The sequence below is a fragment of the Moorena sp. SIO3I6 genome (assembly GCF_010672095.1).
Genome location: NZ_JAAHHU010000051.1, coordinates 1 through 41,682, shown reverse-complemented (window position 1 = coordinate 41,682; position 41,682 = coordinate 1). Strand labels below are relative to the sequence as shown.

Genomic DNA, 41,682 nt, shown 5'->3' with positions numbered 1-41,682 from the left:
TACACCAAAGTTGCCACCAACAATTACACTGGAGCCAAAAAGATACTTAGGAGCCGTGTGAGGCGAAAGTTTCATGCACGGTTCTGAAGCGGAGGTGCGGGGTTCAATAGCCCCCATCGACCGTAACCTCTTAATCCGACCCCTGAACAGCGTGAGCTGCTTAGGGAGACTATTGGAGTTTATCGTCGTGCTTGTAGGTACCTGGTTGGTATCATCTATACTCACTGGGAAGAACTAGGGGGATTAACAGCAGATCAGCTAACTCCTGCTGTTGAGAAATTGATGCACAAAACGGCTAAGCGTCCTGATATCAAATACCCCCAGTTCAATAAAACTTTCTACAAATTTCCTAGCTATTTGCGTCGTGCTGCGATCGCGTTTTCTGCTGGCCAGGTTAGTAGTTTTGTTACTCGTTATCATAACTGGCAATCAGGAGATAGGAAAAGAAGGGATGCAAAGCCTCCAAGACTAAATTCAGACACCGGCTGCTATCCTTCTCTTTACAAAGGACAGTGCTACAAATTACAGAGTTTTTATCAAGTAGAAATCAAGGTTTTTAACGGGACTGATTGGATGTGGACTGATGTTAAAATTACCAGATTAAGAGAGCGTCATTTGGTAGCATCCAATAAAATGATGTCTCCTTCTCTAGTAATGAACAACAGAGGATATCACTTATCAGTTCCATTTACATGTAAGCCAGAAAAAAGGAAGCCAGAGGCTAACGTTACAGCAGTTGATCTAGGTATCAATACAACAGCAACAATAGCAGTCGTAACTCATAGCGGCACTGTAATTCATCGTGAATTTGTTCACCCTGGAAGAGACATAGACCGTAGAGACAAAAGACTGAAATCAGTATCTACACGGGCGTCTAAGACGATGGGTAAAGGCGGTAATCTTCATAAAGGTTTCTGTTCTAAGACTTATCAAAAATGCCGAAGAATCAATCACCAGATAGGCCATATTGTTTCAAAGCGAATTGTTGAGATTGCTGAGCAATTTAATTCTGAAGCTATTGTGTTCGAGAATCTAAGAGGTTGGAAACCAAAAGGCGGCAAAAAGCGATCCAACCTACGGCAAAGATTTCACGGATGGCTAAAAGCTAAGATTCGCAATTTCACCGAAATGAAATGGGCAGAATCAGGAGGCAAGGTGATCGAAGTTATAGCAGCTTACACTTCCAAGCTTGCCTATGATGGCTCTGGCACAGTTAGACGGAATTCAAGTAATTATGCTCTAGCAACTTTCCCCTCAGCTAAGCACTTTAATGCAGACTTAAATGGTGCTTACAACATTGGTGCTAGAGGTGTGCTTAAACTCACTCGCAGAAATGACAGTGAGAGTCGTTCCAGCAAAAGATCTGGACGACCACCTAGAAGCTGGGTCTGCCTGTGTGACTTGTGGGTTAGCGGTAATCCTAAGTTAGCATAGGACACCACCACCTGGCTATCGCCACGCTACGCGAACGGCGTTAGCCAGGTGGTGGAAGCTTCATAACTCTATCCGTTATATCATGTGGCAAAGAGGCATCATTACTTCTGGGTTGGACGACAACGGTATTCAGGATGAATTTAGTTTGAGCAAGAGTCTTGCTCATTCAGAGATAACCTCTATTTTTGAGGAAAATACGCTATTTGACTTGAAATGTTTACTGGTTGAACATGCTGGTAGTAACTTAAGAAATCATATGGCTCATGGTTTGATTTGCGATGCTGAGTTTAGGAGTCCATTGATGTCATATCTCTGGTGCCTTACATTGAGGCTTTGTTGCTTGCCTATCTTGATACATCAGCAGCAAGTTGAGCAATCAAACACAAGTACTGATGCAATCTAACATTAGTGCGTTCGCGTAGCGTGGCCTACGGCCAATCGCTAATTTTGTAGGGTGTGTTGGGAGCATGTCAAATTTCCATGACAAATGTACTCAAATAACTCATGACCGCTACTGAACCACCAAAAAAGTTTAACCAATCACTGCACCCGACCGTAAGCTAGACAATTTATTATTAAAATTGCTGATTTCTCATAACACCAAAAAATAATCCCATCTCTTTCTCCCGACTCCCGACTCCCGACTCCCGACTCCCGATTCCCGTTCCCCTCCTGGGAGGGGTTAGGGGTGGGTTCCGACTCCCTACTCCCGTTCCCCTCCTGGGAGGGGTTAGGGGTGGGTTCCGACTCCCGATTCCCGTTCCCCTCCTGGGAGGGGTTAGGGGTGGGTTCCGACTCCCGATTCCCGTTCCCCTCCTGGGAGGGGTTAGGGGTGGGTTCCGACTCCCTACTCCCTTCGCTATATTACCAAAACCCCCGCTTCCCAGTAGGAAGTACTGTTGTCCAATTAGTCTTAGCTTGAGCCAACTGTTCCTTAGTAATTTTAGCATTAGCAAGATTGGCTCCACACAAATTTGCTCCCCGTAGATTAGCATTTTCGAGATGAGCATAACTAAGATTTGCCCCACGCAAGTCTGCTCCTGCCAAAATAGCTTTTTTCAGGTAAGCTCGACCCAAATTGGCATTGCGTAAGTCGGCTTGATGGAGATTCGCTTCACCAAAATTAGCACTAGATAAATCCGCTCCCTTCAAACTAATATTTAACAGTTTGCCCTGGCGGAAAATTATCCCAGATAACTGGGCATTATTAAGGTTAAGTCCCCTCAAATCTTTAGCCGCAAAGTCTCTTCTGCCAGAGCCGTAAGCTTTTAATAACGTTTCCGCCTCCAACTTGCCATTACCCTTCGACTTGCCTGTAATGCTATTCCTACTACCGCTCACAGCTGTAGAATCCCTGTTGGTAAAACCTCCACCGTTTTTAGGTTCTGATCTTCGACCATTGCTCAATCCCCGACGCTCCCGCCATTCTCTAATTTGCTCTGCCATTCTTCGGGATTGAACTGACGACGGGGATGAATAACCATTCACAGGACCCAAATTCTCTGAGTTGAAGTGAGAATTAGCGTCATCCATCCGTTGCGACACTAAGCTTTTGTTTAAACTCTCCAGATATGGCTCTAGGTCAAGAGCTCTCAGGATGTCTTCTGAGCACTGATAGCGATAACGGACAGAAGACTCCAGCATTTTTCTTAAAACCTTAGCAAAGTGGTCACTAACGTTGACATTAGTCTGCCAGACTATTTCTCCGGTTGAAGGATTATAATCGAGGTCTTTGGGAGATTTACCCGTCAACAGATAAAGGCAAGTAACCCCCACTGCATAGATATCGCTAGCAATTACAGGTCGCAATGCCATTTGTTCAGGAGGGGCAAAGCCTGGAGTTCCTATGGCATAGTTGGTCAATACTGTGTCTGAGGAATTGGAGGGATTGGTTTGGCTGTTTTTCACAGCCCCAAAATCAATCAGTACCAGTTTGCGGTCTTGGTCACGACGAATTATATTCGCTGGTTTAATGTCCCGGTGAATTACGTTTTTCTGATGAATATATTGCAGGAGTGGTAGAATTTCACTTAAAAATTGTTTAACTCCCTCTTCCGAGAATGAACCAGACCGTCTGACTTGCTGTTGCAGTGTCAAACCGCTAATGTATTCCTGAACCAGATAAAAATGCTCATTGTCTTGAAAGTAATCGAATAACTGTGGGAATTGGGGATGATTCCCTATTTCTCCCAAGGTTCGGGCTTCTCGCTCAAACAGATCCCTTGCCATCGGTGAAATCTCTGAGCCTTTGGCGCTTGGGCGGAGTTGTTTGATTACACGGGTCGGCTTACCGGGCAAGGATTGATCTGTTGCTAAGAAAGTTGCTCCAAATCCGCCTTGACCGAGTGGTTTTATCACACGATAGCGGTCAACTAATAATAATTTAGAACTGCACGCCTGACAAAAGTCGGCGTGTTCTGGGTTTTTTGCCTGAGTGCAGGTAGGATTTAGACAGTAGCTCATTCAGCCTTACTGATGTTCCTTTGCCCATACTGGAACTAAAACTTTTGCTCGGAGCACCTGAGCAGGAAAGATGATTTATAGTCTTTTACTTTTCTTTATTTTATGCAAAATGCCTCTTACTACCCCCTTAGTTAGACAACTATTCCGGTGAAACCTGATCCTCAACCAGGATACCTTATTTTTTGTATCCACCTAAGGGTACAAAGGACAATTTTGAGTTAAGTAAAGGGTGATTAAAGTAAAACGTATATGAAGCTACCTATATTTTAGAGCGTTTATTTAGCATTGACCATAGATAGTGTACTTTTGTCAAGCGTTAAGGGGTTAGACCCATCACAATAGAAAAATGTTTTCGTGGAAGGTAAGCTATCAGCTATCAGCGTGTCGCGTATCAGCTATCAGCGTGTCGCGTATCAGCGTGTCGCGTATCAGCTTATGCGCACGCTACTTGAGGTGCCATTGGTCTTTGGCCACGCTAAGCGAACAGCTTTTGAATAAAATAAGCACCTCAAGCAGCGTGAGCCTAAAGCTCACGGCTGACCGCTGACTGCTGAACGCGCACGCGTGCGCGTAGCGCATATGCTTACGGTGGAAGTAACGGGCAACTTGCACCTTATTTATTACCTTATATTAGAGTTCAGCAAAAAAATTTAGGAGTCCATGCGTATATCGTTAAACTGGCTGCGAGAACTAGTAGAAGTAACTCTGAAACCAGAAGAGCTAGCTCAAACCCTAACTATGGCTGGGTTTGAGGTAGAAGATATTGAAGACCAGGGAAACCTGGCCGATGGCGTGGTGATTGGCAAGGTTCTGGAGGTAGAGCCTCACCCTAATGCAAATAAGCTTCGGGTCTGTCAAGTGGATATTGGTGGCAGTGACCCATTGAATATTGTTTGTGGTGCGTCCAATGTCCGACCAGACATTTACGTGCCGGTCGCCACCATCGGAACCTACCTACCAACTATTGATTTGAAAATTCGCGCCTCAAAACTGCGCGGTGTTCGCTCAGAAGGGATGATTTGTTCCCTAGCAGAAGTGGGCTTGGCCAAGGAATCCGCTGGCATTCATATTTTCGAGGCAGAAACTATACCCCTAGGCAGTGATGCTCGTCCTTTACTGGGGTTAACCGATACCATTCTTGATGTTACCTCTACAGCTAATCGGGCGGATGCTCTAAGTATGGTGGGCGTGGCCAGAGAAGTAGTGGCCTTAACTGGGGCATCATTAACCTTGCCAGAAACTGTTGAGGTGTCTATTCCAAAAAAATCCGATGCCTTGACCTTGAAAGTATCTGAACCCAAAGCTTGTCCCGCCTATATTGGCACTGTGATTGAAGGGGTTAAGATTGCTCCTTCTCCGGATTGGTTACAACAGCGCTTGGAAGCCGCTGGAGTACGACCGATTAATAATGTAGTGGATGTCACTAATTACATTCTCTTGGAATGGGGTCAGCCTCTCCATGCCTTTGACCGGGAACGCTTGCAAGCTGTTGCTGGGGTCGAAAACCTGACCATTGGTGTCCGCTTTGCTAAGAGTGGAGAATCCCTGACTACTCTTGATAGTCAAACCCGTTCCCTGGAACCACAAGCGTTACTGATCACAGCTAACGACCAACCCGTTGCGATGGCTGGGGTTATGGGTGGGGAAGCCACAGAAGTCAACGACAACACCCAAAGTATTGTTTTGGAAGCAGCACTGTTTGATCCAGTGACTGTTCGTCGTTCTTCCCGCAGTCAAAGCATACGGACAGAATCATCTACCCGTTATGAGCGTGGTGTCAATAAAGCAGAATTGGATATTGCTTGTAAAAGAGCGATCGCATTAATTACTGAGTTAGCTGCTGGTACCCCCACCACCCAGAGTATTGCTGACCAGCGCCCTGACCCCTCTACTTGGGCACGTTCCATTGAGTTACGTCTTGACCGTGTCAATCAGATTTTAGGGCCAGTTCATCAGGGAGAGGAGCTTGGGGAAATCCTGCCAGAAGATGTGGAAAGAATCCTGACTGCCCTCGGATGTCAACTACAACCGATAGCATCCCAGGATTCTGCCCAATGGAAAGTGACTGTACCCCCCTACCGCTACCGGGATTTAGAGCGGGAAATTGATTTAATTGAGGAAATTGCCCGTCTCTACGGCTATGACAACTTCTGTGATAGCTTACCAGACAAAACTGAACCAGGTTATCTCTCTGCTGAGGAATTTTTAAAGCGAAAACTGCGATCGCAATTCCGTGCAGTTGGGTTGACTGAATTAGTCCAGTATTCCTTGGTAAAGCCAGAGGAACAGACCCAAATTCGTCTCGATAATCCCCTGTTTACAGAATACTCATCCCTACGCACGGATTTACTATCAGGGCTTATTGATGCCTGTCAGTACAATATCGAGCAAGGCAATGGTGTACTCAACGGTTTTGAAATTGGTCGGATCTTCTGGCGAGCAGAAGAGGGTTTCGCAGAAGCTGATGCTATTGCCGGGATTTTAGGGGGAAATATCACCCAAGGTAACTGGGTCACGGGAGGGCGTTCCGAACCCATGACCTGGTATGAGGCTAAGGGAGTACTAGAGAGAGTGTTTTCCCGTTGCGGTCTGACAGTAGAATACCAACCAGACCACAGCGATCCCCGTCTTCACCCAGGACGCACTGCATCCTTGTGGTTGCAAGGTGAGAAATTAGGAAAATTTGGGCAGTTGCACCCCCAGCTACGCTCAGAAAGAGGTTTTCCCGATCAGGTTTATGTATTTGATTTGGACTTGGATCTAATTCTAGAAGCTCTTGATCGCGATGAAATTCTTACTCCCCGGTTCCAAGTCTATTCCACCTACCCAGCCATTGACCGGGATATTGCGTTCTTTGCCCCACTACAAGTCTCTGTGGCAGAAATCGAACGTTCAACCCGGAAAGCTGCGGGGAATTTGTTGGAGTCAGTGCAATTGTTTGATGAATATAAAGGAGAGTCTGTTCCTGAGGCACAGAGAAGTTTGGCATTTCGGCTAATCTACCGTGCTAGCGATCGCACTCTTACTGATGCAGAAGTCGAGCCAGTGCATCAGAAAGTGCGAGAAGCCCTAGAGGAAAAATTTGGGGTTAGCCTTAGAAGTTAAACGGAGAAGTTAAACGGTTGAAGGATGAAGTATTCATACTTCATCCTTCATTAATATCGTCTAACAGTTCATCTAGGGTCTGGTGCTGAGTACGGCGGGAGCGACGGCGGTATTTTTTTGTTTCTAGCTTGGGTTCGTATTGACGCCGACCAGAAGCTTTAATTTTTAACTTCATAGTGGATTCTATATCAGCTTTTTGGTTCAAAGCCTCTTGTCGTGCAATCACTTCTGCTAAAAAATCCAGATAATGCTGGTACCGTTCCCAGTCTCCTCGCACAGCACAGTTTGGCTCATTCCGATGTAGGCAATTACTGAATTGACAGCGGTGTTGGGCTAAACGCTCTCTTGCTTCTGGAAAGTAATGGATTAAATCCTCCGGAGTACAAGTCAAGTCAGGCTGATTGAATCCGGGGGTATCTGCCAAAAAACCACCTCTAGGCAACTCAAATAATTCCACGTGCCTAGTGGTGTGGCGTCCTCGACCCAGTTTACCAGTCACTTCTGCCACCCGCACCCTTGTTGCTGGAATCAGATAATTAATTAGACTGGATTTACCGACACCGGAAAGACCAGCCATAACGCTAATTGTCTGACTCAACAGGTCAGTCAGTTGTGCTAAACAAGTACCATTATGAACACTGATCAAGACTGGCTGATAACCCCATGCTTCCAGACGCTGTTGCCAATGCTGCTGTTGCTGTTGTGTTACTAAATCACGTTTATTCAGACACAAACATACCTTGAAACCAGTAGATTCTGCCTTCACCAAAAACCGACTCAGCTGATAAGCATCCAGGGTCGGTTCTTCCAGAGCAAAAACCACCAGAATTTGCTGAGCATTGGCGATTGGTGGGCGGTCGAGCTGGGTTGTGCGGGGTAGCACTTCGGCAATCACCCCTCGTCCACCAGCCCAGTCAGGTTCATCTACTACAACCCTGTCTCCCACCATCACCTGCTGGCCAATTTTTTTTAACCGGGCTCTACGGGTACATAAGAGGTTTGAAGGTTGTAGGTTATTTGCTTGAAGGTTATCTTCACAACCTACAACCTCCAACTTGTCAACCTTCAACTGATCTAAACGCACCTGATAGAAATTTGCCTGAACCGCCAGCACGGTACCCAGCCAAGGGGTTGACAAGTTTGATGAATTAGTGTATTCTAATTCAATCATGAAGATGCTGGTGTGGACGACGCACCTTCAGAGCAAAATAGCGATCGCGTTCTTCAACGCCCTCTATGGGGTAACCCTCCATAGTCAGACTATCAGGAACCTGTTCTATTGGTTCTCCCGGGTCGAGCCACACTTCTAATAGGGCACCTGGAGCCATTTTCTCCAGATAGAGTTTAGTGCGAACAAAGTTAATCGGGCAAGGGGTGCCGCGCAGATCCAGCTGATCATCAGGTAATGAACTCATCGCGGAAGATGCTAGTTCACTCATGAGCCAAACAACCCTCCCAAGAATCCTTCTATACCACCTTTGCCAGTGCGCTCTCCCTTAATATTCGCTAGCTTCTCTAGCAATTCCCTTTCGTCAGCGGTAATTCGAGTGGGGATATCTACCAAAATGGTGATTAGGTGATCGCCCCGACTGACTGGGTTGCCCAATTTGGGGACACCGTGATTGTCTAAAGTTAATACCGTATGGGGCTGGGTACCGGGTGGAATAGTTAATTCCTGTGGACCGTCCACTGTCTCTGCTTCGATAAGACAGCCTAATATGGCTTGTAAATAGCTAATTTTCATTTCAGACAGAATGTTAATACCATCCCGCTGAAACTTGCTGTCTTCGTTTACAAATAGATAAACGTATAGGTCTCCTGGTGGACCAGCACGTAATCCAGCATCTCCTTCTTTAGAAACCCGTAGCCTGGTACCATTATCCACTCCTGCTGGAATGGTGATTTTCAGCTTTTTGGTTTCTTGTTTACGACCAGCACCACCACAGGCTTCACACTTATCCTCAATGATTTGCCCTTCACCGTTACACGTAGGACAGACTGAGACTTGGGTGAAACTACCAAAGGGGGTACGAGTAGCACGCCGTACTTGACCTGTACCGTTACAGGTTGGGCAAGTGCGGGGTCGAGTTCCTGGCTTTGCCCCTGTGCCGTTACAGACTTTACAGGTTTCTAGGTGAGGAATTCGGATTTCCTTTTCACCACCGAATATAGCTTCCTTGAAAGCCAGCTTCAAGTCTAGTCGGAGGTCGTCACCACGCACCGGACCACTACGCCGACGACCAGTTTGCTGACCCATACCACCAGCAAAGCCGCTGAAGAAGCTTTCAAAAATATCAGCAAAGCCCATATCCCCAAAATCTGAGTAGCCTGCTCCCGCAGCTGAGGAAACACCAGCTTCCCCAAAACGGTCATATCTTGCTCGAGTTTCTGGTTCTGATAGGACTTCGTAAGCCCGGTTAATTTCCTTAAAGCGCTCTTCAGCTCCTGGTTCTTTGTTAACATCTGGGTGGTACTTCCGTGCCAAGCGACGGTAAGCACGTTTAATTTCATCTTTGTCGGCATCACGAGAGACACCAAGCAGATCATAATAGTCAGCCATAGAGCGCTGATCGGTATTCCATTTACATAGTAGGGGCTATTGTTATTCCTCAGGTTATTGCGACAAAAGCACCATGAGCGCATTTCAGCATTACCTGCATCCTATATCATTGTCTATCAAAAAAATCAGCTGATTGCCACCTGCTTATATGACCATAATGTCAAGGTCGGCTTGAGCTAGTCAAAGCAGCGAGTGAAATTATCTATCTTTTAGGGAGCTGTTGCCGTAATCAACTGCTTCGTAGTCAACATCCACCTCTAAGGTCTCATCCTCAAAATCAACCACAAATTCTCCTAGAGCATCCGGTGCTATTTGGGTGGAGTCGTTGGAATTTGACTCTTGAGCTGTTTCGTCAGAGGTAATAAATTCCGGGTCTGACCCAAGGCTAGCACTGGCGTAAATTATACCCCCAATTTCCAAGACAGTTTTCTGCAAAGTTTCAATAGCTTCTTTCACCTCCTCGACCTCAATTGAGGGGTTTGTCATTATGGTATCTAGGTGCTGCTTTTGTTGATCTGCTTGCTCCTTGAGTCCTTGAGCCTGAAGGTTAGTGCTAATCAATTCCCCATGGTCTTTGATGGTAGATTCATAGTTATATAGTAAGCCATCGGCTTGGTTTTTGAGTTGGATCAATTCCATGCGACTGCGGTCTTGGTCAGCATAGTCTTCTGCCTCACGGCGCATCCGTTCCACCTCCGCTGGACTTAATCCCCCCGTATTGGTAATCACAATACTTTGCTCTTTCCCAGTTCCTCGATCAGTGGCAGCGACTTTAAGAATGCCGTTGACATCGATTTCAAAGGTGACTTCAATTTGAGGTACACCACGGGGAGCTGGGGGAATACCAGTCAGCAGGAATTTTCCCAGGCTTTTGTTATCTCTAGCCATTGCCCGCTCCCCCTGCAATACATGGATTTCTACGGAGGTTTGTCCATCGGTAGCGGTGGAGAATACCTGGGACTTACTGGTAGGGATAGTAGTATTGCGCTCGATAATTTTGGTGAACACTTCCCCTAAGGTTTCTATACCCAGGGACAGGGGAGTAACATCCAGTAGCAGGACATCTTCGACTTCCCCGCCCAAAACACCAGCCTGAATTGCTGCTCCCAATGCCACAGCTTCATCGGGGTTAACCGAACGATCGGTAGCCTTACCATTAAAAAACCTTTTAATAGCATCCTGCACCGCCGGGATACGGGTCGAACCCCCTACCAGCAAAATCCGGTCAATCTCCTCTGGCTTGAGGTCACTATCTTTGAGCGCCTGCTTTACCGGTTCTATAGTTGCGTTAATCATGTCCCTGGATAGTTCTTCAAACTTAGCCCGGGACAACTCCATCTCTAAGTGTTTTGGTCCTGTTTCATCAGCAGTAATGAACGGCAAGTTGATGGGGGTGGCTACCATGCTAGACAGTTCAATTTTTGCCTTTTCCGCTGCCTCTCGCAAACGCTGAAGAGCCATTTTGTCTTGGGTGAGATTGATGCCCTCTTTGGCTTTAAAGTTTTCCACCATCCAGCGGACAATCACATTATCGAAGTCATCTCCCCCCAAATGATTGTTACCAGAGGTTGCCTTTACTTCAAAGACCCCATTCCCCAGTTGCAGAACTGAGACATCAAAGGTACCACCCCCCAAGTCAAACACCAAGATCAGCTGGTCTTGATCCAGCTTATCTAAGCCATAGGCAAGAGCAGCAGCAGTCGGTTCGTTTATAATGCGCAACACTTCCAAGCCAGCAATGGTACCCCCATCCTTGGTGGCTTGTCGTTGAGCATCGGTAAAGTAGGCAGGAACTGTGATCACGGCTTGAGTTACTGGTTCCCCAAGAAAGGTTTCAGCATCAGCCTTGAGCTTTTGTAAGATCATGGCCGAGATTTCCTGAGGGGTGTAATCTCGACGCCGAATCTTGACATCTACGGTCTCATCACGACCCTTAACACAGGTATAGGGGACACGGGAACGCTCTGTAGCGGTTTCATCCCAACGACGTCCGATAAAGCGCTTGATACTGTAGACACTGTTTTCCGCATTGGTCACTGCTTGACGCTTGGCCAGTTGACCCACTAGGTGCTCCCCTGATTTGCCAAATCCGACAATACTCGGTGTGGTTCGCCCACCTTCCGAGCTCGAAATGACTATGGGTTTACCTCCTTCTAAGACAGCAACACAACTATTGGTTGTGCCTAGGTCGATGCCAATAACTTTTCCCATAGGGTTGCGGGTTAAAGGTTATGTTAAGTTATTTTACTTTGATTTTTTGTTGAGTTGGTCAAAATAATAGAACTTCCCTTGGTGCTAAGTCCCTTTTGGTAGGATGATCTCAGACTGACACCAAAGGAAGCTTAACCAATCAATGGCAGCTAATTTTCTGGCTCAGCAGACTTCTGAGCTTCCGAGGTTTCCTGTGGTTCTACCGCAGCAGCTACTTTCACCATAGCGTGACGTAGCACCCGCTCCCCAAGGAAATAACCCCGCATTAGCTGTTCTATCACCACTCCTTCTGGATATTCATCCGTTGGTTCTCGCATAACCGCTTCGTGGAGATTGGGGTCAAACTCTTTCCCTTCTGGTCGCATCGCAGCAACCCCAAGGCGCTTGAGACTGTCTACCAGCTGTTTATAAACACCTTGATAGCTTTTGTGAATCGACATTTCCCCATCATTTTGAGGCTTAATTTGGGTACGCGCCCGTTCAAAATTATCTACTACTGACAATAACTCCGTGATGGTGTTTCCTTTAACTTGATGTTCCAAGTCTTCTTTTTCTTTAGCTGACCGTTTGCGGAAGTTCTCAAAATCTGCCGCAATCCGGATGTATTGAGATTTAAAGGAGTCACATTGCTGAGTTCGCTCTTCTAGTTGAGCTTTCAGAGCCTCATTTTCCTGCTTGATGGTTTCTAGAATTTTGGAATCGTCCTCGGTAGGGGATTCATCGGTTGTTGCTGCTTGAGCTACCTCGGTCTGGGCTTCTTGGTCGTTGGGCCCTGACTCAGATGCTTCAGCAGCAGGGGATTCAGTTGGTTGTGCGGCTGTTGGGTTGACCTCTGAGTCAGAGGCTACGGCTACCGCTTCCGCCTGAAGATTATCTTCGAGTACCGTGGTGGACTCTTCATTTGTCTGCTGCGAAGTGTTATCTGACTGTTTTGCTTCGTCAATCATGCTCCACTCATCCCAATTCAATAGACTGCTAGTTTATCTATAATTTCTTACTAGCCAACCAATTTTCCAGCAAATTTTGTAAACTAACCTAGTTAAGTCTAACGACTATACCATGGGTTTATAAGCTCATTGAGAGTTGTTGCGACCTCAGACTACTTACCTCAACTGTCTGGTCTTCCAAGCCCTCCGTCAGCAAAAATGCTGGTCAAGGACAGGGTCGCCGATCAGATCCTTATGGCCTGTACCCTTACTTGCCCACCGACTGTGGTTTTTCCACGGACTGTCCTTGATGGCGCTACTTCCGTTGCCTGGTCTTGTTGCATACTTTTGCTGGTCTTGTTGCATAGTTGAATGTTGTGGCTAAATCAGTCATTAATCAAAATCTAGCATCTGAGATTGTGAACCACCTTGATGGATTAGGGGTTGATAATAATTATACAGCGAATGAGTTGGCTGAGTTTTTATGATGTATAATGTGATATTTAGCTACGACAAATTATCCGAGTCCGTCAATCTAACTAAAACGTAAAAATAAGGGAGTGGCTGCCACTCCTATGTTATTTAACATAAGGCTTTTGGGAATACTGTGTAAAGTAAGGAGACTTCCTATTCCGTCATGACTTACTCCTCATCTCAACGACGCGCCCTAGTAGTCCGTAACGATTTTTCTCCCTTTGGCAATAAACTGATTCAGGCTGGTTACGTTAATGCTGACCAGATGCAGGAAGCTTGGCTGGAAACTCGCAAGTCCGGAAGACCCCTGACGGAAGTCATCGAAGCAATGACCGGACGTCAGTTACCACCGGACTTGATCCGCCAATACAAGAAACAGCAGTTGTTTGAACTGAAAGTTCTGTTTGGTGTTGAGTCTCTAGATCCCGAAATTAGTGATATTTCTACTCAGCAAGTCGGTGGCTTGATCGAAACCCTGATTCCTATTGATATTTGCCGTCGCTATCACCTGCTCCCGATATCTAAGCATGAAACTGAGCCGCCATCGGTTTTGGTGGCAATGGTTTCTCCTGATGATCTAGAAGCCCAGGATGATTTGAATCGGATTCTACGACCTCAGGGAATCAAGTTGCAACGGATGGTAATCACTAAAGAAGACTATCAGCAAATCATTAGTCAGTATCTTGACGATCAGTTGGCACGGCAAAAGCAATTAGATCAACAAAAATCCGTAGATGTAAAGGAGGATTTAGAGAATTTAGGCTCATTTGAGAGTTTACAGGATGCCCCAGAGGAAGCGGAAGCAGACCTAGATTCTTCTTTGAATGAGGCCGGGGGAGCTCCAATCATCAACCTGGTTAACAAAATCCTGGCTAAGGCTTTACAAGAAGGGGTTTCTGACATTCACATTGAACCCCAAGAGGATCAGTTGCGGGTGCGCTATCGCAAAGATGGTGTACTGCGTCAAGCCTTTGATGCCTTACCACAGCGAATACATACAGCGGTGGCGGCTCGTTTCAAAATCATGGCAGATCTCGACATTGCGGAAAGACGCTTACCCCAAGACGGTAAAATTCGGCGTATGTTCCAGGGGCGGAAAGTTGACTTTCGGGTCAATACCTTGCCCAGTCGTTATGGGGAAAAGGTGGTTCTGCGGATCCTAGATAACGAATCCACCCAGTTGGGGTTGGATAAGTTGATCACAGACCCAGACACCTTAGAATTGGTCAGGGAAATGGCTAAGCGTCCCTTTGGATTAATCTTGGTGACGGGTCCGACGGGATCGGGGAAATCAACAACCTTGTATTCAATACTGGCAGAACGTAATGACCCTGGCGTGAATATCAGTACTGCAGAAGACCCGATTGAGTATTCCTTACCTGGGATTACCCAAGTGCAAGTTATCCGGGAAAAAGGCATGAATTTTGCCTCAATTCTACGAGCCTTTCTGCGCCAAGACCCGGACGTGATTCTGGTGGGTGAGACCCGAGACAAAGAAACAGCTAAAACCGCGATTGAAGCAGCTTTGACTGGTCACTTAGTATTGACTACTCTACACACTAATGATGCGGCTGGTGCGATCGCTCGTTTAGATGAAATGGGTGTTGAACCCTTCATGGTTTCTGGTGCCTTGCTGGGAGTGTTAGCTCAACGATTGATGCGGCGTGTTTGTTCCAATTGCCGCATTTCTTACCAACCAAGTTCTGCGGAACTAGCGCGCTATGGTTTATCATCCTCTAGAGAAGGGGGGATTACCATCTATCGCGCCAATACCCTCACACCGGAGCAAATTGCTGAAGCTAGGGCACAAGGTACACTCTGTAAAACCTGTAATGGTATTGGTTACAAAGGACGGGTTGGTGTTTATGAAGTTATGCGCATCTCTGAAAACCTGCAAGCCTTAATCAACGAAGGTGCCCCCACGGAGGAGATTAAGGAAGCTGCTGTAGAGGAAGGGATGATCACCATATTAGCCTATAGCTTGAATTTGGTAAAGGAAGGTTACACCACCTTTGAAGAAGTGGAACGAGTAACCTTTACTGATTCCGGCTTAGAGGCAGAACTCAAAGCTAAGCGCAAGAGTTCTCTAACCTGTGGCACTTGCTCAGCTCAATTACAGCCGGAGTGGCTAGACTGTCCTTACTGTATGACACCGCGTTTTCAAAATTAATTTAGTTATTAGTATATTGTTTGAACAATTGGCTATTTTATTTTGACTAATGACTAATCACTAACGACTACTGAGGTTTTTAAGGGAGACAACATTATGGAACTGATGATTGAAGACTTGATGGAGCAGATGATTGAGATGGGGGGGTCAGATATGCACATCCAAGCGGGTGCGCCAGTCTACTTCCGCGTCAGTGGTAAACTCCAACCCATTGATGACCAAGCCCTGAACCCTCAAGCCTGTCAGCGATTGATTTTCAGTATGCTTAACAATTCACAGCGTAAGGAATTGGAGCAAAACTGGGAACTTGATTGTTCCTATGGTGTCAAGGGGTTGGCTCGTTTCCGTGTCAATGTTTACAAAGAACGGGGTTGCTATGCGGCTTGCTTGAGGGCGTTGTCTTCCAAGATTCCTAACTTTGAAAAATTGGGTTTACCGGATGTGGTGCGGTCGATGAGTGAACGACCAAGGGGAATGGTATTGGTCACCGGACCCACGGGTTCTGGGAAAACCACTACCCTAGCAGCCATGATTGACTTAATTAACCGCACTCGGGCAGAACATATTCTGACAGTGGAAGACCCGATAGAATATGTGTTTCCTAACATCAAGAGCTTGATTCACCAACGTCAAAAAGGTGAAGATACCAAGAGCTTTGCCAATGCCTTGAAGGGGGCACTGCGGGAAGACCCGGATGTGATTTTGGTGGGTGAAATGCGGGATATGGAAACAATTGCTCTTGCTATTTCCGCAGCTGAAACCGGTCACTTGGTATTTGCAACGCTACACACTAACTCAGCTGCTCAAACTGTAGACAGGATCATTGATGTGTTCCCATCTGGACAGCAAGCTCAAATCCGAGCTCAGCTGTCTAACTCTTTGATTGCAGTATTTAGTCAATGTCTAGTACCGAAGAAAAATCCTAAACCTGGTGAGTTTGGTAGGACTATGGCTCAGGAAATCATGGTAGTGACACCAGCTATTTCTAACCTGATCCGGGAAGGAAAAACTTCTCAAGTTTATTCTGCTATCCAAACCGGTATGAAATTGGGAATGCAGACCCTGGAACAAGCTTTAGCGAATCAGGTTAAATCTGGCTTGATCTCTTTGGAAGTAGCACTTAGTAAAAGTTCTAAACCCGATGAATTGCAACGTATCCTTGCTGGTTCTGGAGGGATGAATGCTAAGGGCGTTAGAGCGAAGGCGACTCGCTAGTCTAGAGGAAGCAACTACTCTTATCATAAAACTTGCGATTAGACTTAATCTAGAAAAAAGCCATGCCTACTTTTATTGCTCAAGTTCGGGACAAATCAGGCAAATCCAAAAAACAAAAAATTGAAGCTGCTACTCCTGAACAAGCCCGCAGCATCCTAGAAAATCGGTATTCTGCTGTTGGCAGCGTCAAGAAAAGCTTAGATGTTAGCTTTAGCCTGTCTGACCTTTCCGAAAAATTTACCAATGTCACGATCAAAGACAAAGCGGTCTTTTCTCGTCAGTTTGCCGCTATGGTTAATGCTGGTGTGGCTATCGTCCGCTGTCTTGGGGTATTAGGGGAACAGTGTTCTAATCCTAAGCTGAAAAAGGCTTTGATGAACATCAGTGGCGAGGTCCAACAAGGAACTAATCTATCGGATGCTATGCGTAAGCATCCAGATTGTTTTGATACTCTTTACGTGAGTATGGTTCAGGCTGGGGAGGTTGGGGGTGTGCTTGATGAAGTGCTCAACCGATTAGCTAAGCTGCTAGAAGATATGAATCGGCTGCAAAACCAAATCAAATCAGCTATGGCTTACCCTAGTGTGGTAGGTTTCTTAGCCCTACTGGTTTTTCTGGCAATGACGATGTTTCTGATCCCAATCTTTGCTGGTATATTTCAAGATTTAGGAACGGAATTGCCAGCTTTAACTAAGTTTATGCTATGGTTGAGCGGCATCCTTAGAAGTTGGAAAGTATTGATTCCCATTGCTGTTGTAATTGTATTAGTTACAGCTTTTAAGTATTACTATAAAACCCCAATGGGGAAGTTGCAAATTGATGCTTTGCAGTTGAAAATTCCCCTGTTTGGTGAGTTGAATGAAAAAGGCTCTGTAGCTCGCTTTTGCCGAGTGTTTGGCTCCTTAACTCGTTCGGGAGTACCGATCCTGAATTCTTTAGATATTGTAAGAGATACAGCGGGTAACCAGGTAATTGCTAATGCTATTGACTCAGCTAAGTATGAGATTCAACAGGGTGGGATGATTAGCCTGGCCTTACAACGAGAAAACGTTTTTCCTCCTTTAGCAATTCAAATGATTAGTATTGGGGAAGAGACGGGGGAGTTGGATTCTATGGTGATGAAAGTTGCTGACTTCTATGAAGATGAAGTCGAGCAAGCGGTTAAAGCACTAACTAGTATCTTGGAACCAATTATGATTGTAGTTTTGGGAGGCATGGTTGGTGTGATCTTGGTATCTATGTATTTACCAATGTTTAAAGTGTTTGACACTATGGGCTAATTCGATGCCTGTTCAGAAATCTGATTACGAAGCTTGGCTAGCAGAGTATAGTAACCATGATGGTGCGATCGCACTCCTGAAATCCTATCGACCTTACCTGGAAATGATTCCTAGTATGCGCCGACCTTACGAGAGTGTGATCACCATTCCCTTGCCAGTAGTGAGAATTCGTCACTCGCCATCCTCCTTAGGGCATAAAAGTGTTAGCCATGGCACTGTTACCGAAGCGGTAGGTTTGCCCTGTGATCTAGCTATGGTAATGTGTGATCCGGAATGGAAAGTCAAGATGGAGATAGAGATTCTCCTATTCATCCATCGTCCCCATGAAGACTTTTCTGACTTGCTCAGTCGCTGGCGTCAGACCCAAGTTTTACTGGACAAAGACTATGAATGGCTAATGCCTCCTGGCTATCAACACATTCTCAGTGATGGCGTAAACCGTATCTATCCCCTCTTTGTGGTTTTCCCAGAGACACCCCAACGGATTCAGCGAGGCTTACTAGGGGCTAGTTTACCATTTGTGGTACAAACGACCGATACCATTAGTCTGGAACAGGATGAAAAATCCAGCTTAGTTGAAAAGGGTGAGGAGATGGGGAGATGGGGAGATGGGGAAATGGGGAAATGGGGAGATAGGGAGATGGGGAGATAGGGAGATGGGGAGATAGGGAGTGTGGGAGATAGGGAGTGTGGGGAGATTTTGATTAAGGGTAATTATCAGGAAATTATTTTAGTATAGCGTTTTTCTCAGCTATAAACAGAAGAGGGCTCGCCCAAAGGTGGTGCGTTACGGGGCGGACTATCCCAACCCGGGCGTTGAGGCGGAAAATCATGGGCTTTCCGCCCCTAACGCACCCTACGCACGATTCCCGATTCCCGATTCCCGATTCCCGATTCCCTACTCCCTACTCCCTACTCCCTACTCCCTACTCCCGACTATTTCACAAACTGCGGCATGACTTCAGCAGCAGTCAATAGACCATAAATCCCTTTGTGATGTAGGGAAACTCCAGCTTTTAGATAGCCAAAGGCGGGACCACAGACATTAGCCGCCATGCTGGTTTCATCACCAAGGGTAAAGGTGTGAGTGGAAATCTTACCCTCAAAGGTGCGACCTGTGATTTGGACATTGGTACTGAGGGGTTTTTTAGGATTGCGGGTATCCACGACACCACCAACAGAAACGCGATCGCGTGAGCAAATCCCTGCTAGTTCCAGCATCACATCATCAGCATGTTCCATATTCTCTAGGCTGATGATGCCTTGGGTTTGATCTAATAACGCTTCGACTTCAGCATCACTCATGGCTTTGGCTCGTTCTACATCATAACCGGGAAGGTGAGCAATATCTTCTCGAATGGTGGCTCGATAGGCTTCCCAGTTAGCAATCCCTACCCCAAAGGTAATGTTGACACTGTGAATCTCGGCATAGCTTTGAGATGCGATCGCAGCAGCAGCGGTCAATAGTCCTGGTGTAGCACCGCAGCCAGTCATATAGGTAATTCCAGCGGCTTGCAATTCATCTTGGAGTTGCAACAGTTGCTCTACAGCACTAGTGCGCTTGAGAGCATCTACTAACACTCCCTGCCAACCGGATTGAATAAATTGCTGAACCACCGATGCCATAAAGGTATTGGGTAAATTTGGCAGTGCTAGGAAATATCCATCTACTGTCGCGTTTTGGATTAAGTCTTCGATACTGTTGCTACTTAAAGTGCCACCTGGTTCTACATAACCCAATGAACCTTGGGATTGGTAGGTCTGGATACAACGGTCAGGATTTAACCCAGCTGGGTCATAAACATAACCTTTGCGGTCAGCTGCTGCTACCCAAAGCATTTCTCCCTTAGGAGCTAAAACTCTGGTAGCGGCTTGACCTAATCCCCCAAAGCCTAAAACCCCTACTCTGATTCGCTCTAATCCATTGGGATTAGAGGTTTTGGGGTTATTTATACCTCTGACTTGCTTTTCACTCATAACTTATAGACTGTTTCGCCCAACTTTAATAATTCATACTTCATACTTCATACTTTGCCCAGTACCCTCAATTCTCTATATTTTGTTAATCTCAGCCGTCAGCCGTCAGCCGTCAGCCGTCAGTAGTCAGCCGTCAGCCGTCAGCCGTCAGCCTTTAGCTGAAAACTGAAAGCTGAAAGCTGAGAGCTGATAGCTGATAGCTGATAGCTGATAGCTGATAGCTTACTTGTTAATAAACCATTTTTGGGTTACACCACCCCTTGACTATTCCCTAAAGTTACGAGAAACTTACAAAATATTAAAGTAGACACTCGATTTACTATAAACTTATGTTAATGTTGTTTGCGCCATGATCTAAATTATTATCATTTGATTAATGACCAGCTATAGCACTGGTCAGTGATCAGTGATATCAATCCGGGATTAGATACTCCTGGACTGGTGCAACAACCGGTGCCACAACCTCTAAATAGGCATAAACGGAGCACTAAGGCGACTATGGAAACATTAGAGTTTGTAATTTATCCAGATGGTCGAGTCCAGGAAAAAGTCACTGGGATCATCGGAGCATCTTGCGCAGAGGTAACAGCTGCTATTGAAGCTCAGCTAGGACGAGTCGTATCTGTTGAGAAAACATCAGATTACTTCGACCAAAAGCTTGAACTGTCGGCAACAGCGACAACTCAAGCTACGGTTAGCCATTGGTAAATTTGTGTTCCAGTTAGTAAATTAGTTTAATTACCAAACATGTCTCATTTCAGCACTATCAAAACCCAAATCCGTAACCGTTCATCCCTAGAAACTGCTTTAAATGACTTAGGGATTGATTGGCAATCTGGTCCTAGCCCTGTGCGCGGTTATCAAGGCCAAACTCGCACTGCTGAAGTAGTGATTGAGCAAGAGAATGACTACGACATCGGTTTTAGTTGGAATGGTAACGCTTACGAACTAGTTGCTGATTTTCAGTATTGGCAACAGCCTTGGTCTGTAGATGGTTTCCTACAACGGGTAACCCAGCGTTACGCTTACAACACAGTAATTAAGGAAACTGCTAAGCAAGGCTTTGAGGTTGCTGAGCAACAAGATAATAAAGATGGTTCAATTCGTCTCGTGGTACAACGCTGGAGCGCGTAATGTCTGAGTTCTCACCGACGCCAGAGCGTTCGGGTTTAGAACCAGAGTTAGGGGGTGTCTTTCGAGATGCTCCAGAGCGGTCTGGTTTTGAGCCAGAGCTAGGGGGTATTCTGCGACAAAAAGGTGTTTACGTTGATGAAATTACCTGCATTGGCTGTAAACACTGCGCCCACGTCGCTCGAAATACGTTTTACATGGAAGCCGACCACGGTAGATCCCGGGTTTTTCGGCAAGATGGCGACCCAGAAGAGGTGATACAAGAAGCGATAGACACTTGTCCAGTAGATTGTATCCACTGGGTTGATTACACTAAGCTTAAAAATCTAGAAGACGAGCGACAATATCAGGTAATTCCTAGAGCAGGATTGCCTATTGAACCAAGTGTTGTGGCTGCCAAAATTAAGGAGAGGAAGCTGGCAAGGAAGCGTAGGAAAAAACGTACCTAGGCTGAATGCGATCGCGTAGCGTGACCAAAGGTCAATCGCTAATATTAATTAATCCTCGATGGCTTAGAGCCGTTGGGGGTTTTATGTCGTGTTATCGCAATGGTTGGATGTTAGGGAGTAGGGAGTAGGGAGTAGGGAGTAGGGAGTAGGGAATCGGGAATCGGGAATCGGGAATTGGGAATCGGGAATCGGGAATTGGGAAATGCGATCGCGTCCTTCAAAACTAATTCCATGAGTAGGATGATTAGCAATGCGATCGCATCCAACAACAACGATACTGTAAAACTGCAAATTTTTTTAATGTAGCATAACCATATCTTAATTTATAAGAAAATCAAAAATGCTTTAGATCTCTTTCCTACTACTCCCTACTCCCTACTCCCTATTCCCTATTCTTCGCCTACGACCAAATCCCACAGCACATCAATACCTCTGCCCACATAGTCGGAATGATGGTGTTGTTGAATCCATTCAATCACAGTAGGAAGAATATGATTGGATGTTTTGCCCAATTTAACCAAGGCTATGACTGCCCTGTGATGCACATTAGACTCGGAATTCCCAAGCATTGCTAGTAGAGCGTTGACTACGGTGTCTGAGCTGTTGCCCAATTTATCCAAGGCATCAGCTGCCTCCCTACGCACATTAGAGTTATTATCCTTTAGTAGTTCTAGTAGAGGCTTCACTACGGTGTCTGAGCTGTTGCCCAATTTACCCAAGACATTAGCTGCCTCCCTACGCACATTAGAGTTATTATCCTTTAGTAGTTCTAGTAGAGGCTTCACTACGGTGTCTGAGCTGTTGCCCAATTTACCCAAGACATTAGCTGCCTCCCTACGCACATTAGAGTTATTATCCTTTAGTAGTTCTAGTAGAGCGTTGACTACGGTGTCTGAGCTGTTGCCCAATTTACCCAAGACATTAGCTGCCTCCCTACGCACATTAGAGTGATTATGCTTTAGTAGTTCTAGTAGAGGCTTGACTACGGTGTCTGAGCTGTTGCCCAATTTACCCAAGACATTAGCTGCCTCCCTACGCACATTAGAGTTATTATCCTTTAGTAGTTCTAGTAGAGGCTTGACTACGGTGTCTGAGCTGTTGCCCAATTTACCCAAGACATCAGCTGCACTACTACGCACATCAGAGCGATGATCCTTAAGCAGTGCTAGTAGGCCGTTGACTACGGTTTCTGAGCCCTTGCCCAATTCAACCAAGGCATCAGCTGCACTACTACGCACATTAGAGTGATTATGCTTAAGCAGTGCTAGGAGGCCGTTGACTACGGTGTCTGAGCTGTTGCCCAATTTACCCAAGGCATCAGCTGCCCTACTACGCACATTAGAGCGATCATCCTTAAGCAGTGCTAGGAGGCCGTTGACTACGGTGTCTGAGCTGTTGCCCAATTTACCCAAGGCATCAGCTGCCCTACTACGCACATTAGAGCGATCATCCTTAAGCAGTGCTAGGAGGCCGTTGACTACGGTGTCTGAGCTGTTGCCCAATTTACCCAAGGCATCAGCTGCCCTACTACGCACATTAGAGCGATCATCCTTAAGCAGTGCTAGGAGGTGGTTGACTACGGTGTCTGAGCTGTTGCCCAATTTACCCAAGGCATCAGCTGCCCTACTACGCACATTAGAGCGATCATCCTTAAGCAGTGCTAGGAGGCCGTTGACTACGGTGTCTGAGCTGTTGCCCAATTTACCCAAGACATCAGCTGCACTACTACGCACATCAGAGCGATCATCCTTAAGCAGTGCTAGGAAGCCGTTGACTACGGTTTCTGAGCCCTTGCCCAATTCAACCAAGGCATCAGCTGCCCTACTACGCACAAAAGAGTGATTATCCTCAAGCAGTGCTAGTAGGCGGTTGACTACGGTGTCTGAGCTGTTGCCCAATTTAACCAAGGCATCAGCTGCCTCCCTACGCACATTAGAGTCATTATCCTGAAGCAGTGCTAGGAGGCCGTTGACTACGGTTTCTGAGCCCTTGCCCAATTTAACCAAGGCATCAGCTGCCCTCCAACGCACAAAAGAGTCATTATCCTGAAGCAGTGCTAGGAGGCCGTTGACTACGGTTTCTGAGCCCTTGCCCAATTTAACCAAGGCATCAGCTGCCCTCCAACGCACAAAAGAGTCATTATCCTGAAGCAGTGCTAGGAGGCCGTTGACTACGGTGTCTGAGCTGTTGCCCAATTCACCCAAGGCATTGACTGCACTACTACGCACATCAGAGTCATTATCCTTTAGTCGTTCTAGGCATATTTCAATTACCTGATCTTTTTCCCCTAACTCAGCTCGATACTTTAGCAATCGCCACTCACCAATTAAATCCGTTCGCGTAGCGTGACCTACGGTCAATCGCTGTTTCAACAATTCCAATACCTGTGCTTGAAAATCCGTTTCAGACAAACTGCAAATTATTTGATAAACCTGCTTGCGAATATTATTACCAACCCGATCATCACTACTCACCTCCAACTTAACTAACCGCTCTAAAATCTTTTGCACTAACTCAGGATCAGCACCACGCAAATTATTTGGATCTTCCGCCAAACACTTACCAGCTAACAACAAATCCCGGTGCAACCACTGCTCATAGTCACTATTATTATTCAAAACTGCCCGAATTGCCATCGCCGCATTTTTGGGTTTTTGTTGTGCTATTAGCAATAGTAACACCTCGCGCCAGTGGTAGTCATGCAAATGCTCCCGAATCGGAGCTAAAACAATCTTAGAATCTCTATCATTATCCGCCTGATAGTCAATCTCTTGAGCACACAAATATTCCTGAAAGGTTTTATGGACAAACCCATAACAATCTTGCCCTTGCTCATTCAACAAACCGGTGCGCTCCCGAATCAATTCTACAAATCGTTTTGCCTCTTGCTCGGCCTGATGAAGCTTCACCTCCTTCATGGTTTTAATCTGCTGCTTCAACTGATCAATCAAATCATCTTTGTCAATTAAAGTACCACTGTCGTTATCTTCAACATTTCCCTGGGTATGAATGCAATAACCCAAAGATTCCATCAACCGGCGTAAATCATCCAAACCCAAATAGGTCAACCATTTATCTCTACTTAACTCTTTATTAGCATCCCAAGAGGTTAACAAGGTTTCCACTGCCTTGTCATAAAGCTTATGGCGCTCCTTGGGCAATACTGCTTGATACCGATGAATTAACGCAATAATTGTCAACAATAACGGATTCCGTGCCAACAAGGTAATCCGGTCATTATCATTCAGCGCCTTTCGTAAACTTTGCTTGCGCCTTTCGGCTTCTGCTTGGTCTTTAAACCGACTATTATACCAGTTCTCAATAAAAGCCGAAATCTTATGGTCATCAAAGGGTTCAATTTGATAGTGGGGAAAGTCCTTAGTGCGGAAAAAGTCCCGTCGATAACCAGCGGGGCGAGAGGTAATAATCGCCCGATTTCTGTTAAACTGTCCTAAAAAATTATTGATGCGCCTGACCACATCATTCCGTTTAGCGTCTTCTGTTACTTCATCCAAACCATCCAGCAATATCAACGCCCTACCATCAGACAACCAATGGTCAAAAAATCCCACTGGTATGGTGTTGACGGCCATGGTTTTTTCAGCAAACATCCAGGCATAGTCGATCAGGCTTTTATCTGGATGTCTCACCAAGTCTCGTATCCTAATTAAAATCGGTAGCCAGTCCGTATCACCATCTAATCCCAAAACCTCAGCTTTGCTCTGAGCTAACATTACGGCAAAATAACTCATCAACGTGGTTTTACCAGAGCCTGGCGCACCTAATATCACTACTCGTCTTGACTGATTTTGACTCAACAATTGATCAGCCAAAAATTTCCTAGGAGTTGTCTTTTCCAACAGCGCCCTTTCTGGTTTTTCACCACTTGCCTCTGCTAACCGATCCAATGCCAAATCCCTAGGATTTGACACGTCTTCCACCACATCTGGCATTACAAAAATATGGGCTAATTTATCATATTTTTCTACTTCTTGACCAGCCACAGCAATACCAGCAAATTTAACATCATCAAAATACTTGGCTAACTGTTGACAATAATCCTTTTTAGCTGCATAATACTTAGTATAAATAGGAGTCTGCTGAACATAAGCATTAATAAAATTTTCAAGCCAAGGCTTAATACGCTTTTGATTTAGTTTAATTTTCTTGGTTTTAGCTTGGTGTTGAAATGCTGTGATTAAAATATCCAGCTCAGGCTGACCTTGATTTATAAACGGTTTATTTAATTCTTCCAAAACATCCGAATTACTAAAATAGTATAACAAAAAATTATTAGATCCATTCCAGCCATACGGGGGAGCTTGAAAAAATAAGCGATCTTGAATATCGAGTTGTTTTTCCCATTCATTAACTGCGTCTTTTCCCGCTTTGATAGCTTCTTTTATCTTGGGTTTAGTCAGGTTTTGATGTATCATTTTACCTCTTTCTTCCGCTAAACCACCTAAGAAAGATGACACGATTTTTGGGATTTCCAAACTAGCCAAAAGTGACAATAATAGTTTAAACATCGATATCTAATTATTTTATTCAATTATTTTAATTGTAGTTCTGGCTTCAGGGAATTGATAATTCTCTAAAAGCTATATATTTTGTTACATGATTTTGATAAATGTTAGAGGAAGCAATAGTAGCTATGAGCTACTGGGGTAAAGCACTTCCTTTAATTTTTAATTCCGATAAAAATACGAGGATCAGGAAATATCCCCTACGCGATCGCTTTGAAATATACCCGACCAAAAAATTTGTCATAGTAGCGATGCTCTAAGCTGCTACGCGATTAAGCGATTATGTGATCGCACTCCTCAATTATAATACCTCACCCCTAATTTATCATCCGGAAAAAACGCGATCGCTAAAAAATATACCCTTAAAAAAACGCACTTAGTACAAACTTAAGCTCAAAAAATAATAAATAATCTAATTTTTTTAATTAATACCCTCGGATTAAAAAAAATAAAAAATACTTGACAAAATAAATAATTATTTATTAACATAAAAATGTCGCTAATACAACAGCAAAAAACATTATGGACATCGAAAACTTTCTCCCAAATTTTGAGTATAATCCCAACAATCCTAATCTCCCTGAATTATTTGGCCAACCCCAGCCAGGACGGGAGCAAATCAAACATATATTGATCGGTTCTCCCAAAACTGTGCGGGTCACAATCTATAATCTTTATGGCCGTGGCTACGCCCAAGTTCATGAGTGGAGCACTCCTCAACCTACCGGAAATCCTAGTGAGGTGATCAGTATATTGATTCGACATCTGTTGGTAGATTAAGATAGCAAGTTGCCAGGGATGCCAATCCCTGTCTTGATGCAGTCGCTCATGGGGGAAACCCCCAAGACCGCGCTGCATCGCTGGCGACAGGTCAAAACTCAGGAGAAAGTACGACGTCTTAAGTCTAAGACCTAAGTTAGTATGTTGTTGATTTGGTGAACACATAGTCAAGGATCCTAGGGCTCTTGACTATTACAAAAAATAATTCGGTCAAGCATTGGAATTAACCAGAACTTGACCGAATTTTTTTTGTTGAGGGAACAGGGAATCGGGAACAGGGAGTAGGGAGTAGGGAGTAGGGAATCGGGAATCGGGCAGTAACGCACCACTGGGTCAAGCAGCTTTAATGACATGCACTCACATCACCCACAGCACCCATAGTGATAATGCAATAGTTTTTCTAACTTCCCACGCTAACCACTCATATCACCCCTGGTGTTAATGCAATAGTTTTTCTATCCGACCACCCTCATAACCCTCATTGCCCTTACAACCCCTGACGTTAATGCAATAGTTTTTCTGGCTGACCACCCTCATAACCCTTATAACACTCATGATGCTTTCGATACTTCTCACCCACCCCTTGCATTTTCTAAAAAATCGTGTTAATATAACAATATCGTTAAAGCAATGGTTTTGCCGCCATGATGATTTCTACCGCACAAGCCGCTAAATTACTAGGTATCTCTGCCACTCGCGTCCGTTTCCTTTTGAGCAAGGGCAGAGTCAAAGGAGCTTATAAGGTCGGTAGAACTTGGGTGATTCCTTTATTTGATGGCATGCCAGTGGTCACGCCTGGCACTCGCGGACCGAAGCGGAATTGGTCAAAGCGTACAAATTACACGAAGGCGGTCATCCACGTTAATCAGAAAGTGATTCGCCAAAATCACAACACCGGCGAACGCAATCCGGTGATTACCGTCAAACGAGGCTCTAAAAACATTTACGGTCATACTGTCGAAGTCAATGGCCCTTGTCGGGTGATGTATCGCCCAGATGATCCCCTACACTGTGGAGCACGGGTATGGATTGAGACGATTTCTGATTTTAAGGTCATCGCCTAAGCGGTCAGCGGTCAGCGGTCAGCCGTCAGTGGTCAGGTTCATGTAGGGTGGGCAGTGCAGCAGAAGACAGATAATTAAGCTTGCAAACCACGTTGCACTGCCCACCCTACGATTATTAATAGACCTCTATGCGCTGATAGCTGATAGCTGATAGCTGATAGCTGATAACTGATAACTGATAACTGATAGCTGATAAACTTGATATTAGCCCAGAGAGTTGTGGTCAGTCAGTAGTTTTTCAACTCTAGCTTCTTCAACTTTCGAGGTTAGTTTTTTCGATTCATGGATATCTCGTGTAGTTTTAGCGATGTTGATGCTAGAGCCAATAGAGAAAAGTAAACCGATACCTAAGTAGCCTTTGATCCAGTTATCTGCTGGCAAATTGGCAATGCCAATAGCCATAGCAAAAACCGAAATAACAAAAGACGCCCAAGACTGAATGACCCAACCTGTACTATGGCTTTGGTTGCTAAATCGTTCTTGCATGTTATTCAACCTTTAAGTGCGATAATATTAATGAATTTAATTTTGATCATACAAAGCTTATTGTCTAGTAAGTTGAGAGCAATGACAGTTTTTGGAGCTGCATACAATAGCATTTATCGAGTAAGTCAAATAGGTGGAGGGGCAGGAGTTAGGTAAGCATTCAGCTATCAGTGATCAGCCGTCAGCTCATCAACAACCGTCGCCAGCTGAACCAACTGTCCCCAAGCTGATCAAGTATCCCTACTAAGGTGGTATGATTCTTCAATTTTCCCAATTACTGTACACTCCAGACTTCACCCCCAGTAAGGGTAACAATTCTGCTTATTTCCCAGTCAGGTGAGGTAGATAAGTTGTGGATTTTAGGCAATAGGGAATAGGCAATAGGGAATAGACAATAGATAAAACTAGGAAAGAGAACCGATAATTTTTTCCTGTTCTTATAAATCAGCATTGGGTTTTATGATTTATTGGGAAATGCTATAGTTGAGCTTATTAAGATGCTATGGCACACCTGAAAAACTGGAAAACCATGACTTTCTATGATTCTACTCCTAACACAAAACCCCAACCCATAACTAAGGATTTGGTATCCATTTCTTAAGCCATTGATTCTGATCTGGCTAATTATAATTTTTGATTGTATATGTCATTGGTTTGCTAATTTCAAAAGTCAGCATAAGTCTTGGTGGTTAAATTATTTGTAGCTTAAGGGATTGAGTTACAGTTTGTAAAACTAGGTGATAAAAGACTAGTAAAGGGTTGATGTAAAATTATGTCAAAAAAATTTTTTTTCGGGCTTTAACACTGTATAATACCATTCGAAGTATGAAAATTATGTCAAAAAAAGCAAGTATGTCACAAAACATTAATCAAAGGAGAACAGTTCATGATTTTCCCAACGTGATTGCTGTCAAACGACAGGACTGTCTAGGTGGTTTTTTCACACCCACTCTTGCGGATATTACGGTTAAGCATAAAATGCTAGAGGACTATTTTCGTTCGCCAACCGTAGGTTTGCTCTTACCTCTTGGCTCTAAGCGGGAACAGGATACTTTTCCCGAAACTTTGAACTATTGCCTAAACTGGGGGATTGCATTAGAGAGAATTGTCGTGATACATTCACCGCGAGCGCAAGCTGTCGTGGATCACTTGGGGCTGAAGGAAAAAGGCTGCGTGATTCTCAACGAAGCAGCTATGCTTGATTTATTTAACCTAGAGCGCATTCACTCGCGCTTTGCAGTCGATCTTGCCAAACATAAAGGCAAAGGAAGAGCCTTTGCGATAGCTTTTGCTTACTTGAAATATGTTCAGCAATGGCAGACACTCAAAGATCTATTTGTTCTTGATGTTGATATCAACGCTACCCAATATCGACCACTTCACTATTTGGGATATGCCCAAGCTATTTTTCCAGATCAAGAGCGTCTATTTCTGCTCACGGCACAAAACAATACACTCAGGGATAATCACTATCTTTTTGTGATGCGCGATCCCTGGCGACATGAAAACGAACTTGGTTGCCACTATGCTAAACATTTTGATCGGCTCGTCTGGTCTCTAACTGGTGAAACAATGTTGAGATGGGATATGCTAGTCGAGCATATTCCTTTTGCGATCGCTTATGGGATGGAAACGGTGTGGCAGCTTTTTGCGGCAGATTGGGTTGCCCTTTCCCAGCAAGGTAACTATAAAGTTGCCCAAGTAGTTAACCCACAAACAAAAAGAGACGGGGGGAGTCTGGGGCAAAGTGGGCGTTGCTATGATGCGACGATGTACCGTCAATTGAGTCTGATGGCTTGGTTTCTGATTAAATATGGCAAACCGCTATATAAATTCACCCCAGAAGATTACCATACTGTTAATACCCGTTTAAGTCTGGTAAATCGTACTGCAATCTTGCCAGATAATGAAGACCATGGCCTCCCTTATGACGTTCAACTCCATTCTGATCTCTTTATCCCGCCTTTGGGAATGCTAGCCTCTGAAGATTGTTTAAATATTTAGCATTATTTAGCATTCCAAAGAGCTTAGACCACAAGTGTTGAATTGAGTAATAAACGTTACCCAAAATAACTGATATCTCTATACCATTTTTGTTAAACAACTTCATCAAGACACAGAGCAGGAATTACGATAAACATATACTTCTGGGCACTTGTCAGGCAAAAGGCTTGCATAAACAAGAATCGAAAACTACTTCTGCCCGATTCCCGACTCCCAGGGCGTGCGCTTTCCGACTCCCTGCTCCGTGCTCCCTGCCTAAATTTGAAACCGCAAAGCAGTTTATCGCCCAAGGGGCACGAGGATTATTACCGGAATCGGTCTTGGAGCATTTTGGTGAAACAGAGTGGAGTGCGCAACGGATTTGCGCTGGGTGGAACTCTTGCTTATGCTTGTGGATGCAATCCTCAGGTTTTTGGCAATGGAACACAGGAGGTTCTAGATGAGTGATTTCTTAACTCAGAACTGGGAAAAATTCTTAGAAATTCAGGCTATTGGTGATTGGAATGGCATATGGACTCGGCTGGCAGGGAATGGGGAGTTAGTAGAACGTTGTCTTGATGCAGTCGCTCATGGCGCATGGGTCTGTGTGCGGAACCTGCGTCCGCACCGCTGTTTGCCCCGTGGAAACCCCCTTTGGCGGCGCTGCATCGCTTTCATGGAGTCAGGAGCTATGTAGTCTATCCTGATCGCGAAGCAGTAGTTCAAAAAAATCACTGTCTTGATGCAGTCGCTCATGGCGCATGGGTCTGTGTGCGGAACCTGCGTCCGCACCGCTGTTTGCCCCGTGGAAACCCCCTTTGGCGGCGCTGCATCGCTATCGATATGAAGATGGTAGGAGTGAGTCTAGAACATTTGGTCCTTACAAAAAAGGGAAGCTAACAACTCCCTTCTTAGACTATAGCTGGACTTGGGGATACACACCTAAGATTGAGCGGGGCCAGTTATATTATTTTGAGACATGCCTCAAGCACGAAAGGTTAGGAGTGAGTGGCGGCTGTAAGTATCTCGAAGATGGCTCATTACATCATGTTACCTCTATCTGGGAGACACTAGACTTCTTTCGAGGAGAGCCTAAAGAGATAGACTATACTTCTTCTGACAATTGGAAGGGGAGTATGATTTCCACTATAACCCCAGACTTAATTATCGCAACTACCAGTGATTGTCAGTGGAAGCCTATAGATGAATTAGCCCAGGAAAATATTATAGTCAGCTTCTCGAATGGAGTGACTGTTAGTCTCCCAGAAACGGCTGCCTATGATAGAGAATCTCTTATAATCACGGATTGGTTAGTGAATTCCTCTCTTTTAAAAAGGGGAATCCGTCACTATAACCAGGAAATTCTCTCACTTTTACCTAATGAATTTCATGAGATAACATCTTCAAATATTTATTGCAATTTTTTTTGCGATCGCATAAACTGGATTATAATTAGATTTAATAACAACAATGGGCACAATCATGATCAGGATCAAAAAAAGCGATCGCTTGATTACTGATAGATAGCAAACTTCGGGATTAGGGATAACAAAATTGTAACACAAAAACACACAATCCGAAAAAAACTCATGATCCGGTGACTAATTATATGGAATTAAAAGAGCAAAACTGGAAAAACTTCACGGAAAACCATTTGCGGGAGTGGCATGGTATTTGGACAAGGTATTCTCCTGAAGGAGAGATAATAGAATCATTTCAAAGTCTAAGAAGCTTCCGCAGCAATCCAGAACAAACAGAACTTTATCACACTAATCGTTATATATACGCTGACGGTAGGATAGAAGAAAAAAAATGGCAGTCTAAGAAACAGGATAAGGTGTTACCTGATGGAATGGTTCACCCAGCATTTCCGTCAATGAGATCATTTTTCTTTGAACAAGGTGCAGCTACATGGTCAGCTAAACAGTTAGAACCTGGTTCGATCTTTCAACCGGCTGAATTGTTCTTCAAACATGAAGATATAAGACATAGTGTGCCAATTCTTTATGATACTAATGGCAGTTTGATGCGGATAGTGAGTATCCGTGAAGATGCAGCAGACTTCCCCAGTAACTATTGGTCAAAGGAAATCAATCTCTTACCTGAGAGAAATCTGAGTGGTAACTGGCAAGGAACTTCTGTTACCATGACCCCAGATTTAAAGGTTTCTGACCCAATAGCAACTCAACTAAACTGGCCCTTGGCAGGAAACAAAATGTTCTTTTTCCCTGATGGTATTTCTCTGAGTTGTCCTACTCAAGTCAGTATTGGCACTTCCTTTACCATTGCGGCAAATTGGCTAGTGACAGATTCCCAACTGCAACAACTTAGCGTTAACTATGATAATTATGGAGCCTTTTCTGGCTTGACGCTCGAACTATTGCACCTTTAAACTATAGAGCACTATCCCTAATGATTTGGATTTGGCATCATTTAGGTATCATCCTGCATATTTTTGACGAAAACCAAAATAAAATAGGGATACTAAATGAATTGTGATAATTTTTGTTCCCTACTCCCTACTCCCTAATCCCTACTCCCTGTTACATTTACTAGAGTTTTCTTAAGCTAATGAATTTAAATAAGTTTGTCGATCCCCGATATGATATTTGGATGAAAACAGCAACTATGCTGGAAGAACGTTATCTTTCCTTGGATAGTAATGTTGATTGGGATGGGTTACAAAAAAATATTACTTCGGCTAGCAAAGAAAGAATACAGAAAATTTTTGATAAAATTAACAACAGTGAAAACCTTAATAAAGGAGAGCGAATTTTTTTGATAATGTTAAAGCTGCTCAATGATACCCCTGTCAATAATGAAGCAGAAATTATCAAACAATTACAAAACCATATTTGTGAAATAGAAACCATATTTGTGCCTTGGGATATTGTCTTAGAAAATCAAAAAAGGAATCATCATGAAGCGGAAACTGATCCGATGAAATTAGCTGAGTTATATCGAACAGATTCCACAGAAAGAGCATTAAAAGACGCAATGGCAGGTATTCCCCCTCAGGAACGGGATCAATTTTATCGTGGGATTATGAAACCGCCATATCATACAGTTTCTCGTCGTAATATTTTTCCCGGAAAAGTAATTTATGGACTCAGTGGACACTTAATTGTAGTTGATGAAAATACTGGTTCTATCCAAATTCAACAACCTAAACAAAAAGGTTATTGGTGGTTTGATAAAGACTATTTTAAATCGATGCCTAACCGCCCCTATGTCTTTCAAAAACCTGGAGCTGATGGGACAAATGTTTGGGATAATTATACGTTTAATGAAGCAGCAGATATTAGCAACAAAAAAAGTTAATCTAGATTAAGGAATACAAAAGTACATCGGTCCTGTGAAATAAGCCAAGGGAAAAGAGCGAAGACATAGCGGTGCGCGCACCGTCCAGTTTTTACATTGGTTTGTACGCTCATAATTGGGTAAATTTTTGGGATGAATGTACCGAGTGCCAGTAGGGGTAGGGTGGGCAAATTTTGATAATTTGATAATTTGATCAGCTCTGATGCCCATTTGCCCACCCTACCAGATCAGGCGATCGCACTGACAGTAGTTCCAAGAGCGATCGCACTTAACGCACCCGACAAGATCAGCGTACGCCCTGTTGTTGACTTGCTATACTCCGAAATAATTTCTTATCTCCTGGGCTTTATTTGCCGCCATATGTGGTGGAATACATGCGCGGTCTTGCGCGCAACGGTTGATTACTTGCCTTAAGTACCGTTCCAATTGAGCCTGATTAGCATTGTAGACATGAGCGTGCGCCCCCTGTAATTGCTGGTTTGGATCATGGGATGATATATGCTGCGGAGATGTCTCTCTCATTCGATTCCCCAGGAACTGCGCTCTGTTCAACGCTAATATCCCGCCTCTGATCGCACTGAACGTAAACATTTTATTGCCATAGTGCCACCCGATACTCGCACCGAAATCCGGGTCTGGTCCAAAGACACGAGCACTACCATCGCCTTGGTGGGCGGCATACCCCGCTCCTAGGTCTCTTCCTCTGTTTGCTGTTATGTCCTGTGTGTACGTCGTTATGCCCGTTCCTAACATGTGGGGATAGTCCGCTGTCTCTATATCCACCCACCAGTCTAGATTCACATCTTGATGATAGTTGTCATTTGGACCATAGATACGTCGGCCTGCGTTCACTTCGTCGTCATGCACCGGTAGGGTGACCACCGTCCGCTGGATTGTTTGCCCTTCGCTAATACTCGCCGTCGAGCCTCCTTGTTGGACTACATGAGTTAATTCATGGGCAATCAATTCCTGTCCACCTTTATGTGATGGATTATACTCCCCTCTCTTGAAAAAGATGTGATTTCCCGTGGTAAATGCTCTGGCTTGGAGGGAGCGATTCAGTGTGTCCGACTGACGGTCTGTGTGGATTTTCACTCGGCTAAAATCCGCCCCCATCGCTTGCCCCATCGACCGTTGTAGACCCGCATCCAATGGTTGGCCACCACCCCGGGCACGGGATAGGGCTGATTCCAACTCAGGTGATGCTGCGCCACCTCCAATGGCTTTCCGACGGAGCACCAAAGGCTTCAACTGCAAGTCAACTACCGTCTCTTCGTCTCTCTGTAGCCTCTGATTCTCTTGCTTTGTCTGGATTTCTTTCCCTTCCCCCGACTGAACAGTCTCTCCTTGACTGCTAACCCCAGCACCAGGGGCATTAATCTGACTCACCACCTGACGGGCTACCCTGTCCGCTTGCTGCTCATACTTATCCCCAACTGCACCAATGGTTAACTTCGGCTGCACTACCGGTAATCCATTCCCACCCACAGGCACATTTACAAAGCTACGATTCAAACCAGACGCCCTATCAAGGTCGGAGTTTACCTGTTTTTCTGGCACCGAACGCACTGCCGCTCGCTGTAACCAACCACTACTGGGATGGGATGCACTCTGGGACTGTTGCTGATGTTTAGTTAATCCCTGACGCTTCATTTACCAGTCCTCCGTCCATAGATTGGGCATTTGTTATACCCATGTTTTCCGGTTTGATACTCTTAGTTACATTAAACTTCGCACTAGTTGTCTCGGTCAAGGGGAAGGGATTTGGGGTTTTGGGATTAGATTTTACTCTAGTGATTAATCTTCCGGTGGGCAGTGCTTACCTTCGCCCTTTGCCAGCAAATGTATCTGTTTCAAGCACTGCCCACCCTACAGGAACGATTTGCTATTCCTGAAGACTTTGCCCGACTGATTGATCTCACGTTCAATTATGTTCCCAATCTAGTGCGGCGGTTAACTGTAACTAAATTTAGTTGCATGTTCGGGTAATGCCTTTTATAATTAATCACTAGATGGGGTGTCAAGATGACTCGACAAGAAAAGCTGATAAAACGTTTTCTAAGTAAGCCGAAGGGTTTTACTTGGGATGAATTGACCAAGCTTTTGTCCGGACTCGGCTTTGAGGAGGTCAAAGCTGGAAAAACAGGCGGTTCAAGGCGACGATTCATTAACTCTGATGGCGTGGCGATCGCTCTGCACAAGCCTCATCCTCACAACACACTCAAGATGTATCAGATTGAGCAAACGATCGATATTCTTAGGCACGAAGGATTGTTATGAATAACTTTATGAAATACAAGGAATACCTTGGCTCGGTCAATTATAATGATGAGGATGAGATTTTCTACGGGAAAGTAGAGTATATTCGTAGCCTGATCAGTTATGAAGGTCAGGATGTTAAATCTCTTCGGGCCAGTTTTTACGAAGCAGTGGATGACTACCTAGAGCTTTGTAAACTCAAAGGGATAGAACCGGAAAAGCCTTTCAAGGGAAGCTTTAACATCAGACCTGGAACCGACCTTCATCGACGTGCTGCATACGCAGCTATTGAACGAGGGATAAACTTGAACCACCTAGTGACAGAGGCACTTGAGCAGTATCTGAGATAACTGCTTGACCCTGCTTCAACCGAAAGGCGGCGGAGTGGGAGCGATCGCACTCATGCACTGCCCACCCTACAGAAACTGCCAACCCTACAGGAACGATTCCCGATTCCCGATTCCCGATTCCCGATTCCCTTTCCCCTCCTGGGAGGGGTTAGGGGTGGGTTCCGATTCCCGATTCCCGATTCCCGATTCCCGATTCCCGATTCCCGATTCAACACTTGCGGCCTATAACCTAAAATCCTCTGGATAAATTGGTATGTTTAACTTGCGAAACTCCGTCCGTGTGGCTGCCAATACCAATTCCATGGTTACGGGGGTACCTGCCTGGGCTGCTAAAAAAGCTGCATTGAGAGCAATATTATTAATACTACCACCGGTAAGATTAAATCGCCCCAAACGGTTATAATCTAATTCTTCTAAAGGTGTTTCCTCTGGAAAAACTTTCTGCCACATCAGCTTACGTTGCAACCTACCAGGGAAGGGAAACTCAATGATAAACCGCAGTCGCCGTAGAAATGCTTGATCTAGAGCACTCTTCATATTGGTTGCCAAAATTGCTAATCCCCGATAAGATTCTATCCGCTGTAATAGATAATTAATCTCTATATTAGCATAGCGGTCATGACTGTCTTTTACTTCACTACGTTTACCAAATAGAGCATCTGCTTCATCGAAAAATAAAATTGCCCCACCATCTTCTGCAGCATCAAATAAACGTCGCAGATTTTTCTCTGTTTCGCCGATATATTTACTTACCACTGCTGACAGGTCAATGCGGTAAAGATTTAGTTGTAAATTATTAGCAATCACTTCCGCTGCCATCGTCTTTCCGGTCCCACTTTCCCCAGCAAACAAGGCACTGATACCCATTCCCCGATTCATCCGTCGTTGAAATCCCCAATTTTCATAGACTTTACGACGTTGGTTAACTTGGTCAGCAATTTGATGGAGCAAGCCCATTTCTTCTTTTGGTAAAACTAGATCATCCCAAGTGGCTTTGGCATCGATGCGAGTCGCCAAGTTATCCAATTGCGGACGAGTGCTAAGTAAACAAGCATGCCAAAGACGAGTATGGAATTCGACCCTATCTGTTACCTTTTCATCCAGTGCTAACCGGGCATTCTGCTCAATAGTTGATAGGTTAAGATTAAACTGACTGGCTAAAAGGGAGGGACTTTCTGTTAAGCCAGCATCACCAAGACAGTTGCTCCAAGCTGCTTGTTGTTCTGGGGCGGTGGGTTTGGTAATATCAAGGGTAACACTGGCTCTACTTAAATGCGATCGCGCTTCGTGGGTATCGAGGAACAACAAACTGTGGTACCGTGATAAAAATCGGTGGAGTGGTGAAGCGGAACCAGTAGTTGCGGATTTTTCTTGTTCCTGGGCATCGAGGTAAAGCACCACTGGCATCAAAATACTTTCCCTCTCCCACAATCGCAAGAAAGTTTCCAATTCTGCGGCTGGGGTCGGTAGTAACCCCGATGGTAAGCGATACAGTTGCAAACCAAGAGCGGCAGCAGTATGACCAGCAATTAGCTCCTTACTAGGACTATCTGTACCCAACAACTGAATGATGGGTAAATGGGGTGCAGAGCTTGCTTGTTTGAGGTTGTTGATAATTTTTTTAACAATAGTTTCCTGAGAAGGAGGTAGGTTACCTGTGGGGGGTTCCACCCTCATTACTAAGGTTCCCAGTCGGTCATCTAAGTAATTTAAGCCTTTGAGGTAATTGACAATTCGCTCATCAGCTCGTATAGCACTAGTAATTAAAGGTTGATATCCTACCTGGTTAATTTCAATCAATCGCCAATAACGCAGGGGACGTTCCGGTGAAACTACATGCCAAGCGGGTTGGTCAAACAGGGAAAGCGCTAAAGCAAAGGTGGGATAGGGACGTTGTCCATCGTTTTGAGCCAAAGCACATAAACCAGCAATGCGGGTATCCAGTTCCATCCCCGCACACAACAGCAACACCCCTTGTTCAAAAGGGGATAGTCCAAACCGCTGACTTAAATACACCAAGGCCGGGTATGGCTCTATGGCTGCAACGGTTTCCATTGCACCATAAGCCTGCTCTATGTCTGTATCTATGACTTCTTTTCCAGCCAGCTGTTGTAAACGCAGACGCAGCCAATCCAGTGCCTTGGCTAAGTAGTTCTCATTACGTTCTAACCAGTAGTCTCCCCGACTCATGATAGCGATCTAAGGGTGAATTACTCATACAGCATGACTCAAAACTTATTACTTTTGGAATTCAGGTCAGTGTAGACAATTTTGAGAAATTGTTCGGGACTGAGAAACCCTTTTCCCCAGGTGGAATCGAACTCAGCAGTAGGCTTGGACCACTAGAGACATCAATGAAAGGATAGATGCCATTGAATTGACATCTCCCCCAGCTAAAGCACGGGGGATTCTCAAAGGATGTTACGTCGCAGGTTGAAACCGTGCGACTTCACTCCTTTTCCTGTACGATCTAGACAGAGATGTGAACAGATCATACCGGTGCGGGAGTGTCAATGCTCCCCTACCTGCCTTGGTTAGGTCGAGTCCTAACTGTACAGTTACTTTCCTGGCAATATTGGCTGCACCGTTGCAGTCTGCGTTAACCAGGTGACCGTTGGAAGACTTATACAATCCACGTTTCATCCTTTTGCCCGACGGTGTCCATCCTGTGGGTTTTTCACCATGTTTTGGGAGGCTGTCGTCGTCAAGGTAAGACGCTTTACTGGTGTACGCTTCCTCAGTAATTGTTAGTTTTATTCCATATTCTCGACAGAGTTGTTTTAGTCTTTCTATTAATCTCTTGGTGGGGATGACCACAAACTTTTGATTTCCTCGTCGCCCCATGTTTGTTCGATTTTTCTGCCCCTCATTCCAACCAATAATAAGATTTCCGATACGATCGCTAAGACAACGGTTGATGATAAATCTGGCCGCTTTATTGACAGCATCGCGCATCTGATTATTACGCTTCCTCTGAACTCTATCAAGGTTGGCATCCCAGTAAAACTCAGGTTTTCCAGCTTTGTACTTCGCAACAAGACGGGCATATCCTTGGTTCATTGACTTGAGCTTACGACCATCAATTATCAGACTCTTTCCTTGGGTCGAAACTCCAGTCAACCAGTTATCGCCACCGTGATCGAAACTCCATGCCTGGGAATAGTCTAGGTTCGGATCTTGTTCTACTGGTTGTTTCCCATCATCTATTACCCAATCAATCCATAGTTGCCCATAGTAAGGGCGAATTGTTACCTCTTTAACCCAGTCTGGGTCTATGAATTCTGGGGCTTCTAGTACAATTTCACCTAATAATTCTGGCTTACTTTCCTTGCTTATAGACGGATAAAATAATCCTTTTCTATAGGTGAGGGCTTGTCGCGGAAAAGTAACAGCAGCCAGTCCTCCTTTATTTCTATACCTAAGAAGCTTTGGCCTGTCTACTTGTCCCTTGTAATAAAGTGGAACTAGCTGATTGTAACTTGTGATTGATTCAGCCACAGATTTAAGGGTCTGCTGTGCTGATTGGGCGGCCATCGCCTTGTAATGGGGATTGTTCTTCAGCTCTTTGCATAGTTCGGCATACTTTACACTACACTTATAGGTTTTCCATCCGTAGCGAAGTACGTCTTCTTTCCAGTAAGTAGTAAAAGCTTCTGGTTGTTGTTCTAGCCAACTATAATGTTTTTGTTTGGAGTAATAGATCGCACAATTCCACAGACTGTTAGCGTTTTCACACTGAAACAGCCAGAAAGCTTTTTCTTCGTCAGTAAATGTTGCTTTTACAGGAATCGTTTTGTACATCGCAAGCTATCACCTCCTTATATATATTATGACCTATTTAGATCATAAAAGTTCCACGTTTTCGGGATACGACTGGATAAATCCAGTCGCTCTGTTTCACCCCGGAGACGAAACCTTAGAATAAGGCAGCCTTAATCATAAAGTTTTAACCTTTTACCCATAACCGACCAACCATAAAGGCTGCCTTATTCTTGCGGTAACTTCTGACCCGGTCTAAAGACACAGGGCTCTCACATTTCGGGAAGTTTTGGTAGAGTGACCAAGAATAGTGAACATCGGCTCAGTAAATTCATGGCTAATGAATTAATTAGTTGCTCAAAACCTTGTTGTTTTTTGCTATAATTTAGTTTATGAAAAATAATTTCAGAAATGATTCAGCAACGGTTACATTGTGAATCATTTCTGATTGCCATTCGGTTCCAATTCGGCTAAAACTATTTGGTAAAACTAGACTATTTGGTCAAACTAGTTAGTGTTAATTCAAACTTTCTTCCTCCTCCTCGTAGTTATTGTCCTCTACCCCCATCAGTTCAGAGATTTCTACGTCATCACCTAGGGGATTTTCTTCCTCTAAAATCTCCCGTGGGATCAGGCGATTATTAGACTCTAACCAATCTAAAAGGGAAGTTTCTTGCTTAAGGGGAATGACCTCAGCGAGTTGATCACGATGTAGTTCACGTAGAGCAGGATTGTACATAGGCTTCTTCAGCTAATATGGACGAGGTGAAAACCTTTAACTTTGAGTCTAGCAGTCAGCTAGAGGAAATTTTATGATTGGCAAGGCGGAACTCTTAGAAGCGATCGCAGGAAAGAATCGTGGTCTCTTAGCAAGCAAAACCGATAAAACAGCAATACTCGCAGCAGTTACCCAACTGGAAGGGAGAAACCCCACCCCTCGACCCCTTGAGGCGCAAGACTTGCTAGATGGTAACTGGCGTCTGCTATATACTACGAGTCAAGAACTTTTGAATCTTGACGGATTTCCCTTGGTACAACTGGGTCAAATCTACCAATGTGTTCGTACCTCAGATACTAAAATTTACAACATAGCTGAATTATCTGGTATTCCCTATCTCGAAGGTGTTGTCAGTGTTTGTGCTAGTTTCGAGCCAGTATCTCAATGCCGGGTTAATGTTAGGTTCGAGAGGTCTATCATTGGCCTACAAAGCTTCCTGAGCTATAGCTCTGCCAATGATTTCATTGAGCAAATCGAAGCTGGCAAAAAGTTCCCAGCTATTGACTTTCCCATCAATAGGGACAACCAACAGGGTTGGTTAGAGATCACCTATCTTGACGATGACCTGCGCATTGGACGGGGGAATCAGGGGAGTGTGTTTGTGTTAACCAAGAAATGAGTAGGGAGTAGGGAGTAGGGAGTAGGGAGTAGGGAGTAGGGAGTAGGGAGTAGGGAGTAGGGAGTAGGGAGTAGGGAGTAGGGAGTAGGGAGTAGGGAGTAGGGAGTAGGGAGTAGGGGTTGGGAAAATTGACTGTACCTCATAACTATGATCAAGGCTATATCTGTTCCCTAACCCTCAACAAACAACCCTCAACAAACAACCCTCAACAAACAACCCTCAACAGTGATCATGAATTAGTAACCAGCCTCTTCTTCGTATTCTGGAGCTTTCTTTTTCTCAGGAATGTTGACTCGCGGTGCTTTGTAAGGCTCTGGGGAGCGGTCATCATCCCAGGCATCACCCTCGACTTCGTACTTGTC

General features: G+C 44.8%; 42 protein-coding genes and 2 pseudogenes. 26 read left to right on the top strand and 18 right to left on the bottom strand.

Annotated features, from left to right (window positions below; translation table 11 throughout):
- Positions 1-129: 129 nt before the first annotated feature.
- The 3 genes and pseudogenes from F6K49_RS16670 to F6K49_RS16660 form a co-directional block, all read left to right on the top strand.
- A pseudogene (locus F6K49_RS16670) lies at positions 130-1,434 on the top strand (transposase); the annotation flags it as partial.
- 82 nt (positions 1,435-1,516) lie between these two features.
- Entirely contained in the window at positions 1,517-1,837 is a 321-nt protein-coding gene (locus F6K49_RS16665; RefSeq protein WP_293098411.1) for a DUF4209 domain-containing protein, read from the top strand.
- A 285-nt stretch (positions 1,838-2,122) separates the two neighbouring features.
- Entirely contained in the window at positions 2,123-2,356 is a 234-nt protein-coding gene (locus tag F6K49_RS16660) for a hypothetical protein (protein WP_293098408.1), read from the top strand.
- Here F6K49_RS16660 and F6K49_RS16655 read toward each other — a convergent pair.
- Positions 2,299-3,897: a serine/threonine-protein kinase gene (locus F6K49_RS16655; RefSeq protein WP_075903418.1), complete on the bottom strand. Its 1,599-nt coding sequence runs from the start codon at positions 3,895-3,897 to the stop codon at positions 2,299-2,301. The genes F6K49_RS16660 and F6K49_RS16655 overlap by 58 nt on opposite strands.
- A 660-nt stretch (positions 3,898-4,557) precedes the next feature.
- On the opposite strand from F6K49_RS16655, the gene pheT reads away from it, so the two are divergent.
- Positions 4,558-7,002 carry a phenylalanine--tRNA ligase subunit beta gene (pheT, locus tag F6K49_RS16650; protein WP_293038220.1) on the top strand — a complete coding sequence of 815 codons (2,445 nt, stop codon included), beginning with the start codon at positions 4,558-4,560 and terminating at the stop codon, positions 7,000-7,002.
- Positions 7,003-7,042: 40 nt separating this feature from the next.
- Here pheT and rsgA read toward each other — a convergent pair whose 3' ends face one another.
- From rsgA to grpE, 5 genes are all read right to left on the bottom strand, one after another.
- Positions 7,043-8,173 carry a small ribosomal subunit biogenesis GTPase RsgA gene (gene rsgA / locus F6K49_RS16645; protein WP_293068654.1) on the bottom strand — a complete coding sequence of 377 codons (1,131 nt, stop codon included), beginning with the start codon at positions 8,171-8,173 and terminating at the stop codon, positions 7,043-7,045.
- Positions 8,166-8,441 carry a sulfurtransferase TusA family protein gene (locus tag F6K49_RS16640; protein ID WP_293026968.1) on the bottom strand — a complete coding sequence of 92 codons (276 nt, stop codon included), beginning with the start codon at positions 8,439-8,441 and terminating at the stop codon, positions 8,166-8,168. Before F6K49_RS16640 ends, rsgA begins: the two co-directional genes overlap by 8 nt.
- A complete protein-coding gene (dnaJ, locus tag F6K49_RS16635) occupies positions 8,438-9,562 on the bottom strand; it encodes a molecular chaperone DnaJ (protein WP_293026965.1) in 1,125 nt (374 codons plus the stop codon). Before dnaJ ends, F6K49_RS16640 begins: the two co-directional genes overlap by 4 nt.
- A gap of 198 nt (positions 9,563-9,760) precedes the next feature.
- A complete protein-coding gene (gene dnaK, locus F6K49_RS16630; protein ID WP_293098405.1) occupies positions 9,761-11,773 on the bottom strand; it encodes a molecular chaperone DnaK in 2,013 nt (670 codons plus the stop codon).
- 149 nt (positions 11,774-11,922) lie between these two features.
- Positions 11,923-12,720 carry a nucleotide exchange factor GrpE gene (gene grpE / locus F6K49_RS16625; protein ID WP_293038214.1) on the bottom strand — a complete coding sequence of 266 codons (798 nt, stop codon included), beginning with the start codon at positions 12,718-12,720 and terminating at the stop codon, positions 11,923-11,925.
- A gap of 616 nt (positions 12,721-13,336) precedes the next feature.
- On the opposite strand from grpE, the gene F6K49_RS16620 reads away from it, so the two are divergent.
- From F6K49_RS16620 to F6K49_RS16600, 5 genes are all read left to right on the top strand, one after another.
- Positions 13,337-15,343: a GspE/PulE family protein gene (locus F6K49_RS16620; protein WP_293098402.1), complete on the top strand. Its 2,007-nt coding sequence runs from the start codon at positions 13,337-13,339 to the stop codon at positions 15,341-15,343.
- Positions 15,344-15,439: 96 nt separating this feature from the next.
- A complete protein-coding gene (locus tag F6K49_RS16615; protein ID WP_293026952.1) occupies positions 15,440-16,558 on the top strand; it encodes a type IV pilus twitching motility protein PilT in 1,119 nt (372 codons plus the stop codon).
- Positions 16,559-16,620: 62 nt separating this feature from the next.
- Positions 16,621-17,838 (top strand): type II secretion system F family protein, encoded by a 1,218-nt coding sequence (locus F6K49_RS16610; protein ID WP_293098399.1) that lies wholly within the window; start codon positions 16,621-16,623, stop codon positions 17,836-17,838.
- 4 nt (positions 17,839-17,842) lie between these two features.
- Positions 17,843-18,490, top strand: a complete 648-nt coding sequence (locus F6K49_RS16605) for a hypothetical protein (RefSeq protein WP_293038203.1) — start codon at positions 17,843-17,845, stop codon at positions 18,488-18,490.
- A gap of 130 nt (positions 18,491-18,620) precedes the next feature.
- Positions 18,621-18,797, top strand: a complete 177-nt coding sequence (locus tag F6K49_RS16600; RefSeq protein WP_293098396.1) for a hypothetical protein — start codon at positions 18,621-18,623, stop codon at positions 18,795-18,797.
- Here F6K49_RS16600 and F6K49_RS16595 read toward each other — a convergent pair.
- On the bottom strand, positions 18,775-19,815 hold the full coding sequence (locus F6K49_RS16595) for a saccharopine dehydrogenase-like oxidoreductase (protein WP_293098393.1): 1,041 nt from the start codon (positions 19,813-19,815) through the stop codon (positions 18,775-18,777). The two genes, F6K49_RS16600 and F6K49_RS16595, sit on opposite strands and share 23 nt — an antisense overlap.
- Before the next feature lie 498 nt (positions 19,816-20,313).
- Between F6K49_RS16595 and F6K49_RS16590 the strand changes: the two genes are divergently transcribed.
- From F6K49_RS16590 to F6K49_RS16580, 3 genes are read left to right on the top strand one after another with little or no spacing between them, the layout of a single operon-like run.
- Positions 20,314-20,523 carry a DUF2997 domain-containing protein gene (locus F6K49_RS16590; protein ID WP_071108026.1) on the top strand — a complete coding sequence of 70 codons (210 nt, stop codon included), beginning with the start codon at positions 20,314-20,316 and terminating at the stop codon, positions 20,521-20,523.
- A 39-nt stretch (positions 20,524-20,562) separates the two neighbouring features.
- The gene (locus F6K49_RS16585) at positions 20,563-20,949 is read left to right on the top strand and encodes a DUF1257 domain-containing protein (protein WP_293098390.1); all 387 of its coding nucleotides are present in this window, start codon (positions 20,563-20,565) and stop codon (positions 20,947-20,949) included.
- On the top strand, positions 20,949-21,395 hold the full coding sequence (locus F6K49_RS16580) for a ferredoxin (protein WP_293098387.1): 447 nt from the start codon (positions 20,949-20,951) through the stop codon (positions 21,393-21,395). Before F6K49_RS16585 ends, F6K49_RS16580 begins: the two co-directional genes overlap by 1 nt.
- Positions 21,396-21,476: 81 nt before the next feature.
- Here the strand turns inward: F6K49_RS16580 and F6K49_RS16575 are convergent, their stop codons facing one another.
- The gene (locus tag F6K49_RS16575) at positions 21,477-21,686 is read right to left on the bottom strand and encodes a hypothetical protein (RefSeq protein WP_293038188.1); all 210 of its coding nucleotides are present in this window, start codon (positions 21,684-21,686) and stop codon (positions 21,477-21,479) included.
- Positions 21,687-21,784: 98 nt separating this feature from the next.
- Entirely contained in the window at positions 21,785-25,924 is a 4,140-nt protein-coding gene (locus tag F6K49_RS16570; RefSeq protein WP_293098383.1) for a HEAT repeat domain-containing protein, read from the bottom strand.
- A 125-nt stretch (positions 25,925-26,049) separates the two neighbouring features.
- Here F6K49_RS16570 and F6K49_RS16565 point away from each other — a divergent pair, with 125 nt between their 5' ends.
- The gene (locus F6K49_RS16565) at positions 26,050-26,181 is read left to right on the top strand and encodes a hypothetical protein (protein WP_293038182.1); all 132 of its coding nucleotides are present in this window, start codon (positions 26,050-26,052) and stop codon (positions 26,179-26,181) included.
- Between the two features lie 262 nt (positions 26,182-26,443).
- Entirely contained in the window at positions 26,444-26,701 is a 258-nt protein-coding gene (locus F6K49_RS16560) for a hypothetical protein (protein WP_293098380.1), read from the top strand.
- Between the two features lie 176 nt (positions 26,702-26,877).
- Here the strand turns inward: F6K49_RS16560 and F6K49_RS16555 are convergent, their stop codons facing one another.
- A complete protein-coding gene (locus tag F6K49_RS16555; protein ID WP_293068687.1) occupies positions 26,878-27,054 on the bottom strand; it encodes a hypothetical protein in 177 nt (58 codons plus the stop codon).
- Between the two features lie 291 nt (positions 27,055-27,345).
- Here F6K49_RS16555 and F6K49_RS16550 point away from each other — a divergent pair, with 291 nt between their 5' ends.
- Positions 27,346-27,765, top strand: a complete 420-nt coding sequence (locus F6K49_RS16550) for a helix-turn-helix domain-containing protein (protein ID WP_293098377.1) — start codon at positions 27,346-27,348, stop codon at positions 27,763-27,765.
- Positions 27,766-27,969: 204 nt separating this feature from the next.
- Here F6K49_RS16550 and F6K49_RS16545 read toward each other — a convergent pair whose 3' ends face one another.
- Together F6K49_RS16545 and F6K49_RS16540 are read right to left on the bottom strand one after the other, a co-directional pair.
- Entirely contained in the window at positions 27,970-28,251 is a 282-nt protein-coding gene (locus tag F6K49_RS16545; RefSeq protein ID WP_293025525.1) for a YiaA/YiaB family inner membrane protein, read from the bottom strand.
- A gap of 274 nt (positions 28,252-28,525) precedes the next feature.
- On the bottom strand, positions 28,526-28,702 hold the full coding sequence (locus F6K49_RS16540; protein WP_293098375.1) for a hypothetical protein: 177 nt from the start codon (positions 28,700-28,702) through the stop codon (positions 28,526-28,528).
- 374 nt (positions 28,703-29,076) lie between these two features.
- On the opposite strand from F6K49_RS16540, the gene F6K49_RS16535 reads away from it, so the two are divergent.
- The 6 genes from F6K49_RS16535 (at position 29,077) to F6K49_RS16510 (ending at position 33,555) form a co-directional block, all read left to right on the top strand.
- Complete coding sequence (locus F6K49_RS16535) at positions 29,077-30,255, top strand: hypothetical protein (protein WP_293098373.1); 1,179 nt, start codon at positions 29,077-29,079, stop codon at positions 30,253-30,255.
- Positions 30,256-30,422: 167 nt separating this feature from the next.
- A complete protein-coding gene (locus F6K49_RS16530; protein WP_293025529.1) occupies positions 30,423-30,698 on the top strand; it encodes a hypothetical protein in 276 nt (91 codons plus the stop codon).
- Complete coding sequence (locus tag F6K49_RS16525) at positions 30,695-30,931, top strand: DUF3598 family protein (RefSeq protein WP_293098370.1); 237 nt, start codon at positions 30,695-30,697, stop codon at positions 30,929-30,931. Before F6K49_RS16530 ends, F6K49_RS16525 begins: the two co-directional genes overlap by 4 nt.
- A 64-nt stretch (positions 30,932-30,995) precedes the next feature.
- Positions 30,996-31,754, top strand: a complete 759-nt coding sequence (locus F6K49_RS16520; protein WP_293098367.1) for a DUF3598 family protein — start codon at positions 30,996-30,998, stop codon at positions 31,752-31,754.
- 77 nt (positions 31,755-31,831) lie between these two features.
- Complete coding sequence (locus F6K49_RS16515) at positions 31,832-32,626, top strand: DUF3598 family protein (RefSeq protein ID WP_293044337.1); 795 nt, start codon at positions 31,832-31,834, stop codon at positions 32,624-32,626.
- Between the two features lie 179 nt (positions 32,627-32,805).
- Positions 32,806-33,555 (top strand): hypothetical protein, encoded by a 750-nt coding sequence (locus tag F6K49_RS16510; protein ID WP_293098364.1) that lies wholly within the window; start codon positions 32,806-32,808, stop codon positions 33,553-33,555.
- A gap of 312 nt (positions 33,556-33,867) precedes the next feature.
- Here the strand turns inward: F6K49_RS16510 and F6K49_RS16505 are convergent, their stop codons facing one another.
- Positions 33,868-35,208 carry a DUF4157 domain-containing protein gene (locus F6K49_RS16505; RefSeq protein WP_293098361.1) on the bottom strand — a complete coding sequence of 447 codons (1,341 nt, stop codon included), beginning with the start codon at positions 35,206-35,208 and terminating at the stop codon, positions 33,868-33,870.
- A gap of 162 nt (positions 35,209-35,370) precedes the next feature.
- On the opposite strand from F6K49_RS16505, the gene F6K49_RS16500 reads away from it, so the two are divergent.
- The 4 genes from F6K49_RS16500 to F6K49_RS16485 are packed head-to-tail and all read left to right on the top strand — an operon-like array spanning position 35,371 to position 36,411.
- Positions 35,371-35,544, top strand: coding sequence for a hypothetical protein (locus tag F6K49_RS16500; protein ID WP_293025541.1), 174 nt, complete (start codon positions 35,371-35,373; stop codon positions 35,542-35,544).
- Between the two features lie 36 nt (positions 35,545-35,580).
- Positions 35,581-35,835: a type II toxin-antitoxin system HicA family toxin gene (locus tag F6K49_RS16495; protein ID WP_293025542.1), complete on the top strand. Its 255-nt coding sequence runs from the start codon at positions 35,581-35,583 to the stop codon at positions 35,833-35,835.
- An 8-nt stretch (positions 35,836-35,843) separates the two neighbouring features.
- On the top strand, positions 35,844-36,164 hold the full coding sequence (locus tag F6K49_RS16490) for a type II toxin-antitoxin system HicB family antitoxin (RefSeq protein ID WP_293025544.1): 321 nt from the start codon (positions 35,844-35,846) through the stop codon (positions 36,162-36,164).
- Between the two features lie 4 nt (positions 36,165-36,168).
- A complete protein-coding gene (locus tag F6K49_RS16485; RefSeq protein WP_293068711.1) occupies positions 36,169-36,411 on the top strand; it encodes a hypothetical protein in 243 nt (80 codons plus the stop codon).
- On the opposite strand, the gene F6K49_RS16480 is transcribed toward F6K49_RS16485, so the two are convergent.
- The 3 genes from F6K49_RS16480 to F6K49_RS16470 form a co-directional block, all read right to left on the bottom strand.
- On the bottom strand, positions 36,387-38,354 hold the full coding sequence (locus F6K49_RS16480) for an ATP-binding protein (RefSeq protein WP_293068714.1): 1,968 nt from the start codon (positions 38,352-38,354) through the stop codon (positions 36,387-36,389). The two genes, F6K49_RS16485 and F6K49_RS16480, sit on opposite strands and share 25 nt — an antisense overlap.
- Positions 38,355-38,585: 231 nt before the next feature.
- The gene (locus F6K49_RS16475) at positions 38,586-39,965 is read right to left on the bottom strand and encodes a transposase (protein ID WP_293068717.1); all 1,380 of its coding nucleotides are present in this window, start codon (positions 39,963-39,965) and stop codon (positions 38,586-38,588) included.
- 475 nt (positions 39,966-40,440) lie between these two features.
- A complete protein-coding gene (locus tag F6K49_RS16470) occupies positions 40,441-40,662 on the bottom strand; it encodes a DUF3134 domain-containing protein (protein ID WP_293025549.1) in 222 nt (73 codons plus the stop codon).
- 73 nt (positions 40,663-40,735) lie between these two features.
- On the opposite strand from F6K49_RS16470, the gene F6K49_RS16465 reads away from it, so the two are divergent.
- Positions 40,736-41,320, top strand: coding sequence for a PAP/fibrillin family protein (locus F6K49_RS16465; protein ID WP_293025551.1), 585 nt, complete (start codon positions 40,736-40,738; stop codon positions 41,318-41,320).
- Here the strand turns inward: F6K49_RS16465 and F6K49_RS16460 are convergent.
- Complete coding sequence (locus tag F6K49_RS16460) at positions 41,287-41,463, bottom strand: hypothetical protein (RefSeq protein WP_293068720.1); 177 nt, start codon at positions 41,461-41,463, stop codon at positions 41,287-41,289. The two genes, F6K49_RS16465 and F6K49_RS16460, sit on opposite strands and share 34 nt — an antisense overlap.
- A 93-nt stretch (positions 41,464-41,556) precedes the next feature.
- Positions 41,557-41,682: pseudogene (locus F6K49_RS16455) on the bottom strand (photosystem reaction center subunit H); the annotation flags it as partial.

Coding starts and splice junctions, on each gene's coding strand:
- rsgA (WP_293068654.1), bottom strand. CDS start 8,173: ATGATTGAATTAGAATACACTAATTCATCAAACTTGTCAACCCCTTGG.
- F6K49_RS16570 (WP_293098383.1), bottom strand. CDS start 25,924: ATGTTTAAACTATTATTGTCACTTTTGGCTAGTTTGGAAATCCCAAAA.
- F6K49_RS16545 (WP_293025525.1), bottom strand. CDS start 28,251: ATGCAAGAACGATTTAGCAACCAAAGCCATAGTACAGGTTGGGTCATT.
- F6K49_RS16520 (WP_293098367.1), top strand. CDS start 30,996: ATGGGTCTGTGTGCGGAACCTGCGTCCGCACCGCTGTTTGCCCCGTGG.
- F6K49_RS16540 (WP_293098375.1), bottom strand. CDS start 28,702: ATGCTGATTTATAAGAACAGGAAAAAATTATCGGTTCTCTTTCCTAGT.
- F6K49_RS16535 (WP_293098373.1), top strand. CDS start 29,077: ATGAAAATTATGTCAAAAAAAGCAAGTATGTCACAAAACATTAATCAA.
- F6K49_RS16510 (WP_293098364.1), top strand. CDS start 32,806: ATGAATTTAAATAAGTTTGTCGATCCCCGATATGATATTTGGATGAAA.
- F6K49_RS16605 (WP_293038203.1), top strand. CDS start 17,843: ATGCCTGTTCAGAAATCTGATTACGAAGCTTGGCTAGCAGAGTATAGT.
- dnaK (WP_293098405.1), bottom strand. CDS start 11,773: ATGGGAAAAGTTATTGGCATCGACCTAGGCACAACCAATAGTTGTGTT.
- F6K49_RS16555 (WP_293068687.1), bottom strand. CDS start 27,054: ATGTCATTAAAGCTGCTTGACCCAGTGGTGCGTTACTGCCCGATTCCC.
- F6K49_RS16580 (WP_293098387.1), top strand. CDS start 20,949: ATGTCTGAGTTCTCACCGACGCCAGAGCGTTCGGGTTTAGAACCAGAG.
- F6K49_RS16495 (WP_293025542.1), top strand. CDS start 35,581: ATGACTCGACAAGAAAAGCTGATAAAACGTTTTCTAAGTAAGCCGAAG.
- F6K49_RS16565 (WP_293038182.1), top strand. CDS start 26,050: ATGAGCTACTGGGGTAAAGCACTTCCTTTAATTTTTAATTCCGATAAA.
- F6K49_RS16490 (WP_293025544.1), top strand. CDS start 35,844: ATGAAATACAAGGAATACCTTGGCTCGGTCAATTATAATGATGAGGAT.
- F6K49_RS16460 (WP_293068720.1), bottom strand. CDS start 41,463: ATGAGGTACAGTCAATTTTCCCAACCCCTACTCCCTACTCCCTACTCC.
- grpE (WP_293038214.1), bottom strand. CDS start 12,720: ATGATTGACGAAGCAAAACAGTCAGATAACACTTCGCAGCAGACAAAT.
- F6K49_RS16480 (WP_293068714.1), bottom strand. CDS start 38,354: ATGAGTCGGGGAGACTACTGGTTAGAACGTAATGAGAACTACTTAGCC.
- F6K49_RS16560 (WP_293098380.1), top strand. CDS start 26,444: ATGGACATCGAAAACTTTCTCCCAAATTTTGAGTATAATCCCAACAAT.
- F6K49_RS16585 (WP_293098390.1), top strand. CDS start 20,563: ATGTCTCATTTCAGCACTATCAAAACCCAAATCCGTAACCGTTCATCC.
- F6K49_RS16615 (WP_293026952.1), top strand. CDS start 15,440: ATGGAACTGATGATTGAAGACTTGATGGAGCAGATGATTGAGATGGGG.
- dnaJ (WP_293026965.1), bottom strand. CDS start 9,562: ATGGCTGACTATTATGATCTGCTTGGTGTCTCTCGTGATGCCGACAAA.
- F6K49_RS16525 (WP_293098370.1), top strand. CDS start 30,695: ATGAGTGATTTCTTAACTCAGAACTGGGAAAAATTCTTAGAAATTCAG.
- F6K49_RS16465 (WP_293025551.1), top strand. CDS start 40,736: ATGATTGGCAAGGCGGAACTCTTAGAAGCGATCGCAGGAAAGAATCGT.
- F6K49_RS16470 (WP_293025549.1), bottom strand. CDS start 40,662: ATGTACAATCCTGCTCTACGTGAACTACATCGTGATCAACTCGCTGAG.
- F6K49_RS16620 (WP_293098402.1), top strand. CDS start 13,337: ATGACTTACTCCTCATCTCAACGACGCGCCCTAGTAGTCCGTAACGAT.
- F6K49_RS16505 (WP_293098361.1), bottom strand. CDS start 35,208: ATGAAGCGTCAGGGATTAACTAAACATCAGCAACAGTCCCAGAGTGCA.
- F6K49_RS16640 (WP_293026968.1), bottom strand. CDS start 8,441: ATGAGTGAACTAGCATCTTCCGCGATGAGTTCATTACCTGATGATCAG.
- F6K49_RS16550 (WP_293098377.1), top strand. CDS start 27,346: ATGATGATTTCTACCGCACAAGCCGCTAAATTACTAGGTATCTCTGCC.
- F6K49_RS16610 (WP_293098399.1), top strand. CDS start 16,621: ATGCCTACTTTTATTGCTCAAGTTCGGGACAAATCAGGCAAATCCAAA.
- pheT (WP_293038220.1), top strand. CDS start 4,558: ATGCGTATATCGTTAAACTGGCTGCGAGAACTAGTAGAAGTAACTCTG.
- F6K49_RS16590 (WP_071108026.1), top strand. CDS start 20,314: ATGGAAACATTAGAGTTTGTAATTTATCCAGATGGTCGAGTCCAGGAA.
- F6K49_RS16655 (WP_075903418.1), bottom strand. CDS start 3,897: ATGAGCTACTGTCTAAATCCTACCTGCACTCAGGCAAAAAACCCAGAA.
- F6K49_RS16665 (WP_293098411.1), top strand. CDS start 1,517: ATGTGGCAAAGAGGCATCATTACTTCTGGGTTGGACGACAACGGTATT.
- F6K49_RS16475 (WP_293068717.1), bottom strand. CDS start 39,965: ATGTACAAAACGATTCCTGTAAAAGCAACATTTACTGACGAAGAAAAA.
- F6K49_RS16595 (WP_293098393.1), bottom strand. CDS start 19,815: ATGAGTGAAAAGCAAGTCAGAGGTATAAATAACCCCAAAACCTCTAAT.